The organism is Streptomyces sp. TSRI0281, from assembly GCF_001905125.1.
Taxonomy (GTDB): domain Bacteria; phylum Actinomycetota; class Actinomycetes; order Streptomycetales; family Streptomycetaceae; genus Streptomyces.
In genome coordinates, this window is sequence record NZ_LWLE01000001.1 from 1,271,009 (window position 1) to 1,326,646 (window position 55,638).

Annotated in this window: 56 protein-coding genes, 2 pseudogenes and 1 riboswitch (2 of these 59 only partly in view); of the genes and pseudogenes, 24 read left to right on the forward strand and 34 right to left on the reverse strand. The window is 70.9% G+C overall.

Annotation, left to right across the window (positions count from 1 at the left end):
• Window positions 1–534, forward strand: partial view of an 8-amino-7-oxononanoate synthase gene (locus A6A29_RS05975; RefSeq protein ID WP_073718790.1) — the 3' end only. It extends 633 nt beyond the left edge of the window; 534 of the gene's 1,167 nt are visible here — the last part of the coding sequence; its start codon lies beyond the left edge, outside the window; the stop codon is at window positions 532–534.
• Here A6A29_RS05975 and A6A29_RS05980 read toward each other — a convergent pair.
• Complete coding sequence (locus A6A29_RS05980) at window positions 527–733, reverse strand: DUF397 domain-containing protein (RefSeq protein ID WP_073718791.1); 207 nt, start codon at window positions 731–733, stop codon at window positions 527–529. The genes A6A29_RS05975 and A6A29_RS05980 overlap by 8 nt on opposite strands.
• Window positions 734–797: 64 nt before the next feature.
• Window positions 798–1,655, reverse strand: a complete 858-nt coding sequence (locus A6A29_RS05985; RefSeq protein ID WP_073718792.1) for a helix-turn-helix domain-containing protein — start codon at window positions 1,653–1,655, stop codon at window positions 798–800.
• A gap of 237 nt (window positions 1,656–1,892) precedes the next feature.
• Here A6A29_RS05985 and A6A29_RS05990 point away from each other — a divergent pair, with 237 nt between their 5' ends.
• Complete coding sequence (locus A6A29_RS05990) at window positions 1,893–2,324, forward strand: ATP-binding protein (protein WP_073718793.1); 432 nt, start codon at window positions 1,893–1,895, stop codon at window positions 2,322–2,324.
• A 27-nt stretch (window positions 2,325–2,351) separates the two neighbouring features.
• Here A6A29_RS05990 and A6A29_RS05995 read toward each other — a convergent pair whose 3' ends face one another.
• A complete protein-coding gene (locus tag A6A29_RS05995; RefSeq protein WP_073718794.1) occupies window positions 2,352–3,278 on the reverse strand; it encodes a LysR family transcriptional regulator in 927 nt (308 codons plus the stop codon).
• Window positions 3,279–3,350: 72 nt separating this feature from the next.
• Here A6A29_RS05995 and A6A29_RS06000 point away from each other — a divergent pair, with 72 nt between their 5' ends.
• The gene (locus A6A29_RS06000) at window positions 3,351–3,992 is read left to right on the forward strand and encodes a LysE family translocator (protein ID WP_073718795.1); all 642 of its coding nucleotides are present in this window, start codon (window positions 3,351–3,353) and stop codon (window positions 3,990–3,992) included.
• A gap of 26 nt (window positions 3,993–4,018) precedes the next feature.
• Here A6A29_RS06000 and A6A29_RS06005 read toward each other — a convergent pair whose 3' ends face one another.
• From A6A29_RS06005 to A6A29_RS06015, 3 genes are all read right to left on the reverse strand, one after another.
• A complete protein-coding gene (locus A6A29_RS06005; RefSeq protein ID WP_073718796.1) occupies window positions 4,019–4,489 on the reverse strand; it encodes a C40 family peptidase in 471 nt (156 codons plus the stop codon).
• A gap of 3 nt (window positions 4,490–4,492) precedes the next feature.
• A riboswitch (cyclic di-AMP (ydaO/yuaA leader) is annotated at window positions 4,493–4,657 on the reverse strand.
• A 541-nt stretch (window positions 4,658–5,198) separates the two neighbouring features.
• Window positions 5,199–5,507 (reverse strand): hypothetical protein, encoded by a 309-nt coding sequence (locus A6A29_RS06010; RefSeq protein ID WP_073718797.1) that lies wholly within the window; start codon window positions 5,505–5,507, stop codon window positions 5,199–5,201.
• A 7-nt stretch (window positions 5,508–5,514) separates the two neighbouring features.
• Window positions 5,515–6,150, reverse strand: a complete 636-nt coding sequence (locus tag A6A29_RS06015) for an ATP-dependent Clp protease proteolytic subunit (RefSeq protein WP_073718798.1) — start codon at window positions 6,148–6,150, stop codon at window positions 5,515–5,517.
• Window positions 6,151–6,258: 108 nt separating this feature from the next.
• Here A6A29_RS06015 and A6A29_RS06020 point away from each other — a divergent pair, with 108 nt between their 5' ends.
• From A6A29_RS06020 to A6A29_RS06055, 8 genes are all read left to right on the forward strand, one after another.
• Window positions 6,259–6,543, forward strand: a complete 285-nt coding sequence (locus A6A29_RS06020) for a type II toxin-antitoxin system Phd/YefM family antitoxin (RefSeq protein ID WP_073718799.1) — start codon at window positions 6,259–6,261, stop codon at window positions 6,541–6,543.
• Window positions 6,544–6,941: 398 nt separating this feature from the next.
• Window positions 6,942–7,244: an urease subunit gamma gene (locus A6A29_RS06025; RefSeq protein ID WP_073718800.1), complete on the forward strand. Its 303-nt coding sequence runs from the start codon at window positions 6,942–6,944 to the stop codon at window positions 7,242–7,244.
• Window positions 7,245–7,259: 15 nt separating this feature from the next.
• Window positions 7,260–7,571, forward strand: a complete 312-nt coding sequence (locus tag A6A29_RS06030) for an urease subunit beta (protein ID WP_073718801.1) — start codon at window positions 7,260–7,262, stop codon at window positions 7,569–7,571.
• Window positions 7,564–9,285 (forward strand): urease subunit alpha, encoded by a 1,722-nt coding sequence (locus A6A29_RS06035; RefSeq protein ID WP_073718802.1) that lies wholly within the window; start codon window positions 7,564–7,566, stop codon window positions 9,283–9,285. Before A6A29_RS06030 ends, A6A29_RS06035 begins: the two co-directional genes overlap by 8 nt.
• 15 nt (window positions 9,286–9,300) lie before the next feature.
• Window positions 9,301–9,963, forward strand: a complete 663-nt coding sequence (locus A6A29_RS06040; protein ID WP_073718803.1) for an urease accessory protein UreF — start codon at window positions 9,301–9,303, stop codon at window positions 9,961–9,963.
• A 27-nt stretch (window positions 9,964–9,990) separates the two neighbouring features.
• Window positions 9,991–10,668 (forward strand): urease accessory protein UreG, encoded by a 678-nt coding sequence (gene ureG / locus A6A29_RS06045; protein WP_073718804.1) that lies wholly within the window; start codon window positions 9,991–9,993, stop codon window positions 10,666–10,668.
• Complete coding sequence (locus A6A29_RS06050; protein ID WP_073718805.1) at window positions 10,665–11,450, forward strand: urease accessory protein UreD; 786 nt, start codon at window positions 10,665–10,667, stop codon at window positions 11,448–11,450. Before ureG ends, A6A29_RS06050 begins: the two co-directional genes overlap by 4 nt.
• A gap of 157 nt (window positions 11,451–11,607) precedes the next feature.
• Entirely contained in the window at window positions 11,608–13,188 is a 1,581-nt protein-coding gene (locus A6A29_RS06055; protein ID WP_073718806.1) for an alpha/beta hydrolase, read from the forward strand.
• A 171-nt stretch (window positions 13,189–13,359) separates the two neighbouring features.
• Here the strand turns inward: A6A29_RS06055 and A6A29_RS06060 are convergent, their stop codons facing one another.
• The 7 genes from A6A29_RS06060 to A6A29_RS06085 form a co-directional block, all read right to left on the reverse strand.
• Window positions 13,360–14,409 carry an NAD-dependent epimerase/dehydratase family protein gene (locus A6A29_RS06060; protein WP_073718807.1) on the reverse strand — a complete coding sequence of 350 codons (1,050 nt, stop codon included), beginning with the start codon at window positions 14,407–14,409 and terminating at the stop codon, window positions 13,360–13,362.
• 63 nt (window positions 14,410–14,472) lie between these two features.
• A complete protein-coding gene (locus tag A6A29_RS06065; protein ID WP_073718808.1) occupies window positions 14,473–15,183 on the reverse strand; it encodes a lysophospholipid acyltransferase family protein in 711 nt (236 codons plus the stop codon).
• A 277-nt stretch (window positions 15,184–15,460) separates the two neighbouring features.
• Complete coding sequence (locus A6A29_RS45730) at window positions 15,461–15,619, reverse strand: hypothetical protein (protein ID WP_198952991.1); 159 nt, start codon at window positions 15,617–15,619, stop codon at window positions 15,461–15,463.
• Window positions 15,620–15,685: 66 nt separating this feature from the next.
• Complete coding sequence (locus A6A29_RS06070) at window positions 15,686–16,639, reverse strand: cytochrome c oxidase assembly protein (RefSeq protein ID WP_073718809.1); 954 nt, start codon at window positions 16,637–16,639, stop codon at window positions 15,686–15,688.
• 109 nt (window positions 16,640–16,748) lie between these two features.
• Entirely contained in the window at window positions 16,749–17,774 is a 1,026-nt protein-coding gene (locus A6A29_RS06075; protein WP_073718810.1) for a 6-phosphofructokinase, read from the reverse strand.
• 140 nt (window positions 17,775–17,914) lie between these two features.
• Window positions 17,915–18,643 carry a type 1 glutamine amidotransferase gene (locus tag A6A29_RS06080; RefSeq protein ID WP_073718811.1) on the reverse strand — a complete coding sequence of 243 codons (729 nt, stop codon included), beginning with the start codon at window positions 18,641–18,643 and terminating at the stop codon, window positions 17,915–17,917.
• A 34-nt stretch (window positions 18,644–18,677) separates the two neighbouring features.
• Window positions 18,678–19,916: a MurT ligase domain-containing protein gene (locus A6A29_RS06085; RefSeq protein ID WP_073718812.1), complete on the reverse strand. Its 1,239-nt coding sequence runs from the start codon at window positions 19,914–19,916 to the stop codon at window positions 18,678–18,680.
• Window positions 19,917–20,030: 114 nt separating this feature from the next.
• Here A6A29_RS06085 and def point away from each other — a divergent pair, with 114 nt between their 5' ends.
• On the forward strand, window positions 20,031–20,576 hold the full coding sequence (gene def / locus A6A29_RS06090; protein WP_073719033.1) for a peptide deformylase: 546 nt from the start codon (window positions 20,031–20,033) through the stop codon (window positions 20,574–20,576).
• Between the two features lie 22 nt (window positions 20,577–20,598).
• Here def and A6A29_RS06095 read toward each other — a convergent pair whose 3' ends face one another.
• On the reverse strand, window positions 20,599–21,249 hold the full coding sequence (locus A6A29_RS06095) for a TetR family transcriptional regulator (protein WP_073718813.1): 651 nt from the start codon (window positions 21,247–21,249) through the stop codon (window positions 20,599–20,601).
• A 174-nt stretch (window positions 21,250–21,423) separates the two neighbouring features.
• Between A6A29_RS06095 and A6A29_RS06100 the strand changes: the two genes are divergently transcribed.
• A complete protein-coding gene (locus tag A6A29_RS06100) occupies window positions 21,424–22,653 on the forward strand; it encodes an acyl-CoA dehydrogenase family protein (protein WP_073718814.1) in 1,230 nt (409 codons plus the stop codon).
• A gap of 62 nt (window positions 22,654–22,715) precedes the next feature.
• Here A6A29_RS06100 and A6A29_RS06105 read toward each other — a convergent pair whose 3' ends face one another.
• The 4 genes from A6A29_RS06105 to A6A29_RS06110 all read right to left on the reverse strand — a co-directional run bounded on the left by A6A29_RS06105 (window position 22,716) and on the right by A6A29_RS06110 (window position 23,925).
• Window positions 22,716–23,204 carry a glutathione peroxidase gene (locus tag A6A29_RS06105; RefSeq protein WP_073718815.1) on the reverse strand — a complete coding sequence of 163 codons (489 nt, stop codon included), beginning with the start codon at window positions 23,202–23,204 and terminating at the stop codon, window positions 22,716–22,718.
• Between the two features lie 32 nt (window positions 23,205–23,236).
• Window positions 23,237–23,401 (reverse strand): hypothetical protein, encoded by a 165-nt coding sequence (locus tag A6A29_RS45155; protein WP_158074367.1) that lies wholly within the window; start codon window positions 23,399–23,401, stop codon window positions 23,237–23,239.
• Between the two features lie 75 nt (window positions 23,402–23,476).
• Entirely contained in the window at window positions 23,477–23,638 is a 162-nt protein-coding gene (locus tag A6A29_RS45160; RefSeq protein ID WP_158074368.1) for a hypothetical protein, read from the reverse strand.
• Window positions 23,635–23,925, reverse strand: coding sequence for a hypothetical protein (locus A6A29_RS06110; protein WP_073718816.1), 291 nt, complete (start codon window positions 23,923–23,925; stop codon window positions 23,635–23,637). Before A6A29_RS06110 ends, A6A29_RS45160 begins: the two co-directional genes overlap by 4 nt.
• Window positions 23,926–24,205: 280 nt before the next feature.
• Here A6A29_RS06110 and A6A29_RS47935 point away from each other — a divergent pair.
• The 3 genes and pseudogenes from A6A29_RS47935 to A6A29_RS45165 form a co-directional block, all read left to right on the forward strand.
• Window positions 24,206–24,709, forward strand: a pseudogene (locus A6A29_RS47935) (amidase family protein); the annotation flags it as partial.
• Window positions 24,710–24,818: 109 nt separating this feature from the next.
• Window positions 24,819–25,307 (forward strand): annotated as a pseudogene (locus A6A29_RS47940) (amidase family protein); the annotation flags it as partial.
• 163 nt (window positions 25,308–25,470) lie between these two features.
• Window positions 25,471–25,854, forward strand: a complete 384-nt coding sequence (locus A6A29_RS45165) for an amidohydrolase family protein (protein WP_073718817.1) — start codon at window positions 25,471–25,473, stop codon at window positions 25,852–25,854.
• On the opposite strand, the gene A6A29_RS06130 is transcribed toward A6A29_RS45165, so the two are convergent.
• From A6A29_RS06130 to A6A29_RS06140, 3 genes are read right to left on the reverse strand one after another with little or no spacing between them, the layout of a single operon-like run.
• Window positions 25,824–26,417, reverse strand: coding sequence for a GNAT family N-acetyltransferase (locus tag A6A29_RS06130; protein WP_073718818.1), 594 nt, complete (start codon window positions 26,415–26,417; stop codon window positions 25,824–25,826). The genes A6A29_RS45165 and A6A29_RS06130 overlap by 31 nt on opposite strands.
• A gap of 14 nt (window positions 26,418–26,431) precedes the next feature.
• Entirely contained in the window at window positions 26,432–27,016 is a 585-nt protein-coding gene (locus A6A29_RS06135) for a helix-turn-helix domain-containing protein (protein WP_073718819.1), read from the reverse strand.
• A gap of 44 nt (window positions 27,017–27,060) precedes the next feature.
• A complete protein-coding gene (locus A6A29_RS06140; RefSeq protein ID WP_073718820.1) occupies window positions 27,061–27,756 on the reverse strand; it encodes a hypothetical protein in 696 nt (231 codons plus the stop codon).
• Between the two features lie 69 nt (window positions 27,757–27,825).
• On the opposite strand from A6A29_RS06140, the gene A6A29_RS06145 reads away from it, so the two are divergent.
• Window positions 27,826–28,080, forward strand: a complete 255-nt coding sequence (locus A6A29_RS06145; RefSeq protein ID WP_073718821.1) for a DUF6011 domain-containing protein — start codon at window positions 27,826–27,828, stop codon at window positions 28,078–28,080.
• Between the two features lie 25 nt (window positions 28,081–28,105).
• On the opposite strand, the gene A6A29_RS06150 is transcribed toward A6A29_RS06145, so the two are convergent.
• Window positions 28,106–28,978 carry an acyl-CoA thioesterase gene (locus A6A29_RS06150; protein WP_073719034.1) on the reverse strand — a complete coding sequence of 291 codons (873 nt, stop codon included), beginning with the start codon at window positions 28,976–28,978 and terminating at the stop codon, window positions 28,106–28,108.
• A gap of 61 nt (window positions 28,979–29,039) precedes the next feature.
• Window positions 29,040–31,553, reverse strand: coding sequence for a DEAD/DEAH box helicase (locus tag A6A29_RS06155; RefSeq protein WP_073719035.1), 2,514 nt, complete (start codon window positions 31,551–31,553; stop codon window positions 29,040–29,042).
• A gap of 138 nt (window positions 31,554–31,691) precedes the next feature.
• On the opposite strand from A6A29_RS06155, the gene A6A29_RS06160 reads away from it, so the two are divergent.
• Window positions 31,692–32,483, forward strand: coding sequence for a metal-dependent hydrolase (locus A6A29_RS06160; protein ID WP_073718822.1), 792 nt, complete (start codon window positions 31,692–31,694; stop codon window positions 32,481–32,483).
• A gap of 198 nt (window positions 32,484–32,681) precedes the next feature.
• Complete coding sequence (locus A6A29_RS06165) at window positions 32,682–34,217, forward strand: ATP-dependent DNA ligase (protein ID WP_073718823.1); 1,536 nt, start codon at window positions 32,682–32,684, stop codon at window positions 34,215–34,217.
• A 65-nt stretch (window positions 34,218–34,282) separates the two neighbouring features.
• On the opposite strand, the gene A6A29_RS06170 is transcribed toward A6A29_RS06165, so the two are convergent.
• The 3 genes from A6A29_RS06170 to A6A29_RS06180 form a co-directional block, all read right to left on the reverse strand.
• Entirely contained in the window at window positions 34,283–35,644 is a 1,362-nt protein-coding gene (locus A6A29_RS06170; RefSeq protein ID WP_073718824.1) for an NAD(P)/FAD-dependent oxidoreductase, read from the reverse strand.
• A 164-nt stretch (window positions 35,645–35,808) separates the two neighbouring features.
• Complete coding sequence (locus tag A6A29_RS06175) at window positions 35,809–37,590, reverse strand: ABC transporter ATP-binding protein (RefSeq protein WP_073718825.1); 1,782 nt, start codon at window positions 37,588–37,590, stop codon at window positions 35,809–35,811.
• On the reverse strand, window positions 37,587–39,434 hold the full coding sequence (locus A6A29_RS06180) for an ABC transporter transmembrane domain-containing protein (RefSeq protein ID WP_073718826.1): 1,848 nt from the start codon (window positions 39,432–39,434) through the stop codon (window positions 37,587–37,589). Before A6A29_RS06180 ends, A6A29_RS06175 begins: the two co-directional genes overlap by 4 nt.
• A gap of 333 nt (window positions 39,435–39,767) precedes the next feature.
• Between A6A29_RS06180 and A6A29_RS06185 the strand changes: the two genes are divergently transcribed.
• Window positions 39,768–40,490, forward strand: coding sequence for a hypothetical protein (locus A6A29_RS06185; RefSeq protein WP_073718827.1), 723 nt, complete (start codon window positions 39,768–39,770; stop codon window positions 40,488–40,490).
• Between the two features lie 48 nt (window positions 40,491–40,538).
• Here A6A29_RS06185 and A6A29_RS06190 read toward each other — a convergent pair whose 3' ends face one another.
• The 3 genes from A6A29_RS06190 to A6A29_RS06200 form a co-directional block, all read right to left on the reverse strand.
• Complete coding sequence (locus tag A6A29_RS06190; protein ID WP_073718828.1) at window positions 40,539–41,981, reverse strand: Gfo/Idh/MocA family protein; 1,443 nt, start codon at window positions 41,979–41,981, stop codon at window positions 40,539–40,541.
• A gap of 484 nt (window positions 41,982–42,465) precedes the next feature.
• Window positions 42,466–45,396, reverse strand: coding sequence for an FAD-binding and (Fe-S)-binding domain-containing protein (locus tag A6A29_RS06195; protein ID WP_073718829.1), 2,931 nt, complete (start codon window positions 45,394–45,396; stop codon window positions 42,466–42,468).
• Window positions 45,397–45,454: 58 nt separating this feature from the next.
• Window positions 45,455–45,898: a MarR family winged helix-turn-helix transcriptional regulator gene (locus A6A29_RS06200; protein ID WP_073718830.1), complete on the reverse strand. Its 444-nt coding sequence runs from the start codon at window positions 45,896–45,898 to the stop codon at window positions 45,455–45,457.
• A 122-nt stretch (window positions 45,899–46,020) separates the two neighbouring features.
• On the opposite strand from A6A29_RS06200, the gene A6A29_RS06205 reads away from it, so the two are divergent.
• Window positions 46,021–47,826, forward strand: coding sequence for an ABC transporter ATP-binding protein (locus tag A6A29_RS06205; protein ID WP_073719036.1), 1,806 nt, complete (start codon window positions 46,021–46,023; stop codon window positions 47,824–47,826).
• A gap of 368 nt (window positions 47,827–48,194) precedes the next feature.
• Window positions 48,195–49,043 carry an endolytic transglycosylase MltG gene (mltG, locus tag A6A29_RS06210; RefSeq protein ID WP_073718831.1) on the forward strand — a complete coding sequence of 283 codons (849 nt, stop codon included), beginning with the start codon at window positions 48,195–48,197 and terminating at the stop codon, window positions 49,041–49,043.
• Between the two features lie 47 nt (window positions 49,044–49,090).
• On the opposite strand, the gene A6A29_RS06215 is transcribed toward mltG, so the two are convergent.
• From A6A29_RS06215 to A6A29_RS47945, 5 genes are all read right to left on the reverse strand, one after another.
• Window positions 49,091–50,197: an NAD(P)-binding domain-containing protein gene (locus tag A6A29_RS06215; RefSeq protein ID WP_073718832.1), complete on the reverse strand. Its 1,107-nt coding sequence runs from the start codon at window positions 50,195–50,197 to the stop codon at window positions 49,091–49,093.
• Window positions 50,198–50,328: 131 nt separating this feature from the next.
• Entirely contained in the window at window positions 50,329–51,537 is a 1,209-nt protein-coding gene (locus A6A29_RS06220) for an LLM class flavin-dependent oxidoreductase (RefSeq protein ID WP_073719037.1), read from the reverse strand.
• Between the two features lie 459 nt (window positions 51,538–51,996).
• Window positions 51,997–52,785, reverse strand: coding sequence for an ABC transporter ATP-binding protein (locus A6A29_RS06225; protein ID WP_073718833.1), 789 nt, complete (start codon window positions 52,783–52,785; stop codon window positions 51,997–51,999).
• A complete protein-coding gene (locus A6A29_RS06230; protein WP_079182586.1) occupies window positions 52,758–53,657 on the reverse strand; it encodes an ABC transporter permease in 900 nt (299 codons plus the stop codon). The genes A6A29_RS06225 and A6A29_RS06230 overlap by 28 nt, the downstream gene beginning before the upstream one ends.
• Window positions 53,658–53,853: 196 nt before the next feature.
• On the reverse strand, window positions 53,854–53,937 hold the full coding sequence (locus tag A6A29_RS47945; protein ID WP_353962292.1) for a putative leader peptide: 84 nt from the start codon (window positions 53,935–53,937) through the stop codon (window positions 53,854–53,856).
• A 92-nt stretch (window positions 53,938–54,029) separates the two neighbouring features.
• On the opposite strand from A6A29_RS47945, the gene A6A29_RS06235 reads away from it, so the two are divergent.
• Window positions 54,030–54,452 (forward strand): YjbQ family protein, encoded by a 423-nt coding sequence (locus A6A29_RS06235; protein ID WP_073718834.1) that lies wholly within the window; start codon window positions 54,030–54,032, stop codon window positions 54,450–54,452.
• A 210-nt stretch (window positions 54,453–54,662) separates the two neighbouring features.
• Window positions 54,663–55,638, forward strand: the start of a protein-coding gene (locus A6A29_RS06240) for a serine/threonine-protein kinase (RefSeq protein ID WP_073718835.1). It continues 1,268 nt past the right edge of the window; 976 of the gene's 2,244 nt are visible here — the first part of the coding sequence; the start codon lies at window positions 54,663–54,665; the stop codon falls past the right edge of the window.

Genomic DNA, 55,638 nt, shown 5'->3' on the forward strand with positions numbered 1-55,638 from the left:
GTCGCCGCCGCCGGGCTCGCGGGCGGCGAGGACATCGTCGCCACGCTCACCCTCTCCAAGTCGCTGGGCAGCCAGGGCGGAGCGGTGCTCGGTCCGGCCCGGGTCATCGACCACCTGGTCAACACGGCGCGTACGTTCATCTTCGACACCGGACTCGCTCCGGCGGCGGCGGGCGGAGCCCTCGGCGCGCTGGGACTGCTGGGCCGGGAACCGGAACGCGCGGACCGGGCCCGAGCGGTCGCCGCCGCCCTGTACGAACGGCTGACCGACGCGGGGCTGACCGCTGTGCGACCCGACGCCGCGGTGGTCTCCGTGCGCGCGCCCTCCGCGGACGCGGCGGTGCGCTGGGCGGCCGACTGCCGCGCGGCCGGGGTGCTGGTGGGATGTTTCCGCCCGCCGTCGGTGCCGGACGGCATCTCCCGTCTTCGGCTGACCGCGCGGGCCGACCTCACCCAGGAGCAGATCACGACCGCGGTGGACACGGTCGTACGCACCGCTCCCCGGGCGGAGGCCGTCCCGGTCCCGGTCAGCTGACCGGGCGGTCGCCCAGTCCTGTCACGAACGACGTCCAGGCCGGCGCGGAGAAGCGCAGCGCCGGCCGGTCCACGTCCTTGGAGTCCCTCACGGCCAGGTGCTCACCGTCGAGCGGCGCGGTCTCCACGCAGTTGTTCATTCCGGTACTGCGGCTGCTGCGGCGCCACCGTAACGCGGGCTGTGCAAGGCGGTCGGACATGAAGCACCCCTCGGGCAGTCGGAAGGTCCAAGGGGGAGTCCGGCGGGTCCGGCCCGATCTCCCCCTAGTCGCCGCGGTTGACCGCGGCGATGAGGTCCAACGAACGCTCCGGCGACAGCGCGTGAGTCTGCAAGGTGCGGAAGGCCGAGCTGTACGCCTCAAGGTCTTCTTTCCGCTCCAGGTAGAGGCTACTCGTCAAATGGTCAAGAACGACCACATCCAGATCAGAAATGTTCGGAAAGGAGAAAATAACGAAAGGGCCGGTGAGCCCGACGTAGCCGCCGACCTTGAACGGCAGTAACTGGAGTTGTACGTGCGGTAATTGGGCCACACGCGTCAGATGGGACAGCTGGTCCTTCATCACCTCGGGGCCGCCCACCTCGCGCCGCAGTACCGCCTCGTCGAGCACCGCGGTGAAGTGCAGCGGCGGCTTCTCCCACAGAACCCGCTGACGGGTCAGCCGCACCTCCACCAGCGAATCCAGCTGTCCCGCAGGCAGTCCGTCCAGCGACGCCCGGGTCACGGCACGGGCGTACTCGGCGGTCTGGAGCAGTCCGGGCACCACCGACGTCTCCAGCGTCCGCGCGGTCCTCGCCTGGGACTCCAGGCTGATGAAGTCGCGGTACTGGGGCGGGATCAGGCCCCGGTACGCGTGCCACCACCCCGTGCCGCCGCCACCCGCCGAACCGGCGAGCACTTCGAGGAGAGCGCGCAGCTGTGTGTCGCGTACGCCGTAGGCGTCCAGCAGCCGGGTCACATCGGCGGGACTCACCCCGCTCGCTCCGGTCTCGATACGGCTCACCTTCGACTGGTGCCAGCCGAGCAGCCGCGCCGCGTCCCGGCTGGTCAGCCCGGACGAGTGGCGCAGACCGCGCAACTCCTCGCCCAGCTTGCGTCGGCGTACCACGGGGCCGTGCTGCATGCCGGCCTCCTTCCGCTCGTACAGGGAGAGCCGGCCCGCACCGGGGTCCGGCCCGCAAAGAGGTCAGTGTGCCGCGTGTTCGAGCCCCACCGGAGCAGAGTTCACCGCTTCGAGCGACAGATATATGCATATCTTGGTCGATCGTCGTTACAGAGGGCAGCATCAGTGGCAATCTGGCGCGAAGCACAATCCTGGCCGATCGCGGGTCGGCCGGGGCGGGAAAGGGACGGCGTCGCCATGGCAGACCATCAGGAAGCAACCGTCACTCTGCCGAGCGATCCGGTATCGGTCTCCTCGGCCCGCAGGTACGTCGCCCGGACGCTGGCCGAGTGGGGCATGTCCGACGACACCGAGATCGCCGACGCCATCCGGCTGATCGTCTCGGAGCTCGCCACCAACGCCGTGCAGCACACGTTCGGGCAGTCGCCCACCTTCACGGTGGATCTCCGGCTGGACCGTGAGGAGGAACTGCACCTGGGGGTGACGGACAGTCACCCCCGCTGGCCCCAACGGCTGCCGGCCGCCGTGCAGCAGGACAACGGACGCGGCATGGTCATCATCCGGGCACTGGCCAAGGAGTTCGGAGGACGGCTCACCGTCACTCCCACCGCGGAGGGCGGCAAGACCGTCTGGATCGCCCTGCCCTGGACGGTCCCGGTCCAGGGCTGACCGCGGTCCTGTCAACAACGCTCGTGGTCAATGCACCTGGCGCGTCGCGGCACCACGGCCGAAACCGCTGCGCATCAGGGCCATCAGCGTCGACGCCGCGGCGCTCGCCCGGTCGCCCCGGTGCGCGACGGAGATCGTCCGCCGGAAGGCCGCGGGCTCCAGCCGTCGCACCGACAGCGGGGTCGGGGACATCGCGGCGACCATCTCCGGCACCACGGCCACCCCTAGCCCCGCGCTGACCAACGCGCACACCAGGGCGTAGCCGGGCGACTCGCACACCACCGCAGGGGTGGCCCCGGCCTCCGCCAGGGCTCGCTCCACCCCGCGCCGGGGCGGATGCGTGGGCGCGCTGCTGATCAGCGGCCGACCCGCCAGCTCGGCCACGGGCAGCCGGCCCGTGCCCTCGGACAGCATGTGGCCGACCGCGGTGATCAGGACCAGTTCCTCGACCAGCAGAGGTTCGATGGTGACGCCCGCCGGAGGCGGATCGGCGGCCGCCGGTTCGTACGTGTGGGTCAGGGCGAGATCGACCTCCCCGGCGGCCACCGCGGTGACCGTGCCCGGCGGCTCGTAGTCGGTCACCGCCAGCTCGACATCGGGATGGGCGCGCCGGAACGCGCTCAGGACCGGCGGCAGCAGATGAATTCCGGCCGTGGTGAAGGTGCCGACCCGCAGCCGCCCCCCGGAGAGCCCAGCGAGCTGGGCGAGCTCGTGCCGCGCCTGGTCCAGCTCGTCCAGGACCCGTCTGGCCCGGCCCGCGAGCAGCTCACCGGCGGCCGTGAGCCTGGCGCCGCGGTGGTGGCGTACCAGGAGTGCCGCACCGGCCTCGCGCTCCAGCTTGGCCAGCTGCTGGGAGAGGGCGGGCGCGGTGTAGCCCAGCCGGGCCGCGGCCCGAGTGATCGATCCGGCCTCGGCGACCGCCACCAGCGCCGCGAGCCGTGTCGGGTCGTACATTAAGCGTTCCTTTTGGCAGACCCAGAAGATTGCAAGTACACGCTAAAGGCTACTTCAGGCCAGGCTGTACGCATGGATGCACAACTGCTCGCCTTCACGGGAGTCGCCGCAGGCATGGTGGCGCTGCCCGGCGCCGACTTCACCGTCGTCGTACGCAACGCGCTGGCCTCGCGCCGTTCCGGGGTGGCCACAGCACTGGGAGTCGCCGGGGGACTGCTGGTGCACACCGCGCTGGCCGTGGCGGGGCTGGCCGCGGTGCTGGTGACGATGCCCGTGCTGTTCCGCACCGTCCAACTGCTCGGCGGGGCGTATGTGCTCTATCTCGGTCTGAGCGCCCTGTACGCGGTACGGCGACGGTCCGCGGCGACCGACGGGGCACCGGCACAGGCGCCCGGCCCCGCGCCGAAGGGGCTCGGCCGCTCACTGCGCCAGGGCTTCCTGACCAACGCGCTGAACCCCAAGGCGCCGGTGCTCTTCCTCAGCCTGCTGCCCCAGTTCGTCCCCGACGGGCAGCCGCCGTTGCCCAGGACCCTGCTGCTCGCGGCCGTCGTCGTGGTGCTGGCGCTCATCTGGTTCCCGGCCGTGGCCCTGCTGGTGGACCGGTTGGGCCGGTGGCTGCGCCGGCCGCGTACCGCCCGTGCGATCGAGGGCGGCAGCGGCGCGGCGCTCACCGCACTGGGGCTCGCGCTGGTGACCGGACCGCTGCTGCGCTGAAGCGGTTCCGGCCGGGCATCAGGGGATCAGCGGACCCGTCCGTACCAGACGCTGTGCGACCAGATCTTCTCCAGCCGGACCAGGGACCCGGTCTTGGGGGAGTGCCAGATCTTCCCCTTACCCGCGTAGATGCCCACGTGGTACACGCTGCGGCCGGAGTGGAAGAAGACCAGGTCGCCCTTCTTCCGCTTCGAGGAGGAGATGTGGCGGGTCTTGTTGTACTGCTGCTGGGCCGTGCGGGGGAGCTTCTTGCCCGCCTTCTTGAACGAGTAGAGAGTCAGCCCCGAGCAGTCGAACCGGCGGGGGCCGGATGCTCCGTACTTGTAGGGCGATCCCTTCTTCGAGGCGGCGATCTTGAGCGCCTTCGTCGAGTGAGTGGCGGCCTCGGCATCGGTCACCAGACCCGGCGCCAGCATGGTGCTGCCGACGGCGAGAGTGAGAACCGAGGCCGTACCGACCCGGGCAAGCAGAGACGGGACATGTACCTGCGCAGTCATGCGCAACCCTTCGTCAGCCGCCTGTGAAGGATGACCTGTCGGGTTCGGGCTGGCGAAGTTGCCCGGCCGCACTTGGCGGCTTCACCCCGAGGGGCGACCGGTTGCCCGGTCGACCCGTTGTGCTCGGGTCCTCCACTCCTGCCGATCCACTTCTGTCGACCAGTCATCCGGGCAGCGGCAGGACTCGGCGTCCGCCCGGACCGCCCCGCCGCGGTGGCGGGGGCTTGTCGTCCCAGGGATCTTGACTCACGAAGTGCCGGATTTCCGAGGCGAAACAGTGATTTGTGAGGCTCATCACGACTGATCCGTTCGGGTGGACGGGTCGGATTCGAGCCCTCGGCCGTGCTGTCCGACCAGTCTCGTACCAGCGGCGGAACGGCATATTCCGAGTACCGTCCACGCGCAGAGCGCAAGTTGGGTTGTCCCTCATGAGGGGGACTGCCTACGCCGAACGAGCGAGGAAAATTGATCAATCGACCGGGCGTGTCGCGTCGGCTCGACAGCGCCCCGGGGCCGGCTTCCTCACGCCGGACTCGGGCTTTCTTACCCTCCGGCCTCGGCAGCCCCGGCTCCCCTCACGCCTGACTCCGGCTCCTTCACCCCCCGACCGCAGCCCCGGCTCCCCTCACGCGCCGACCCCGGCCCCAGCCGCGGGGAGCGGGTGGGGCCGGGGTCGGGGGTGGGGCCGGGGTCAAGGCGGAGGGTGCGGTCAACCCGTCGGTGGCGGGGGTACCGTGACCCGGCCCGCGCGCCGCTCCCCGTCGAGCAGGCGCAGCGCCCGCGCCAGGGTGGTCGCGTGGATCTGCGTTTCGCCCCGCTCGTGCATCAGCGCCAGGGCGTCGCGCAGTGCCGCGGCCCGGGAGGCCAGCGCCTGGGCGGCCCGGAGGGCGCCGTAGGTGTCGCTGCCACGGGCCGGGTTGATCCGGCCCAGCTGGTCGAGGACTTCCAGGTAGCGGTCGATGAACTCCCCTTCGGCGCGGGTCAGGGCGGGGAGCGGTGGGAACTCGGGTGGCAGCATCGTCGGTTCACCTCGCGGGGTGCGGCGGCCGGGGCGGGTTGCGGTTCTCCACGACGTGGTCGACCAGCCCGTACGCCTTGGCGGCCCGTGCGTCGAGGATGGTGTCGCGCTCGATGTCGGCGGTGATCTGCTCGGTGGACCGGCCCGTGTGACGGACCAGCATGGCCGCGAGCATCTCGCGTACCCGCATCAACTCGCGCGCTTCGATTTCAAGATCGGACGGCTGGCCCTGAACCGGTTCGTTCAGCACGGGCTGACGGATGACTACCCGGGCGCCGGGCAGGGCATGTCGGCGGCCCGGTGCCCCGGCCGCCAGCAGCACGGCAGCACTGGAGCCGGCCTGGCCGAGGCAGAAGGTCTCCACGTCGCAGGCCAGGTACTGCATCGTGTCGTAGACCGCGGCCATGGCGCTGAACGATCCGCCGGGGGAGTTGATGTACAGCGAGACGGGCCGGTCCGGTTCGGCGTATTCCAGGTACATGAACTGGGCGATCAGGTCGGTGGCCGCGGTGTCGTCCACCGGGGTGCCGAGGAAGACGATCCGCTCGGAGAGCAGCTTGGAGTACGGGTCGAGAGTCCGGGTCCCCGTCGCGGTGCGTTCGGTGAACTCGGGCAGGACATAACGGGCGGCAGGTCGGATCATCGCGGTGCCTCTCCTGGGATCTGCGCAGGCCTCGGTCCACATGCGCGCTTCAGCTGCTGCATGCCTGTAAAAAATGTACAGGACGTACAGAAGGTTATGATGGGGACTATGGCCTACGAGATTCCGGTGACGCAAGCCCGGGCAGAGCTCGCCGAACTGATCAACCGTGTCGTCTACGGCGGTGAGCGCGTCGTCGTGACGCGGCACGGCAAGCCGCTCGTCGCGCTGGTCTCCGCCGCTGACCTGGAGCGGCTCGAAGGCGAGGAAGTCGCCGCGGAGGAGCAGGTGATCAGCTCGGTGTCCTCGATCGGGTCGGTGACTTCCACTCCGAACGAACGGCGCCGCTTCGGCATCGCCGCCGAGCACCGCGGGCATCACGACCGGAACGACTGAAGGCCCGGGGTCCCAGGCGCCCCGCAGGCCCCAGGACTCTCCCCGGGCCCTTCGGGGTGGCGAGGGCCGCGCCGTATACGACACGGCCGCGAGGGCGGTACGGGCGCTCCGGCGTACCCGCCGACGGCATGGCGCGCACGGTGATCGCCACGGCCCCGGGTTTCGTCGCCCAGGAGGCGCTCTTCGGGCACGTGCAGCCCGAAGAGCCGGAGAACGGGTTGTGCGGCCCGATGTCCATGGCTTCACCAAAGATCAGTTAACGCGGTGGAAAAACTTCCGCCCTAACGTGCAATACCTCGCCGCGAGACCCTCATTCATCGTTCAACAGACTGTTGATGGCGGATAGGGTCCCGCTGCGCCCAGGGCCGGTACTGGGCGGAAGACGATGAGGTGGAAGCGTGCAACTGACCCCGCACGAGCAGGAGCGCCTGCTCATCCATGTGGCCGCCGACGTGGCCGACAAGCGCCGGGCACGCGGGCTGCGGCTCAATCACCCCGAGGCCGTCGCCCTGATCACCTCCCATCTGCTGGAAGGCGCCCGGGACGGCCGCACGGTGGCCGAACTGATGGCGTCCGGACGCACGCTGCTCACCCGGGCCGACGTCATGGACGGCATACCCGAGATGCTCCACGACGTACAGGTCGAGGCCACCTTTCCGGACGGCACCAAGCTCGTCACCGTCCATGACCCGATCGTCTGACGAGGAGCGCCGCCGATGATTCCCGGAGAGATCCTGTACGCGGACGGGGCCGTGCCCATCAACGAGGGCCGTGCTGTCACCCGCCTCACCGTCCTCAACGCCGCCGACCGTCCGGTCCAGGTCGGCTCGCACTATCACTTCGCCGAGGCCAACCCCGGGCTCCGCTTCGACCGCGCCGCCGCGCACGGGCTGCGGCTCCATATCGCCGCCGGTACGGCCGTCCGCTTCGAACCAGGCATTCCCGTCGACGTCGAACTCGTCCCGCTCGCCGGCCGCCGGGTCGTCCCCGGCCTGCGCGGTGCGACCGGAGGTCCCCTCGATGCCTGAGCTCCACCGTGCCGTGTACGCCGATCTCTTCGGGCCCACCACCGGCGACCGCATCCGGCTCGCCGACACCGACCTGCTCGTGGAGATCGAGGAGGACCGCTGCGGCGGCCCCGGACTCGCCGGTGACGAGGCCGTGTTCGGCGGCGGCAAGGTGATCCGCGAATCGATGGGCCAGGCGCGCACCACCCGCGCCGAAGGCGCCCCCGACACCGTCATCACGGGCGCCGTCATCATCGACCACTGGGGCATCGTCAAGGCCGACATAGGCATCCGGGACGGCCGGATCACCGGCATCGGCAAGGCCGGGAACCCGGAAACCATGGACGGGATCCACCCCGACCTGATCATCGGGCCCGAGACCGAGATCATCGCGGGCAACGGCAAGTTCCTCACCGCGGGCGCCGTCGACGCGCACGTCCACTTCATCTCACCGACCGTCATCGACCAGGCGCTCTCCAGCGGGGTGACCACACTGGTCGGCGGCGGCACCGGTCCCGCCGAGGGCACCAAGGCCACCACCGTCACGCCCGGCCCCTGGCATCTCGCCCGGATGTTCGAGGCGCTGGAGGCGTACCCGGTCAACATCGGGCTGCTCGGCAAGGGCAACACGATGTCCCGCGACGCGATGTACTCACAACTGCGCGGCGGCGCGCTGGGATTCAAGATCCACGAGGACTGGGGTGCCACCCCCGCCGTCATCGACGCGTGCCTGAACGTCTGCGAGGAGACCGGGGCCCAGCTCGCCATCCACACGGACACGCTCAACGAGGCCGGATTCGTCGCCGACACCCTCGCCGCGATCGCCCGGCGCTCCATCCACGCGTACCACACCGAAGGTGCGGGCGGCGGGCACGCCCCCGACATCATCACCGTGGTCTCGGAGCCCTACGTCCTGCCGAGCTCCACCAATCCGACCCGGCCGCACACCGTCAACACCCTTGAGGAACACCTCGACATGCTGATGGTCTGCCACCATCTCAACCCCGCGGTACCCGAGGACCTCGCGTTCGCCGAGTCCCGCATCCGGCCCTCCACCATCGCCGCCGAGGACATCCTGCACGACCTCGGCGCGATCTCGATCATCTCCTCCGACGCCCAGGCGATGGGCCGCGTCGGTGAGGTCGTCCTGCGGACCTGGCAGACCGCCCATGTGATGAAGCGGCGGCGCGGCGCACTGCCCGGGGACGGGACGGCCGACAACCACCGGGTCCGTCGCTATGTCGCCAAATACACGATCAACCCGGCGGTGGCGCAGGGCCTGGACCGGGAGATCGGCTCGGTCGAGACCGGCAAGCTCGCCGATCTCGTGCTGTGGGACCCGGCCTTCTTCGGCGTCAAGCCGCAGACCGTCATCAAGGGGGGCCAGATCGCGTACGCGCAGATGGGCGACGCGAACGCCTCCATCCCCACCCCGCAGCCGGTGCTGCCGCGCCCGATGTTCGGCGCACACGGCAGGGCGCCCGCCGCCAACTCCTTCAACTTCGTCTCGGCCACCGCGGTCGAGGACGGTCTGCCCGAACGGCTCGCCCTGGGCAAGCGGTTCGTCCCGATCACCAGCACCCGAGGTGTCACCAAGGCGGACATGCGGCAGAACGACGCCCTGCCGCACGTCCACGTCGACCCCGACAGCTTCGCCGTCACCATCGACGGCGACCCGGTCGAACCCGCACCTGCCGAGGAACTCCCCATGGCCCAGCGCTACTTCCTCTTCTGACCGGCGGATCCGACCATGTCACGCGCAGCTCTTCTCGTCCTGGCCGACGGCCGGTTCCCCGCCGGAGGGCACGCCCACTCCGGCGGCGCCGAACCGGCCGTCAAGGCGGGACGCATCCGCGACGCCGACGACCTCGCGGACTTCTGCCGGGGCCGCCTGCACACCAGCGGACTCACCGCCGCGGCACTCGCCGCGGCGGCCGCCCACGGCCTCGACCCGCTCGCGCTGGACGAGGCCGCCGATGCCCGCACCCCGTCACCCGCCCTGCGGGCGACCGCGCGCAAACTGGGCCGGCAGCTGATGCGGGCCGCCCGTGCCACCTGGCCGAGCCCCGAACTCGCCGCGCTAGCCGCCGCCCGGCCGCGCGGTGCCCACCAGCCCGTCGTCCTCGGGCTCACCGCACGCGCGGCGGGGCTCGGACCACAGGACGCGGCGCACTGCGTCGCATACGAAACGGTCAGCGGACCGGCCACCGCGGTGGTCCGGCTGCTCTCCCTCGACCCCTTCGAGGCCACCGCCGTCCTCGCCCGCCTCGCCCCCGAACTCGACCGCGTGGCCGCGCTGGCCGCCGCTGCCGCCCGCCAGGGCATCGACGCCCTGCCCGCCGCCTCGGCCCCGCTGCTCGACATCACCGCCGAAGCGCACGCGGCCTGGCCGGTCCGGCTGTTCGCCTCGTAACTCCGCAAGAACCAGGAGCCGTATCCCATGCACCTCGACCACTTCCACGACGGGCCCGCCGCCGTCGCCGCGGACGCCGCACGCCCCGACGGCACCCGCCGGGCCCTTCGGATCGGACTCGGTGGGCCGGTCGGCTCGGGCAAGACCGCGACCGTCGCCGCGCTGTGCCGCACCCTGCGCGACGGGGTGTCCATCGCCGTCGTCACCAACGACATCTACACCCGCGAGGACGCCGCCTTCCTCCTCCGCAACGCCGTCCTGCCGCCCGAACGCATCCAGGCCGTGGAGACCGGTGCCTGCCCGCACACAGCAATCCGGGACGACATATCCGCCAACCTCGAAGCGGTCGAGGACCTGGAGGACGCCGTGGGCCCGCTCGACCTGATACTCGTCGAGTCCGGCGGCGACAACCTCACCGCCACCTTCTCCAAGGGGCTGGTCGACGCCCAGATCTTCGTCATCGACGTGGCGGGCGGCGACGACATCCCGCGCAAGGGCGGCCCCGGCGTCACCACCGCCGACCTCCTGGTCGTCAACAAGACCGACCTCGCCCCGTACGTCGGCTCCGACCTGGACCGGATGGCCCATGACGCCGCCGAGCAGCGCGGCGAACTCCCCGTCGTCTTCACCTCCTTGACCTCCGCCGAGGGCGTCGGACCGGTCGCGGACTGGGTACGGGCGCAGCTCGCCGCCTGGACCGCGTGAGCGTGCGGGCGACCGCCCGGATCGTCGCCGCACCCGACGGCCGGGGTTCCACCGCGCTTCCCCTGCTGAAGAGCGAAGGGCCGCTCGCCCTGCGCCGCACCCGGTCCGTCGTCGACTCCTGCGCCAGGGTCACGGTCGTCGGCGCGATGAGCGCCCCGCTGGGCGGTGACCGGCTCACCATCGAGGCGCGCGTCGAGGACGGCGCCCGGCTGACCGTCGACTCGGCTGCGGCCACCGTGGCGCTGCCGGGATCCGGGCCCGATCCCGAACCGGCCTCGTACGAGGTGGAGTTGTCCGTGGGGGAGGGCGCGGAACTGCGCTGGCTGCCGGAACAGCTCATCTCGGCGTACGGCAGCGAGCTCCGGATGGCCACCAGGGTCGAACTCGCCGCCACCGCACGGCTGGTGCTGCGCGAGGAGCAGATCCTCGGCCGTCACGGCGAGAGCACGGGAGACCTGACCACCCGGCTCACCGTGCGACGGGCGGGCCGCCCGCTGCTCGACCAGCAGCTCGCCTATGGGCCCCGCGCGCCCGGCGGCTGGAACGGTGCGGCCGTCCTCGGAGGCCACCGCGCGATCGGTCAACTCCTTGTCGTCGACCCGGGCTTCGAGGGTGCCCCGGCCCGGCCGGGGCTCATCGGCGACACCGCCGCGCTGACCCCGCTGGCCGGGCCCGCCGTGCTGGTGACCGCCGTGGCCGCCGACGCGCGCCTGCTGCGAGGCGTCCTGGACGCGGCGTTGGACGACGTACTGGACGGGTTGCGGTCCGGTCGCGGTGAGTGAGTCCGCTCAGCGGGACAGCGGGCACCGGTTATTGGTTCGGTAAAGAAACATGTGTACGCACTGTTCTCAGGAACCCCACAGACGAAAGGATCCCGGGGAAGTCCCGATGAACTGCGCCGCCACCGGCGGCGCATCGGATAGATGGGGGAGGTTCCACTTGAGACGCACCGCAGTGCTCGGTTCGGCCGGCACTCTGATCGCGGGCACGCTCATAGCGGGCGCGATAGCCGCACCGGCGGCCACTGCCGACGGACGCCACCACAACGGTGGCTCCGAGGCACGAGGCGTCCAGCTCGCCGCCGAGCGAGCGGCGAGGGCCGGGATCGACTGGACGGACTGTCCGGCCGACTGGGCGATCGCCAAGCCCATCCAGTGCGGCTGGGTGACCGTTCCGCTCGACTACGCCAAGCCGAACGGCAAGAAGATCAAGCTTGCCGTCGACCGCCACGTCAGCACCGGCACGAAGGCGGAGCGCCAGGGCGCGCTCATCTACAACCCTGGTGGTCCGGGCGGCTCCGGCATGGCGTTCCCGAAGCGGATCGTCAACAAGAACCCGCTGTGGACGAAGGTCGCGAACGCGTACGACTTCGTCGGCTTCGACCCGCGCGGTGTCGGCCACTCGGCGCCGATCTCCTGCATTGACCCGCAGGAGTACGTCAAGGCTCCGAAGGCCGACCCGGTCCCCGACAGCGAGGCCGACAAGCGCGCCCAGCGCAAGCTCGCCGCCGAGTACGCGGACGGGTGCGCCGAGCGCAGCGGCGACATGCTGCCGCACATGACCACGCCCAACACCGCACGCGACCTGGATGTCATCCGCGCCGCGCTCGGTGAGAAGAAGCTCAACTTCCTGGGTGTCTCCTACGGCACCTACCTGGGCGCGGTCTACGGCACCCTGTTCCCGGGCCATGTGCGCCGCATGGTCGTCGACAGCGTGGTCGATCCGTCGAGGGACAACATCTGGTACCAGGCCAACCTGAACCAGGACATCGCCTTCCAGTCCCGCTGGGACGACTGGAAGGCATGGGTCGCCGAGAACGACGCCGCCTACCACATCGGCAACACGCCCGCGAAGGTCGAGAAGGCGTGGCTGAAGCTGCGCGCGGCCGCCAAGAAGAGCCCGATCGGTGGCGTCGTCGGACCCGCCGAGCTCATCGGCTTCTTCCAGAACGCGCCGTACTACGACTCCACCTGGGCGCTCGTCGCCCAGACCTGGAGCGACTACCTGGGTGGCGACACCCAGGCGCTGGTCGACGCCGCCGGCCCCGATATGTCGGACATCGCGGGCAACATCTCCTCGGAGAACGGCAACGCCGTCTACACGGCCGTCGAGTGCGCGGACGCCAAGTGGCCCACCAGCTGGCGCAAGTGGGACCGCGACAACACCCGGCTGCACAGGGACTACCCGTTCATGACCTGGGCGAACGCCTGGATGAACCTGCCCTGTGCGACTTGGTCGTCCAAGCAGCAGTCCCCGCTCAACGTCAAGACCGGCAAGGGTCTGCCGCCGGTCCTGATCGTGCAGTCCACGCGTGACGCCGCCACTCCGTACCAGGGCGCCGTCGAGCTGCACAAGCGGTTCAAGGGTTCGCGTCTCATCACCGAGAAGGGCGCCGGATCGCACGGCGTCACCGGACTGGTCAACCCCTGCGTCAACGAGCGGGTGGACGCCTACCTGCTCAGCGGGACGACCGACCGGCGCGACGTGACGTGCGCTCCGCACGCCACGCCCAAGCCGTAAGTACCCGGCACGGCAGGGGCGGGTGGGCGGAGTCCTCTCCGTCCGCCCGCCCCGTTCGTCCGCAGGGACCGGTAGGGGGCAGCGACCGTCCGGGCCTGCGACGGGCCGGGCGTTTCAGCCCCCCGTAGGCCCCGAGCTGCCGGGCCCCTCACGCACCGAGCTCCCGGCCCCTCACGCCCTCCCGTCGTACCGCGCCAGCCAGGCGTCCTCCGCCGCGTAGTCGAAGAGCCCCGGACCGTAGCTCTTGAGCATCTTGGGAAACGCCTCCGTCCACTCCCGCCCGGCGAGCTGCGCGGACAGCCACTCGACGGTCTCCGGCAGCGACTCGGTGTAGCCGGTCACCGGCCGGTACCCCAGCTCCCGCTCGGCCGCCGACATGTCGTACACCACCGGATGCTCGCTACCCCACGGCGTGTCCCCGACCCCGTCCGCGCCCGGCGCCCCCGCCACCAGCACGGTCTCCGTCTCCCTGCCCAGCACCTCATCGACCGCCGCACCGATCTCCGCGGCCGTCGGCGTCTGCGGGTCCCCGGCGTTCAGCACCCGAGAGGCGGGACGCAGCGCGGCCAGCCGGATCAGCTCGGCCACATTCGAGGCGTGGACCGGATGGAAGACGCTCCTCCCGCCGTACGCCAGCACCCGGCGCCTGCGCCCGTCCAGTGCCCGCTTCACGAAATACAGCTCGCGGGGGGTGCGGCAGTACGGTCCATGGATCGCGCCCGCCCGCAGCAGGGTCACCGGCAGCTCCTCGCCCGCCGCCAGCAGCAGCCGCTCCAGCTCGATCTTCCGGGTCCCGTACGTCGTGTCCCCGGGCGCCACCGTGCGCTGCGTCTCCGCGATCGGCACCGGATACACCGGAGCACCGCCGGGCTGCTGCTGGGTGTCGAAGCCGCGCCCCTCGTCGTCCTCGTACACCGCGCCGCTGGAGATGACGACCGCCGAACCGATCCGGCCGGCGAGACCGGTCAACTGCCGGGCGTGGGACGCGTCGAAGGCGACCATGTCGACCAGGACGTCACAGCCCGCGCCGAGCGCCCACGCGAGCGCACCCTCGTCGTTCCGGTCGAGGCGCACCGTGCGTACGCCGTCGGCCCACCGCTCGTCACGTCCGCCGCCGAGCGAGGCCGCGGTCACCTCCCAGCCGTCCTCGACGAGGGCCCGCACCGCGGCCCGCCCGATCTGTCCCGTCGCTCCGAGTACCCACGCGTTTCCCTTGATCATGCGAGGAACGCTAGGCGTGCCCGGCCGGCCGGGCAGGGTTCTTCGCCGATCGCGAATTCGCCGTCAGCGTCGCAGTTTCGGGAACCTCTTCGGCTGAGCCGGCTGCTCGGCCTTCACCTTGACCGCGTACTCGTCGACGTACTCCTGGCCCGAGAGGTTGAGGATCGCGTACATGATCTCGTCGGTGACGGCCCGGATCGCGGCCTTCTGGTCCGCCAGGCCCGCGTAGCGGGAGAAGTCCAGCGGCTCACCGAACCGGATGGTGACCCGCTTGATCCGCGGGACGACCTGACCGGGCGGCTGGATCTCGAACGTCCCGACCATCGCGCACGGAACCACCGGAACCTGCGCCGTGATCGCCATCACCGCGACCCCGACCTTGCCCTTGTACAGGCGGCCGTCGTGCGAGCGGGTGCCCTCCGGGTAGATCCCCAGGAGCTCGCCCTTGCCCAGCACCCCCAGACCCTCGCGGATCGCCGCCTGTCCGGCGTCCTTGCCGGACCGGTCCACCGGAATCTGCCCCGCGCTGCGGAAGAACGCGGCGGTCAGCCTGCCCTTCAGGCCCGGTCCCGTGAAGTACTCGGCCTTCGCCAGAAAGGTGATGCGCCGCTTGATGATCGCGGGCATCAGGAAGTGGTCGGAGAACGACAGGTGATTGCCGGCGACGATGGCCGCGCCGTCCGCCGGAATGTGTTCCAGCCCCTCGATCCGGGGGCGGAAGAGCAGCCGCAGAACGGGTCCCAGTACGACATATTTCAGGACGTAATAGAACACGGAGAGTGCACCTCGCTCTGCCGGGGTCGGCGTCAGGGCTGGGTCAGGGCTGCGTTGTACCAGGTCATCGTGGTGCGGAGGACCGTCAGTCTAGGGTCCCCGGTGGCGCGGTGTGACCGTCCCGACCGGTCACGGCCCGGTCACCTCTCACCCCTGCCCGTACTTCCGCGGGGCACGCTTCCCCTCCGGACATGAAACGCCGCGGCGCGGCGGCCCGGCCCCGGGGGAGGGGCCGGGCCGCCGCGCCGCCCGGAACGCCCTGCGGCGTGGAGCCGGGTCAGGTGTCCTGGGTGGCGAGCACCCCGAGCGTGGCCAGACCCAGCACCACCCAGCCGAACCAGAGCCAGCCGTTGCTCCCCAGCGCCACGGTGTACGCGGTCACCGCGACCAGCGCCCCGACGGTCATGACTCCCATGGTCTTCGTCGATCCGGACATGAGCGCACGCTCCTCATCGGCCACGCGGCCGTTGAGCCCATGGTCACCCCACCGGCGTGCCCGGCGCTACTGTCCGCGGGCCTGCAAAGAGGCCAGATAGGCGTTGTACGCCGCCAGCTCCTGGTCGCCGTCACGGTCGGCGGCCCGGTCCGCGCGCTTGGCGATCCGCTGGTCGGAGCGGTACCACTGGAAGACCAGGGCGATCAGCACCAGCACCGACGGGATCTCACTGAACGCCCAGGCGATGCCGCCGGCCCAGCCCTGATCGCTCAGCGCCTCGATGCCCAGCGAGGCCGGGGGGTTCTTGTACGTCTCCACCATCGGCGTGGTCGCCATCATCAGCGCGATGCCGAAAAACGCGTGGAACGGCATGCCGGCGAACAGCTCCAGCATCCGCATCACATAGCCCGGCCGGTGCGGGCCGGGGTCGATGCCCATGATCGGCCAGAAGAACACCAGGCCGACCGCGAGGAAGTGCACCATCATCGCGATGTGGCCGGGCTTGGACCCCATCAGGAAGTCGAAGAGCGGGGTGAAGTACAGCCCGTAGAGGCTGGCGATGAACAGCGGGATCGTGAACACCGGGTGCGTGATGATCTTCATGTAGCGGCTGTGCAGCAGCTTCAGCAGCAGCTCGCGCGGACCGGTACGCCCCCGCCGGCTCGCGACCGGCAGCGCCCGCAGCGCGAGGGTCACCGGGGCGCCCAGCAGCAGCAGGATCGGCGACAGCATGCTGATCACCATGTGCTGCACCATGTGCACGCTGAACATGACCATGCCGTAGTCGTTGAGCTTGGTGCACATCACCAGGGCGATGCTCAGCACACCGATGACGAAGAAGACGATCCGGTTGACCGGCCAGCCGTCCCCGCGCCTGCGCAGGCGCACCACGCCGTATCCGTACAGGGCGAGTGCGAGGAGGCAGCCGATGAAGAAGAACGGGTCCGCGGAGAATTCGAGCCCACGACCCAGCGTGAACGGCGGCAGATCCATGTTCATGCCGTGCCCGCTGTGATCCATCTGTTCACTCCCGATGGGGACGTCCCCGTTTCGTGCCGGTTGTCCGGTCCAGAGTAGAACTGCCCCCGGCCGCGGTTGCGGCCGGGGGCAGTTCCTCAGGTCATGCCGTTCAGAGCACGCACTCCGCCTCGGCGTACCGCTCGGCGGGGACCGTCTTCAGCGTCTCCACGGCGGCGGCCAGCGGGACCATGGTGATGTCCGTGCCGCGCAGCGCCGTCATCATGCCGAACTCGCCGCGGTGCGCCGCCTCCACGGCGTGCCAGCCGAAGCGGGTGGCGAGGACCCGGTCGTACGCGGTGGGGGTGCCGCCGCGCTGGACATGGCCGAGTATCACCGGGCGGGCCTCCTTGCCGAGGCGCTGCTCCAGCTCGATGGAGAGCTGTGTGGCCACTCCGGCGAAGCGCTCGTGCCCGTAGATGTCCTTGGTGCCCTGCTCGAACTCCATGGAGCCCGCGCGCGGCTTGGCGCCCTCGGCGACCACGACGATCGCGAACTTCTTGCCCGCCGAGAAACGCCTTCCGACGACCTCGGTCAGCTCGTCGATGTCGAAGGGGCGCTCGGGGACGACGATCGCGTGCGCACCGGCGGCCATGCCCGAGTGGAGGGCGATCCAGCCGGTGTGCCGTCCCATGACCTCGACGATCAGTACCCGCTGGTGCGACTCGGCGGTGGTCTTCAGCCGGTCCAGGGCCTCGGTGGCGACACCGACCGCGGTGTCGAACCCGAAGGTCACATCGGTGGAGGCGATGTCGTTGTCGATGGTCTTCGGCACCCCGACGATCGGCAGGCCCGCCTCGGAGAGCAGATTGGCCGCCTTCAGCGTGCCTTCGCCGCCGATCGGGATGATCGCGTCGAGGCCGAGGTCCGCGACATGGCCGCGGGCCCGCTCCACCCCGTCACGCAGATGCGCGGGCTGGACCCGGGAGGAGCCGAGTATCGTGCCGCCGCGGGCCAGGATGCCGCCCACCGCGTCCAGGTCGAGCTTGCGGTAGTCGCACTCCAGCAGTCCCTTCCAGCCGTCGTGGAAGCCGATGACCTCGTCGCCGTGGTCGACCACCGCGCGGTGCACGACGGAACGGATGACTGCGTTGAGGCCGGGGCAGTCGCCGCCGGAGGTGAGCACACCAATTCGCATTGCCCGGGGAACCTTTGCAACGTGGGCCGACGACCGGACCACGTCGTCCGGTTGGATCCCCGCCACCCTACCGGCGCAGGGTGGCGGGACCGAACCGGATGTCCGCCTGCTGGACTCCGCTCAGCTGAGCGAAAAACGCCTCAGGCGGGCTGTGTCGCCGCGGAGATCCGTTCGGCGCGCAGCGCGTCGTACCAGCGCTCGTCCGTCGGCGGCAGCGCGTTCACATCGAGCGCCAGCTTCAGCAGCAGATCGGCGATCTGCGGGTTGCGGGCCATCACCGGACCGTGCATGTACGTACCGAAGACGGTGTCGTTGTACGCACCCTCGGTACCGTCCCCGGTCCCGTTGCCCCGGCCGAACTGCACCCGGGCGAACGGCCGTGCGGTGGGGCCGAGATGGGTGACGCCCTGGTGGTTCTCGAACCCCGTCAGCGGCGGCAGCCCCAGGTGCGGGTCGATGTCCGCCAGTACGTCGCCGACGCACCGCGCACCCTCGCCCCGGGTGGACACCACATCGAGCAGACCGAGACCGGCCTCGCGCTCACCGAGGTCGTTGACGAACTCGTGCCCGAGGATCTGGTAGCCCGCGCACACCGAGAAGATGATCGCGCCGTTGGACGCGGCCCGGCTCAGCCCGCCGTCGCGGCGCAGCCGCTCCGCGGCCAGTCGCTGCGGCCGGTCCTCGCCGCCACCGATCAGATAGATGTCGCCGGAGGTCGGGACCGGCTGGTCGCTGCGCACGTCGACGCGCTGCACGTCCAGGCCGCGCTGCCGGGCCCGGCGCTCCACGACCAGGGCGTTGCCCTGGTCGCCGTACGTGCTGAGCAGGTCGGGGTAGACCCAGACCAGACGCAGACCGTTGTTGCTCATGCTTCGTCCTCTCCGGAGGTGGCCGGCGCCGGGGTCAGTTGCCGACACGACGGCGCAGATCCTGGAAGGCGGTGTAGTTGGCGATGACCTCGATACGGCCGGGCGGAGCCAGCTGCACGGCCTCGTCCAGGGTCTCGCAGACCCGGAATTCGAGACCGGCCACTTCGAGCCGGACCGCGAGGTCCAGCTTGCGGTCACCGAGCACGAAGATCGGGTGGCCGGCGAGCTGTGTGTAGTCGACGTCCCACAGCCAGGAGGTGTCCGTGCCGTCCGCGCCCCGGGCGTTGACCGACAGGATCACCGGCGTCGGCGGCGGGTCGATCAGGGAGAACGTCTCCAGCCAGCCCGCCGGGTTCTTCGCCAGCAGGAGCCGCAGCTCACGGCCCTGGAAGGAGACCACGTCATAGCGGCCCGCGACGGCCTGCACCTGGTACATGCGCTCCAGGGCGACCTGCGGCGGCACGCCGAAGACGGCCGCGACGGCGGCCGAGCTGGTGGCGTTCGCCTTGTTCGCCCGGCCGGGCAGCTGGAGGTGGATCGGCCACGCCGAACCGTGCGGGTCCAGCACGTAGTCGCCGTTCAGCGCCCAGCTCGGGGCGGGACGGCGGAAGCCGCACTGCCCGCAGAACCAGTCGTCGCCCGGCCGCTGCATCACGCCGCCGCAGGACGGGCAGGACCACGCGTCGTCCTTCCACGCCTGACCGGCCGCCACCCACACCACATTGGGGGAGGAGGACGCCGCCCACACGATCAGCGGGTCGTCGGCGTTGGCGATGATCACGGCCTTCGAGCCGGAGAGCCCCTCGCGCCAGTGCTCCGCGAGCATCCGGGTCTCCGCCGCGCGGTCCAGCTGGTCGCGGGAGAGATTGAGCAGCGCGATCGCCTTGGGCGTCGTGTCGCGTGCGACACCGGCGAGGTACTTCTCGTCGACCTCGATCACGCCGTACTTCGCGTCCGAGCCGCCGGCCAGCGCCGAGGTGATGCCCGCGGGCATGTTCGCGCCGAGCGCGTTCGACACGACGGGCCCAGCGGCCCGCAGTGCCTCGGCGATCAGCCGTGTGGTGGTCGTCTTGCCGTTCGTCGCCGACACGAGGATCACGTCCAGGTGCTGCGCCAGTCGCCCCAGCAGGTCGGGGTCGAGCTTGAGCGCCACCCGGCCGCCGATCACCGATCCGCTGCCGCGCCCCGCGGCGCGCGACACCGCCGCCGCGGCCTTGCCCGCCGTCACGGCCAGCTTGGCCCGCGGCGACAACGGCTCCGTGTTGCCTGCCATCGTCCTAGATCCTCCTTGCATCGGTCCGCGCCCAGCCTATCGATGTCCGGTGCGACGACCGCACCGCGGCACCACGGGAAGTCCGTGGCCGCGGCGGAACGTACGCTTGCCGGCATGCGAAACCGCCCGATCCCCGGCAGTTCCGGACTCATCCGTGCCATGAGTCTGCTCGGTGACCCGGTGCTCCACAGCGCCTGCGAGGACGTCACGGACTTCGGACCCCCGCTCGCCAGGCTGGTCGAGGACATGTTCGCCACCATGTACGCGGCGCAGGGTGTCGGGCTCGCCGCCAACCAGATCGGCGTCCCGCTCAAGGTGTTCGTCTACGACTGTCCGGACGACGACGATGTCCGGCACCTGGGGCACATCGTCAATCCGGAACTGGTCGAGGCGGACGGCCTTACCGTACGCGGACCGGAAGGGTGTCTTTCACTTCCGGGTATCGAGGCGGGTACGTCACGCTTCGACCGCGCGGTCGTCGAAGGGGTCACGATGACCGGCGAACCGGTACGGATCACCGGCACGGGCTGGTTCGCCCGCTGCCTCCAGCACGAGTGCGACCATCTCGGCGGCACGGTCTACACGGACCGGCTGACCGGGCTGCGCCGCGCCAGGGCGCTGCGCGCGGCGCGGCGGGCGCCCTGGGCGAGCAGCGGCTGAGCGGCCGCGGTGCCGGACGGGGTCAGAAGCCGGGACCGCCGGGCCGGTCGCCCGCCCCGGCCAGCCTGCCCCACAGCAGATCGGCCAGGCTGCGCACCAACTGCGCGCGGGAGCAGGGCCGGTCGCCCAGCCACCAGTCGCCCGCCGCGTGCATCATGCCGACGATGCCGTGGCCCCAGATGCGCGCCATCTGCTCGCTGTCCGGGCCCAGGTCCACCCGCTCGGCGATGACCTTGCCGAGCTCCTCGCCGAGGCGGCGCAGCAGCGGCGCGGAGTGCCGGCCGACGTCGAAGCCCTGCTCGGGGGAGGGAGCGGCGTCGTCGGACGGGTGCATCAGGAAGCGGTAGACCTGCGGGCGGGCCTCGATCGCGGCGAGGTAGGTGTCGAGCGTGGCCTCCACCCGTTCACGGCGCTCCGCCGGTGCGTCGAGAGCCGCCCGCAGCGCGCTCAGCAGTGCGTCGGTGTGCCGTTTGGCGAGTGCGCGGTAGAGCCCGCCCTTGTCCCCGAAGTGGCGGTAGAGGATGGGCTTGGTGATCCCGGCCTCGGCGGCGATCGCGTTCATCGACGCCTTGGGCCCGTCCCTGAGCACCACCCGGTCCGCGGCCTCCAGCAGCTCGCGGCGGCGGCGTTCGGCCGCGCTGCGCTGCCGCTCGGCCTGTCGCGTGGTCTCCATGTCGTGTCTCTCCCCACCCCTGCCCTGCAGTTTCTTCACGCCGGGGCAACGTAACACCCTGCCCCGGGACGGTGCCGATCGGCATCTTGGCTGTTGACAGTGGCTACTTGCCGGTAACAGACTGTTGTTACCGCAAGTAACGCACGCTTTTGACGGCAGTGCATGGAGGGGAACATGGCCGAGTTCACGCTTGATCTCAACGACGACCAGAAGCAGGTCCGCGACTGGCTCCACGGCTTCGCCGAGGATGTGATCCGTCCGGCCGCTTCGGAGTGGGACGAGCGTGAGGAAACGCCCTGGCCCGTCATCCAGGAGGCGGCCAAGATCGGCATCTACTCCCTCGACTTCTACGCCCAGCAGTTCTTCGACCCGACGGGCCTCGGCATCCCCATGGCCATGGAGGAGCTCTTCTGGGGCGACGCGGGCATCGCCCTGTCGATCGTCGGTACGGGCCTGGCGGCCGTCGGCGTCCTCGCCAACGGCACCGAGGAGCAGATCGGCACCTGGATCCCGCAGATGTACGGCGACGCCGACGATGTGAAGGTCGCCGCGTTCTGCTCCTCCGAGCCGGACGCGGGATCCGACGTCGCCTCGATGCGCACCCGTGCCGTCTACGACGAGGCCAAGGACGAGTGGGTCCTCAACGGTACGAAGACCTGGGCGACCAACGGCGGCATAGCCAACGTCCACGTCGTCGTGGCCGTCGTCGACGCGGAGCTCGGCTCCAAGGGCCACGCCTCGTTCATCGTGCCGCCGGGCACGCCCGGCCTCTCGCAGGGCCAGAAGTTCAAGAAGCACGGCATCCGGGCCTCGCACACCGCCGAGGTGGTCCTGGAGGACGCGCGCGTCCCCGGCCACTGTCTGCTCGGTGGCAAGGAGAAGCTCGACGAGCGCCTCGCCCGTGCCCGCGAGCGGGCCAGGGCCGGTGGCGGCGAGCGCGTCAAGAACGCGGCGATGGCCACCTTCGAGGCATCCCGCCCGGCCGTCGGCGCCATGGCCGTGGGCACCGCCCGCGCCGCGTACGAGGTCGCCCTCGACTACGCGAAGACCCGCACCCAGTTCGGCCGCCCGATCATCGACAACCAGGGCATCGCCTTCCAGCTCGCCGACATGCGGACACAGATCGACGCGGCCCGGCTGCTGGTCTGGCGCGCCTCCTGGATGGCGTCCGCCGGAAAGCCGTTCACCTCGGCCGAGGGCTCCATGTCGAAGCTCTACGCGAGCGAGACCGCGAAGAAGGTCACCGCCCAGGCGATCCAGATCCTCGGCGGCAACGGGTTCACCCGGGAGTACCCGGTGGAGCGGATGCACCGGGACGCGGCCATCTACACCATCTTCGAGGGCACCAGCGAGATCCAGCGCCTGGTGATCGCCCGGACCCTGTCGGGCATGCCGATCCGCTAGTCCTGAGGTGTCCGGCCGTGTGCCGCGCGGGAACACGCTCCCGCGCGGCACACGACCTCGGCTCAGGACGGGAGTTGGGCCTCGATGGCGGCGACGACCTCGGGCGCCTCCGGCTCCGTGCCGGGGCGGATCCGGGCCACCGGCACACCGGCCGGCGAGATGACGAACTTCTCGAAGTTCCACTTCACGTCGCCGGCCTCGCCCTCGGCGTCCGCGAGCTTCGTGAGTTCCGCGTACAGCGGGTGCCGGCTCTCCCCGTTGACGTCGAGCTTCTCCAGGAGCGGGAAGGTGACCCCGTACGTCGTCGAGCAGAAGGTCTGGATCTCCTCCGCGCTGCCCGGCTCCTGGCCCGCGAACTGGTTGCAGGGCACGCCGAGGACGGTGAAGCCGCGGTCCCCGTACTGATTCTGGAGCCGCTCCAGGCCCTCGTACTGCGGGGTGAGTCCGCATTTGGAGGCCACGTTCACCAGCAGGAGCGCCTGGCCGCTGTAGGCGCCCAGGGTGGTCGGCTCGCCGGTGAGGGTGTGCAGCGGGATGTCGTGCAGCGTCATGGAATCGCTCCTCGTGTCCAATGCGTCGGTGTTCATTGTGACGCCCAGAGGTTCATGGGAACGAAGCCGACGGCCCGCCCCTCGGGATCCAGCAGCCTGCCCATCAGCTTGACCGCGCGCAGGGCGACGGCCCGGTCGGCGATGCGCAGATGGGGCAGGGCGGTGGCCAGACGTACCTCCAGGGCTTGGGCGTCCACCAGGGACGATACCCAGACTGTGGCGATCAGATTCTGCGGCCCGGCAAGTCCCAGGCACTGCCGGATCTCGGGCAGCTACGCCAGCTCCCGCGCCGTCGAGTCCAGGTGCTCGGCCGCCACGGTCCCGAAGAACGTCACGGCGACCGGTGAGCCCGACAGCGAACGGGCCAGGTCGCGGCGGAGCACCAGCTTCCCGGACTCCAGCAGCCGGTTGAGCCGGCGGCTCGCGGTGTTCACCGAGATCCCAGCTGATCGGCGAGTTCACTCAGCGGAATACGCCCGTTCTCCCCGATCGCGGTGACCAGGTCGGCGTACTCGGGGAGTTCGTTCGAGCCGCCCGCCGCCGCCCGCCGGGACGCGGCCAGGACCTCCTGCTGCGAGCGGCTCAGGCTCGTCAGCCGCCAGGCGCTGCCCTCCGTATAACTGCGGGTGACCAGATGCGCCCGGGTCGCGATGATGCCGGGGATGGTGCCGAGCCGGTCCACGATGTACCGCGAGAGGGTGCCGAAGCTCGTGTCGGTCATCGGTGATCCGCATCCTGAGCCGTCGTGGGAAATTACGGCATTTGATGTGGGGCAGTGACAGGAATCGGCAATTCCTGGCCGCTTCTTGATCGGAGACCAGCACCGCCGTACCCCATCAGATCCAGCCACTTTCAGCGTCCGGAGGTGCGTCGTGCAGCAGCCTTTCCCCACTCTCACCGAGGCGGTCCACAGCCTGCGCTCGGGTGCCGTCGGCAGCCGGGAACTCGTCGAGGCGGCCCTGAGCGACGCCGACCGGCTCGACCCGCTGCCCGGTGTGTACGTGACCCGCTTCCCGGAGCAGGCGCTCGCGGCCGACGCCGCCGACGCCCGGCGCAGCGGCGCCCGGGGTCCACTGCACGGACTGCCGCTCGCCGTGAAGGACAACCTCGCCACCGTCGAGGGCCCGTCCACCGCACAGAGCCCCGTGCACGACCCCGGCTGGTGGCACGGACAGGACGCGCCCGCCGGTGCCCGGCTCCGCGGCGCCGGGGCGGTCGTCCTCGGCAAGACCACCATGGCCGAGTACGCCATCGGCCGGCCCGACCCCGCCCACACCTTCCTGTGCCCCGCAACCCGTGGGACCCGCGAGCGCTGGACCGGTGGGTCGAGCACCGGCAACGGCGCGGGGACCGCCGCGGGACTCTTCCTCGGCGCCCTCGGGAGCGACACCTCCGGAAGCGTCCGGCTCCCGGCCGCCCTGTGCGGCACCACCGGCCTGAAGACCACCTACGGCCTGCTGCCCGCCGAGGGCTGTGTACCGCGCAGCCCCTCGCAGGACGTCCTCGGCCCGATGGCCGTGAGCGCCCGCGACTGCGGCCTGCTGCTCGACGCGCTCACCGGACGGCCGAGGCCCGCGGCCCGCGGCCCCGGTCGCCGGGGTACGAGGTCTCCGCATCGGTGTCCCGTACGGTCTCGTCGAGGGGGCGGGCGTCACCGGGGAGTGCCGCACCGCCTTCCACCGCTCCTTGCGGGAACTGCGGGAACTCGGTGCGGAGATAAGGGAGTTCGACCTTCCCGAATTCGGCCCCCGGCTCGCCGTGAACGCCGTGACCATGCTCGCCGAGGCGTTCGCCGTGCACGGCGAACGCCTCGCCGCCCACTGGCAGGGACACGGGCGCGGATTCCGCAGGCTGGCCGCCGCCGGGGCCGTGCTCCCCGCACACCTCTACCTCCGCGCCCAGCGGACCCGCGAACAGCTCACAGCCCGCCTCCTCGCCCGCCTGGACTCACCCGGAGGCGTCGATGCGGTCGCCGCCCCCACCTGGCCCGCGCCCGCCCGCGCGTACGCGCACGAAGCGGCGCCCGGCGACGAGCTCAACCTCGCCGCGATCTGGAACCCCACCGGCTTCCCGGCCCTCGCGCTCCCCATGGGCGCGGACCCGGCCGGACTGTCGCTCTCCCTCCAACTGGCCGGCCGCCGCCACACGGAGAGCACCCTGCTCGCCGCGGGCGAGGCCTTCCAGTCCGTCACCACCTGGCATCTGCGACGGGCCGCGCCCGACCCCCGGCACCGGCCAGCACACCGACCCGGACCCGAAGAAGGCGGTGCCCTGGGCGTACGCGAAGAAGAGGCACTGGCAGGAGGCCGCCCGCACCCACATCCCGCACGCCGTCGAACGCGGTGTGCGGGTGGCCATGGGAAACGACTGCGGCATCGCCGAGCACGGCACCAACCTGCGGGAGCTCGGTCATCTCGTGGACTGCGGGATGACCCCCATGGGCGCTCTGCGCGCGGGCACGGGTGAAGCGGCCGAACTCCTCGGCCTCGCCCATGAGATCGGCACCCCGGAACCCGGCAAGCGCGCCGATGTCGTCATCGCCCGCGGCAACCCGCTGACCGACATCCACGCACTCGGCAGGCCCGAGAGCATCCTGCTCGTGATGCAGGACGGTGTCGCCTACGAGGACGTCGACGGGCTCGCGGCCTGATTCGTCGCCCGGCCGGTCGCTCCCGCCGGCCGGCCGGGCGCGGGGGAGCCGACTTCCTTGTAGTAGAAGGTGGTCGGCTTCAACACCCCCGCCGGGTCACCGGCGTACGCCGGAACCGTCCCGCACGCGGTCCAGCCCGCCGCGCGGTAGAGCCGCTCGGCGGGGCTCCCCGTCTCCGTGTCCAGGATCAGCAGCGTCACCCCGGAGCCGGCCGCCCACTCCTCGACGGCGGCCAGCAGCGACCGGCCGACCCCCCGGCCGCGTGCGGTCGGGCGGACCATCAGCTTGGCGACCTCCGCGCGGTGCCGCGCGTTCGGCAGCGGAGCCCGGACCAGACCGATGGTGCCGGCCACCCGCTCCCCGTCGCGGGCGATCCAGACGCCGAGGCCGCCCGCGTCGACCGCCGCGGCCCGCTCGCGCCACCAGGCGGCGGCGACCTCACGGTCCAGCGGGGCGAGGAAGCCCACCGACGACCCCTCCTCGACGGTCTCCACCAGGAGGGCGGCCAGCTCATCGGCGTACGTGACCAGTTCGGGGCCGGACACGGGGACGATCTCGGTCATGGGGCAGGGTCCTTTCACGGCAGGACGATCACGAGGGCGTAGCGGACCCGCTCCGGGCCCGGACAGTGGAAGTGCGAGGGGCCGCGCAGCCGGAAGCGCAGACTGTCACCGCGGCCCACGCGGTACGCGGTTCCGTCGACGGTGATCTCCACCGTCCCCTCCAGCACCCAGATGTGCTGCTCCACACCGGGCACGGGAGCGTTCTCGTACGCGAGGGAGGCACCGGCTTCGAGCGTGGACTCGATGACCTCGGCGCGCAGTCCGGCGTGCGGGGGCGAGACCGAGCGTCGGACGAACCCGGCCGCCTCGTCCCGCCACACCGGCTGCTGATCCACCGGCACGAACAGCACAGGCTCGGCCTCCACCTCCATCAGGAGCCGCGACATCGTCCGCCCGTACACCGTGCACAGGCGTCCCAGCAGGGTGGCGGTCGGGCTCAGCTCGCCCCGCTCCAGCCGGGAGAGCGTCGAACGGCTCACTGCGCTGCGCCGGGAGAGTTCGTCCAGCGACCAGCCCCGCTCGCCGCGCAGCTCGCCCAGCCGCCGGGCGAGAGCGGCATCGATGGAACCGGGGTCCGCAGCCTCAGCGTCATCTCTCACTTGAGAGACGCTATCCCATATCAGGGATATCCCGAGGGGCTGCCTTACTTCTTCCTGTCGTCCCACGGGTGGCCGAGCCAGCCCTCGAAGGTCGGTACCAGCGCCACCAGTGCCGCACCGAGCCGCCAGTCGCACCACGGCGCGTGCAGATGGAGTTCGTCCTTGTCCGAGCGGAACTCCAGCGGGGCCTCCTTGCCCGTGCGCCACACGATGCGCCGGGGCCCGCGGGCGACGTCGCCGTTGCCGCTGAGCAGGGCGAGCGTGGCGACGACCGCCTGGACGGGGAGCAGCAGCCACCAGACGTACCACCAGAAGATCCGGCCCTTGTAGCCGACCGCCGCCGGGCAGCCGGCCTGGGTCACCGTCCAGCGCGTGCGCAGCCCCTTGCCGGAGAGGGCCTTCTCGCGGACGAGCGTGCCGATCGGTTCGTCCTGCGCGCCGAGCACCTGATAGGTCCCCACGCCGTTGGCCACCGACACGGTGACCAGGGTGGCCAGCCGCTGCCGCCGGTCCGGATCGGCCCACAGGACGAAGGAGCGTGCCCCGTTCTTCCGGGCCGCGAGGTACTCCGGTATGCCGCCGGGCGGCAGCTCGCGCTCCGCATGGGCGACCGCCCGGGGCTCGCCCTGTCCCTCCTGGAGGTTGATGACGCGCCCCACCGGAGCGGGCGGACCGTCCGTTCCCGGCGCCCGGCCCGTCCTGTCCCAGGGGACGGGTTTCATGGTCAGTACGCCGCTCATACGCCCGCTCCTCGTTGTTCTGTCGCTGGGGACCGCAGCGTAGACCGGACGGTTTGAGAGGATCGCACCGTGAAGTCCGCCGAACCCTTCCCCGAACCGCTGCCCGAGCCCGCCAAAAACGCCGAGGCCGCCGGGACGGCGACGTCCGACGACCCTCCCGTACGCCGCCCCGTGCGCTGCCGGCTGTGCGGCCGCCCGCTCATCGGTGCCGGGTCACGGCGCAAGGCGCTCGGACCGTCCTGCGACGCCAAACTGCACCCCGCGCCGCCGGACATCCGCACCCGCCGTCACGAGGTCGACCAGGACCCGCTGCCCGGCATCTGAGCCGGTCCCGGCCCGAGACAAACCCCTACGCGTCCAGGCGCCGGAACAGCCCCTCCTGCACCACGGACACCAGCAGCCGGCCCTCACGGTCGTAGATCCGGCCGCGCGCCAGCCCCCGTCCGCCCGTCGCGATGGGCGACTCCTGGTCGTACAGGAACCACTCGTCCGCCCGGAACGGCCGGTGGAACCACATGGCATGGTCCAGCGACGCCATGTCGAAACCGCGCGGGCCCCACAGCGGTTCCACCGGAATGCGGACCGCGTCGAGCAGCGTCATGTCACTCGCGTACGTCAGCGCGCAGGTGTGCACCAGCGGGTCGTCGCCCAGCGGTCCGACCGCGCGCATCCACACCGCGCTGCGCGGATCCGCGTCCTTGATCTCCTCCCGCGTCCAGCGCAGCCGGTCGACGTAGCGGATGTCGAAGGGCTGGCGCCGGGCCATCCGCTCCAGCGCCTCCGGGAGCGCGCCCAGATGCTCACGGACCTCGTCGGCGACAGTCGGCAGCTCGTCCGGGTCCGGCACCGTGCGGGCCGGCGGCAGCTGGTGCTCGAAGCCGCCCGCCTCGGGGCGGTGGAAGGACGCCGTCAGATTGAAGATCGTCCGCCCCTCCTGGACGGCCGTGACCCGGCGGGTGGTGAAGGACCGGCCGTCCCGCACCCGTTCCACCTCGTACACGATCGGCACTCCGGGGCGGCCCGGCCGCAGGAAGTAGGCGTGCAGCGAATGCACCGGCCGCTCCCCGTCGGTGGTCCGGCCTGCCGCCACCAGCGCCTGACCCGCGACCTGCCCGCCGAAGACCCGTTGCAGGGACTCCTGCGGACTGCGGCCGCGGAAGATGTTGACCTCGATCCGCTCCAGGTCGAGAAGGTCGACCAGGCGCTCCGCCGGGTTCGTCATGCCGTTCGTCTCCACTCCCGCGCGCGGTCCGCGGTGGCCGCCCGCCTCATCGGGTACGTGCTCACAGCTGGCCCACCGAGGTGACCCGGACGACCGCCCGGCCCTCCTCGTCGGAAGCCGCCAGATCGACCTCCGCCCTGATGCCCCAGTCGTGGTCCCCGTTCGGATCGGCGAAGGCCTGCCAGACCCGCCACAGACCGTGCTCCGCATCCTCCTCGATCTTCAGCAGCTTCGGCCCGCGCGCGTCGGGGCCGGTGCCGAGGTCCTCGTACTCGCCCCAGTAGCCGTCCATCGCCTCGCCCCAGGCGTCCTCGTCCCAGCCGGACTCGCCGTCCAGCTCGCCCAGGTCGCGGACCCGGTCCAGAGCGGCCAGCTCCACCCGGCGGAACATCGCGTTGCGCACCAGCACCCGGAAGGCGCGGGCATTGGCGGTGACCGGTTTGACCTCGTCGGCCCGCTCCTGCGCCTGCTCGGCCGTCTCCACCTCGGGGTTGGCGAGCTGCTCCCACTCGTCCAGCAGACTGGAGTCCACCTGACGGACCATCTCGCCGAGCCAGGAGATCAGATCCTCCAGGTCCTCGGACTTCAGATCGTCGGGGATCGTGTGCTCAAGGGCCTTGTACGCGCTCGCCAGATACCGCAGCACAATGCCCTCGGTGCGGGCCAGCTCGTAGTGCGAGGTGAACTCGGTGAACGTCATGGCCCGTTCGTACATGTCCCGGATCACCGACTTCGGCGACACCGGGTGGTCGCCGACCCACGGGTGGCTCGTGCGGTACACGTCGTAGGCGTGCCACAGCAGTTCGCTCAGCGGCTTGGGGTACGTGACGTCCTGGAGCAGCTCCATCCGCTCCTCGTACTCGACACCGTCCGCCTTCATCTGCCCCACGGCCTCGCCGCGCGCCTTGTTCTGCTGGGCGGCGAGGATCTGCCGGGGATCGTCCAGCGTCGACTCGACGACGGAGACCATGTCCAGCGCGTACGAGGGCGACTCGACGTCCAGCAGGTCGAACGAGGCCAGGGCGAACGTGGACAGCGGCTGGTTCAGCGCGAAGTCCTGCTGAAGGTCGACGGTCAGCCGCACGATCCGGCCCTCGGCATCCGGCTTGTCCAGCTGCTCCACCACACCGCCGTCGAGCAGCGAGCGGTAGATGGCGATGGCCCGGCGGATGTGCCGCAGCTGCGCCCTGCGCGGCTCGTGGTTGTCCTCCAGCAGATGCCGCATCGCGTCGAAGGCGTTGCCGGGGCGCGCGATCACCGCGAGCAGCATGGTGTGGGTGACCCGGAAGCGGGAGTTCAGCGGCTCCGGATCCGACTGGATGAGCTTGTCGAACGTGGTCTCCGACCAGGCGACGAAGCCCTCGGGAGCCTTCTTGCGGACGACCTTGCGCTTCTTCTTCGGGTCGTCGCCCGCCTTCTTGACGGCCTTCTCGTTCTCGATGACGTGCTCGGGCGCCTGTGCGACGACGAAGCCCGCCGTGTCGAAGCCCGCCCGCCCCGCGCGGCCCGCGATCTGGTGGAACTCCCGCGCGCGCAGCGTACGGACCCGGGTGCCGTCGTACTTGGTGAGCGCGGTGAACAGCACCGTGCGGATCGGTACGTTGACACCGACGCCGAGGGTGTCGGTGCCGCAGATCACCTTCAGCAGGCCCGCCTGGGCGAGCTTCTCCACCAGGCGCCGGTACTTCGGCAGCATGCCCGCGTGGTGCACACCGATCCCGTGGCGCACGTACCGGGAGAGGTTCTGGCCGAACTTGGTGGTGAAGCGGAAGCTGCCGATCAGATCGGCGATCTTCTCCTTATCCTCCTTCGTGCACATGTTGATGCTCATCAGCGACTGCGCCCGCTCGACGGCCGCCGCCTGCGTGAAGTGCACGATGTAGACGGGGGACTGCCGGGTGTCCAGCAGTTCGGTCAGCGTCTCGGTGATCGGGGTGAGCCGGTACTCGTAGCTGAGCGGGACCGGCCGGGTCGCGGAGCGCACCACGGAGGTGGGACGGCCGGTGCGCCGGGTCAGATCCTCCTCGAACATCGCGACGTCGCCGAGCGTCGCCGACATCAGGATGAACTGTGCCTGCGGCAGTTCCAGGATCGGAATCTGCCAGGCCCAGCCGCGGTCCTGCTCCGCGTAGAAGTGGAACTCGTCCATCACGACCTGGCCGATGTCGGCGTGCCTGCCGTCGCGCAGCGCGATGGAGGCCAGCACCTCGGCCGTGCAGCAGATGACCGGGGCGTCGGCGTTGACCGAGGCGTCGCCGGTGAGCATTCCGACGTTCTCGGTACCGAAGAGCTTGCACAGGTCGAAGAACTTCTCCGAGACCAGCGCCTTGATCGGGGCGGTGTAGAAGGTGACCTTGTCCTGGGCCAGCGCCGTGAAGTGCGCACCCGCCGCGACCAGGCTCTTCCCGGAGCCGGTGGGGGTGGACAGGATCACGTTCGCCCCGGAGACCACCTCGATCAGCGCCTCCTCCTGAGCGGGATAGAGGGTAATGCCCTGGGTCTCCGTCCATGACGAGAAGGCCTCGAAGAGGGCGTCGGGGTCGTCGGTCGGGGGCAGCTGATCGATGAGGGTCACGCCCCCATCTTGCCTGTCTTCCACCCCGATGAGGGAACCGGAGGACAGCACGAAGATCACGGACGATACGCTTCCCACTCAACTCGGCCGCGCCGCAACGGCGATGGCCGCACCACCGTACTGGGGGCGGGAACGACCATGATGGGACCGGCACACTCTCTGTCAGGGGCAGCGGCCTGGCTGGGGGTGGGCGCGGCGGCGGCCGCCGCGGGCCACACGATGCCCTGGCCCGTCCTGGTCGTCGGGGCGCTGATCTGCGCGGGCGCCGCGCTCGCCCCCGACCTCGACCACAAGTCCGCGACCATCTCGCGCGCCTTCGGCCCCGTCTCGCGCGGCCTCTGCGAAATAGTCGACAAGCTCTCGCACGCGGTCTACAAGGCGACCAGGGGCCCCGGCGACCCCCGCAGGAACGGCGGCCACCGGACGCTGACCCACACCTGGCTGTGGGCGGTCCTGATCGGCGGCGGGGCCTCGGTCGCCGCGATCACCGGCGGCCGCTGGGCGGTCCTGGCGATCCTCTTCGTCCACCTGGTGCTCGCGGTCGAGGGCCTGCTGTGGCGGGCCGCCCGGATGTCCAGCGACGTCCTGGTGTGGCTGCTCGGCGCCACCAGCGCCTGGATCCTGGCGGGCGTCCTGGACAAGCCGGGCAACGGCTCCGACTGGCTGTTCGACGCCCCGGGCCAGGAGTACCTGTGGCTCGGACTGCCCATCGTGCTGGGCGCCCTCGTCCATGACATCGGCGACTCGCTCACCGTCTCGGGCTGCCCGATCCTGTGGCCGATCCCGCTGGGGCGCAAGCGCTGGTACCCGATCGGACCGCCGAAGGCCCTGCGCTTCCGGGCGGGCAGCTGGGTGGAGCTGAAGGTGCTGATGCCCGTGTTCATGGTGCTCGGGGGAGTGGGCGGGGCAGCCGCCCTCAACTTCATCTGACGGGCGCGTACGGGGGCGGGGTGGCCCCGGTACGACGGGTGGCGTACGGGGCACGGCCCTGGGACGACGGTGGCGTACGGGGGCAGGGCCCTGGGATGGCCGTGGCGTACAGGGGCAGGGCCCGGACCGGGTCCGCTATGTGCCGCCCCCCGGATTTCTGCGGGGGCGGTGTGTCCGGCGGCGTAGCACGATGAACCCATGCTGCTCGCCCGGCTCGCCCACGTGTCCCTCCAGGTCGCCGCCATGTCCGCGCGGAACCGGAAGGTGGCCCTGCTGGCCGAGCTGTTCCGGGACGCCGGGCCGGACGACGTACCGATCGTGATTCCGTACCTCGCGGGCCGCCTGCCGCAGGGACGGCTGGGCATCGGGTGGCGCACACTGGGCGACCCGGTGCCGCCCGCCGCCGCTCCCACCCTCACCGTGACCGGGGTTGACTCCGAGCTCACCGCGCTCGGCGCCCTGTCCGGCACGGGGTCCCGGGCCGTCCGCCGCGAGCGTCTGCGCGCCCTGCTCGGCGCGGCCACCGCCGACGAACAGCACTTCCTGCGGGCACTGCTCACCGGCGAGGTACGCCAGGGCGCGCTCGACGCCGTCGCCGTCGACGCCCTGGCGCGGGCCGCCGAAGCGCCGCCCGCCGAGGTGCGGCGCGCCGTGATGCTCGCCGGGTCGCTCCAGTACGTGGCGCGGGCCCTGCTGGCGGACGGGCCGGACGCGCTCGGCACCTTCCGGCTCACCGTGGGCCGCCCGGTCCAGCCGATGCTGGCGCACACCGCACGCTCGGTCACCGAGGCGGTCGAGCGGCTCGGGCCGTGCGCCGTGGAGGAGAAGCTCGACGGCATCCGGGTGCAGGTGCACCGGGACGGTTCCCGCGTACGCGCCTACACACGCACCCTCGACGACATCACCGAGCGGCTGCCCGACGTGGTCACCGCCGTGGCCGGATTCCCGGGGGACCGGTTCATCCTCGACGGCGAGGTGATCGCGCTCGGGGACGACGGGAGGCCGCGCCCGTTCCAGGAGACCGCCGCCCGGGTGGGCTCCCGGCGTGACGTTCCCGGCGCGGCGGCGCACGTCCCGGTCGTCCCCGTCTTCTTCGACGCGCTGTCCGTCGACGGCGAGGCACTCCTGGACCTGCCCTTCACCGCCCGGCACGCGGCGCTGGCCCGGCTGGTCCCCGAGACGCTGCGGGTACGGCGCACGCTGGTACCCGACCCGGACGACGGGGCCGCCCTCCTGGCCGCCGATACCTTCCTGGCCGACACGCTGGAACGCGGCCACGAGGGCGTCGTCGTCAAGGGCCTCGGCGCGCCCTACAGCGCCGGCCGGCGCGGCGCCTCGTGGCTGAAGGTGAAGCCGGTGCACACCCTGGACCTGGTGGTGCTGGCCGCCGAATGGGGACACGGCAGGCGTACCGGCAAGCTGTCCAACCTGCACCTGGGGGCTCGGCTGCCGGACGGCTCGTACGCCATGCTCGGCAAGACCTTCAAGGGACTCACCGACACGATGCTCAGCCGGCAGACCGAGCGGCTGGGCGAGCTGGCCACCGGAGACGACGGATTCGTGGTGACCGTGCGCCCGGAACTGGTCGTGGAGATCGCCTACGACGGACTCCAGCGCTCCACCCGCTATCCGGCCGGGGTGACCCTGCGCTTCGCACGGGTGCTGCGCTACCGCGAGGACAAGCGGCCGCAGGAGGCGGACACCCTGGAAACGGTCCTCTCCCGGCAGAGCTGACACAGGGCCGCGTTCCGCGGCGCGGAGGAACGCGGCCTTGGCGCAGAGGGGGGGCGGACCGGCCGTCAGTGGCGGATCACCGCCGACTCGGTGTACTCCTTGATCTGCTCCGGCGTCAGATAGGAGTCCGTGTACTCGAAGTCCCGCAGCGTGGCCGGCTTGCGGGACTGGAATCCGGTCCGTACGAAGTCGTCACCGGCGACCGCGTTGAGCATCCAGTTCGTCAGGACCCGGGTCTTGGCCACATTCGTCCGCAGCGCCGACCAGTGGTAGCCGCGCGCCACCGCCTGCGCCGGCAGCCCCTTCAGCTCGATGCCGAGCGGCTTGGACACCGCGTCCGTGCCACCGAGGTCCACGACCAGACCGAGATCCTTGTGGACGTAGTTCCGCAACGGGCGGCCACGCAACGACGCGATGAGGTTGTCCGCCAGCAGGCGGCCCTGGCGCATGGCGTGCTGGGCAGTCGGCGGGCAGATCGCGCCGTCGCCCTTGGCCAGGTCCGGCACCGCCGCGGCGTCACCGAGCGAGAACACCCCGTCCGAGCAGGGCAGCTTCAGCTCGGGTGTCACGGCGAGCCGGCCGCGTACCGTCTCCGCACCGAGCGTGGCGATCAGCGGGCTGGCCGCGACTCCGGCCGTCCAGATCAGCGTGCGGCAGGGCAGCACCCGGCCGTCGGTGAACGTCACCTGTTCCGGTCCGGCTTCGGCGATCGAGACCCCCAGCGACACTTCGATACCGCGCTTGCGCAGCACCTCCAGAGCGCTCAGCCCCAGCTTGTCGCCGAGCTCCGGCATGAGCTTGGGAGCGATGTCGATCAGATGCCACTTGATCAGCTTCGGATCCAGCCGCGGGTAGCGCTTGACGGCGCTCGTGGTGAGCCGCTGCAGACAGGCCGCGGTCTCCGTGCCCGCGTAGCCTCCGCCGACCACGACGAACCGCAGCCGGGAGGCCCGCTCCTCCTCGTCCTGACTGGCATCCGCCAGATCGAGCTGGGCGATGACATGGTCGCGGATATAGGCGGCCTCGGCGAGCGTCTTCATACCCCGGGCGTTGTCCAGGAGACCGGGGATGTCGAACGTCCGGGTGACGCTGCCCGCAGCGAGCACGATGTAGTCGTACGGCTCGTTCACGATCTCGTCGGTGATCTTGCGGATCACACAGACCTTCGCCGCGGTGTCCACACCGATGGCCCCGCCGGGGACGATCCGGGTGCGGTGCCGACTGCTGCGCCGCAGCGAGACGGCGACCGATTGCGGAGTGAGCACCCCGGCGGCGACCTGGGGCAGCAGCGGCAGATACAGCTGATAGGAGAACGGGGTGACGAGCGTGATCTCGGCTTCCCCGGGGGCCAGCCGGCGCTCCAGACGGCGTACGCATTCGATACCGGCGAAGCCGGCGCCGACAACGAGAATCCTGGGTGGTGCCACGGTGTGCGTCCCTTCTCGGGCTTACGCGGTCCTGAGCTCGCCTGCCCCGTATTCCGGGCCGGTCACCTCATCCTCACCGGGCACCGCCGAATTCGCCTCCCGGCGCCGGGCAGCCCCGGGGCGGTGGCCGCGGCCGATCCGCCCCAGGGCCGGACCCGCGTGGCTCAGCCGTGCCAGGAGCGCCACAGCGCCGCGTACGCACCGTCCGCCGCCACCAGGTCGTCATGGCTGCCCAGCTCACTGATCCGCCCGTTCTCCACTACCGCGATCACATCCGCGTCGTGCGCGGTGTGCAGCCGGTGCGCGATCGCCACGACCGTACGCCCGTCCAGCACCCGGGCCAGCGAACGTTCCAGATGACGGGCCGCCCTCGGGTCCAGGAGCGAGGTCGCCTCGTCCAGCACGAGCGTGTGCGGATCCGCGAGCACCAGCCGGGCCAGTGCGATCTGCTGAGCCTGCGCCGGGGTGAGCGCCAGACCGCCCGAACCGACCTCCGTGTCCAGACCCTTCTCCAGCGCCTTCGCCCACCCGTCCGCGTCGACCGCGGCCAACGAGGCCCACAGCTCCGCGTCGCCCGCGCCGTCCCGGGCGAGCAGCAGGTTGTCGCGGAGCGAGCCGACGAAGACATGGTGCTCCTGGTTGACCAGGGCCACGTGCTCACGCACCCGCTCCGCCGTCATCCGGGACAGCTCGGCACCGCCGAGTGTCACCTCACCGGTCCTCGGCGCGTAGATCCCCGCCAGCAGCCGCCCGAGCGTGGACTTGCCCGCACCCGAAGGGCCCACCAGAGCGAGGCGGGTGCCCGGGGCGACGTCGAGCGTCACCTTGTGGAGCACGTCGACCCCGGTCCGGTACCCGAAGTGCACCTCGTCGGCCCGTACCTCACGGCCGTCGGGCCCGACCCCGGCGTCGCCCGCGTCCGGCTCGATCTCCCGCACGCCGACCAGCCGGGCCAGCGACACCTGGGCCACCTGGAGCTCGTCGTACCAGCGCAGGATCAGCCCGATCGGGTCGACCATCATCTGGGCCAGCAGTGCCCCCGTCGTCAGCTGCCCGACGGTGATCCAGCCCTCGATGACGAACCAGCCGCCGAGCATCAGCACGGCACCGAGGATCGTCACGTACGTGGCGTTGATGACGGGGAACAGCACCGAGCGCAGGAACAGGGTGTACCGCTCCCAGGCCGTCCACTCCTTGATCCGCCGGTCCGAGAGGGCCACCCGCCGGGCCCCCAGCCGGTGCGCCTCCACGGTCCGCCCGGCATCCACGGTCTCGGCGAGCATCGCGGCGACCGCCGCGTATCCGGCGGCCTCCGAGCGGTACGCGGACGGGGCACGCCGGAAGTACCAGCGGCAGCCCACGATGAGCACCGGCAGGGAGACCAGCACGGCCAGCGCCAGCGGCGGAGCGGTCACGGTCAGCGCGCCGAGCAGCAGCCCGGCCCACACCACCCCGATCGCGAGCTGCGGCACGGCCTCGCGCATCGCGTTGGCCAGCCGGTCGATGTCCGTGGTGATGCGGGAGAGCAGATCACCCGTGCCGGCCCGCTCCAGGACACCCGGCGGCAGCCCGACCGACCGTACGAGGAAGTCCTCGCGCAGATCGGCCAGCATCTCCTCACCGAGCATCGCGCTGCGCAGCCGCATGGTCCGGGTGAACAGCGTCTGGACGACCAGCGCGAGCGCGAACACCGCGGCGGTGCGCTCCAGATGAAGGTCGGTCACCCCGTTCGACAAATCCTCGACCAGTCCGCCCAGCAGATATGGACCGACGATCGACGCGATCACCGCCACCGCGTTCACCGAGATGAGCACGGTGAACGGTGTGCGGTGGCGCCGCAGCAGGTCACGTACGTAGGCCCGTACGGTCGCCGGTGTACCGACCGGCAGGGTCGTCGCCGACTCCGGGGCGTCCGGGTCGTACGCCGGTGGTGCGACGCCGATCATGCCCTCTCCTCGATTTCCTCGATCGCGTTGATCGCTTCGATGCCGGCGATCCCCTCGGGTGCGGCCGGTGCCGCGACTTCGTCGTCGGTCTCGCGGGTGACGACCGCCCGGTAGTGCGGTTCGGTGCACAGCAGTTCGCGGTGGCTGCCGACGGCCACGACAGTGCCCCCGTGGATCAGGACCACCCGGTCGGCCAGGTCGAGCAGCAGCGGTGACGAGGCGAACGCGACCGTCGTGCGCCCCTGGCGCAGCCGCTTGATGCCCGCCGCGACCCTCGCCTCCGTGTGCGAGTCGACGGCGGACGTCGGCTCGTCCAGCACCAGCGCCTCCGGGTCCGTGACCAGGGAACGGGCCAGCGCGAGCCGCTGGCGCTGGCCACCGGAGAGCGACCGGCCCCGCTCGGTGATCCGGGTCCTCATCGGATCGCCGTCCGTGTCGAGCGACGCCTGGGCCAGCGCGTCCAGCACATCGCCGCACTGGGCCGCCTCCAGCGCGTCCTCGGCGGCCACCTGGCCGGACGAAGGAACGTCGAGCAGCTCCCGGAGCGTCCCGGAGAGCAGCACCGGGTCCTTGTCCTGCACCAGTACGGCGGCCCGCGCCGAGTCCAGCGGCAGTTCGTCCAGCGGTACGCCACCGAGCAGCACCGAAGGAGCCGTCGGGGCGGGCCCGTCCACCTCGTCGGTGTCCTCGGTCTGCGCGTGCCCGCCGAGCCGCTCGGCCAGCCGGCCCGCCTCGTCCGGATCGCCGCAGACCACGGCCGTGAGGAGACCCTGGGGGGCCATCAGCCCGGTGACGGGGTCGTACAGATCGCCCGACGGTGCCGTGCCGTCGATCGTGGCGGTCCGCGCGCTGCGGTGCAGCGACAGCACCCGTACCGCGCGCTGCGCGGAGGGCCGCGAGAAGGAGTACGCCATCGCGATCTCCTCGAAGTGCCGCAGCGGGAACAGCATCAGCGTCGCCGCGCTGTACACCGTGACCAGTTGGCCGATATCGATCTTCCCGTCCCGGGCCAGCGTCGCCCCGTACCAGACCAGTGAGATCAGCAGAACACCCGGCAGCAGGACCTGGATCGCCGAGATCAGCGCCCACATGCGGGCACTGCGCACGGCGGCCTTGCGGACCTCCTGGGAGGCACGCCGGTAGCGGCCGAGGAACAGCTCCTCGCCGCCGATGCCGCGCAGCACCCGCAGACCGGCGACCGTGTCGGAGGCCAGCTCGGTCGCCCTGCCCGCCTTCTCGCGCTGGAAGTCGGCGCGCCGGGTGGCGGGGGGGAGCAGGGGCAGTACGGCCAGTGCCAGTACGGGCATGGCGATCGCCACCAGGACGCCGAGGGAGGGCAGATAGAGGACGAGCCCGACGCAGATCAGCACCAGGGCGGTGGCGGCCGAGGCGAACCGGGAGAGCGCTTCGACGAACCAGCCGATCTTCTCCACGTCGCCGGTGGAGACGGCGACGACCTCGCCCGCGGCGACCCGCCGGGTCAGCGCGGAGCCGAGTTCGGCGGTCTTGCGGGCCAGCAGTTGCTGGACCCGGGCGGCCGCGGTGATCCAGTTGGTGACCGCGGTCCGGTGGAGCATGGTGTCGCCGACCGCGATGAGTACGCCGAGAACCACGATCAGCCCGCCGGACAGCGCGAGCCGCCCGCCGGAACGGTCGATGACGGCTTGGACGGTGACACCCACGGCGAGCGGGAGTCCGGCGATCGCCAGCTGGTGAAGCAGCCCCCAGGAGAGGGCCTTCAGCTGCCCGGCGAGCTGATTGCGCCCGAGCCAGAACAGGAAACGTGGGCCTGATCGGACATCGGGATCGCCGGGATCTGAGTACGGAAGATCGCGAATCTGCATGACGTCCCAGGGCTCGGAAGGGCGGAGACCAGTGGTGGATCTCGATGTGCGGGTGGGGGACCAAACCGTGCAAGGTTCGCTTCCCGCCCCTGTCCGGGGCAACAGGTTTTCCGCGCGGTGGACTTCGGCCGTTCCCGCCGCGACGGTGGCAGTGACACGCGTGCAGTGACAGCAGTGACAGCAGTGCAGTGAGAGCAGCGACGGCAGTGACAGCAGTGCAGTGAGAGCAGCGACAGCAGTGATGGTGGCAGTGACGGCCGTGGTGTCCTCGGCCAGGGGGAGCGGGGTCCGACCGGTCTCCGCCCCGGCAGGCGGGGGTGCGACCATGGGCGGATGCCGAGGCAACGTGCAGTGCGCATAGCGGTCGCCGCAGGAGTCTGCGGCGCGCTGTTGATCCCCCTGACCTCCTGCGGTGCGCCGCAGGGCGGCACGGGGCACCGCGATACCGGCCACGGGAAGGCGCGGGCCACGGCTCCCGAGCGCGTACCGGGCGTCGGTGACCGGCTGCGGTCGAAGATTCCGAAGGCGTCTCGCCAGGTGGTGGCGGTGTACGGCGCGGGCAAGGACTCCCCGGACGCCACTGTCGTGCTCTACACGAAGGACGGCGCCGGCTGGGAGACATCGGGCCGATGGGCCGCCCACAACGGCAAGAAGGGCTGGACCACCGACCACCGCGAGAACGACAAGCGCAGCCCGGTCGGTGTCTTCACGCTCAGCGACGCGGGCGGGGTCCTGCCGGATCCGGGCGCCCTCCTGCCGTACGCGGAGTCGGCCTCCTTCCAGGCGCCCCACTACTGGTCCAAGAGCCACTGGCACGACTTCGACTACGTCATCGCCATCGACTACAACCGTCTCAAGGGCACCCCGCCCAACGAGCCGACGCGCCCGCGGGGACAGACGAAGGGTGGCAGTATCTGGCTGCACATGGACCACGGCAGCGGCACATCGGCGTGTGTGAGCGTGCCGAAGTCCGCCATGCGGGTGCTGCTGCGGACCCTCGACCCGCGTCAGCATCCGGTCGTCGTCATGGGTGACCGGGCCACCCTCAAGGCCTGACCGTGCGGGTGGGGGTCCCGCGCGCGTCGGCGCGGAACCCCCGAGCCGTCACGCCTCCGGGTTCTCCGAGTCCATACCGGAACGGGCCTTCTTCCACTCACCGCGGGTGAAGTCCGGAATCTGCTGCGGGGCGCCCTTGGCCCTGATGGACAGATGACTGAGCGGTACGGGCGCCGTCCAGGTCGCCGCGTCGTACACATCGAAGTCGGGAACGAGCCCGAGCCTCATGCACTGCATCAGCCGGAACACCATCATGTAGTCCATACCGCCGTGGCCGCCGGGCGGATTGGCGTGCTCCTTCCACAGCCAGTGGTCCCATTCGGCGTACTTGGAGAAGTCCGCCCACTCGTCGTCGGTGTGGTCGGGCTCGATGTAGATACGGGCCGGGTAGTCCTCGAAGACGCCCTTCGTGCCGCCGAGGCTGTTGATGCGCGAGTACGGGTGCGGCGTCGACACGTCGTGCTCCAGCCGGATGACCCGGCCCTTGGCGGTCTGGACGAGACTGATCGTCCGGTCGCTCTCGATATAGGTCTCCTTCCAGCTGGGGTCACCGGCCGGCATGTGCTCCTTGCGGTACGCGGCAAGGCCGAGCGCGGGCGAACCGACGCTGGTGATGCTCACGGCGCGGTCCCCGCGGTTGATGTCCATGTAGTTGGAGACCGGCCCGAACCCGTGGTTGGGGTACAGGTCGCCCCGCAGCCTGGTGTGCCAGAGCCGGCGCCAGGGCCCCTCGTAGTAGTCGGGGTCGAACATCAGGCCGCGCAGATCGTGGTTGTACGCGCCCGCGCCGTGCAGCAGATCGCCGAAGAGACCGGCGTGCGCCATGCGCAGGACGCGCATCTCGTTCTGGCCGTAACAGCAGTTCTCCAACTGCATGCAGTGTCGCCGGGTGCGCTCGGAGAGGTCGACCAACTCCCAGAGCTGGTCGAGCTGCAGCGCGATCGGACACTCCACACCGACATGCTTGCCGTTGAGCATGGCGGTCTTCGCCATCTCGAAGTGGAAGTCCCAGGGCGTCGCCACATAGACGAAGTCGATGTCCCCGCGCTTGCAGAGGTTCGCGTAGTCGTCCTCGCCGTTGGTGTAGACGGCCGGCGCCGGCTGACCGGCGGCGATGACCTTGGCGGACGCACTCTCGGCCTTGGTCTTGACCGGGTCACAGACGGCCACGACCCGCACTCCGGGGACGGCGAGGAAGAGATCGATCATGCTGCCGCCGCGGTTGCCGAGGCCCACGATGCCGACCCGGACGGTGGAACGTCCCTCGAAGGGTACGGAGACCATGGTGCGGCCCTTGCGCGCGGGTACGGCAGCGGCCTCCGGGCTCCGGGACCCGGTGGCGGGCGCGGCGGACGCGGTCCCGCCGCCCGGACCGCCGAGGCCGAGCCCGGCACCGGCCACTCCCGCCGTGGTCCAGAGCACCGAACGGCGGCTCGGTGAGCCACCGTTCGCCTCCTGCGGATCGTTCTCGTGCTGTGCGTCGTCGTTCATCGAGCCTCCAGGTGGGGTGGGGGTTCTGACGGTGCGCGTGCGGATCCGGAACCCCGGCTGTGCGACGGGGCCCGAACCTCGGTAAGGACCCTGGACGGTGAGGCTGGTGATGCGCAAGAGATGCAATTGGACTCTCGCGCCGAAACCATGGACTTTCGTCCCGGCGGCGGGCCGTCACGTCGTACGGGATGCGTGCGCGCAGCATGAACGCCGGTGCGCCGCAGAGCGGGGCGCACCGGCGTGAGGGCACGGGCGTGCGGAGGGCACGGGCGTGCGGAGGGCACGGGCGTGCGGAGTGTGCCGGTGTACGGAGTTGCCGGTGTACGGGGGCGGGCGTGCTCCGGCGTGAGGGCACGGGCGTGCGGGGTGTGCCGGTGTGAGGCAGTGGGTGCGGGCGCGCGTTACGTCACCCGATGCCGGGACCCACCACGGTCATCCGGCCGGCCTCGGCTTCACCCGCCCGCACCCGGCGGCCGTCGATCGCTCAGTCGGACGGCCGGGTGGCCCGTTCCAGCTCCATCAGCACCGAGTAGTACTCGCGGCCCGTCGCCCGGTCCATCCCGATCTCGCACATCCGGTTCGCCGACAGATAGGCGTCGTACTCCCGGCTGTTGACCTCGGCGGCCTCCTTCGCGGTCGCCGAATCCGTCAACTCCTTGTGCAGCATGCCTCGGTCGCCCGCGAAGGCGCAGCATCCGGCATCGTCCGGAATGACCACCTCGTCCGCGCATGCCTCGGCCAGTGTGCGCAACTGCTCGACGTCGCCCAGGTGTTCCATCGAACACGTCGGATGGAGGACCGCCGAACCGGCCTTTCGCAGCACCGTCAACTCCGGCAGCAGTTCATCGGCGGCCCAGACCAGGGAGTCGACGACCGTCAGCTCCCGGTGCAACTCCCGGTTGTCCTCGGTGAGATACGGCACCACCTCATGGGCGATACCGAGCGTGCACGACGAGGCGTCGACGACCAGTGGCAGCTTTCCGCCCGCCGTCCAGCCCCACGCCGCCTCCACGATGCGGTTGGCCATCACGGCGTTGCCCGCGTCGTACCCCTTGGAGTGCCAGATCGTCGCGCAACAGGTCCCCGCGACGTCCTCCGGGATCCACACCGGCTTTCCGGCGCGGGCGGACACGGCCACGACGGCTTCGGGCAGCGAGGGCTCCCGGTGCCGGTCGGGGCCCGCGAAGATGCGGTTCACGCACGCCGGGTAGTACACGGCGCTCGCACCGACCCGCGCCGTACGGGGCAGCTTCCGGGCGGCGGCACCGGGGATCTCCGGCAGCCACTCCGGTACGAGATCGGGGCGCACGGCCTTGCGGGCCAGCCCGGTCACGGACTCCAGCAGCCGGTCACCGATCTTGTCGGCCGCCGCGACCGCGAGCCGTGCCGAGACCTCGACGGACTTGAAGTTCTTCGCGGTGAGGGCGGCGACGCGCTCCTCGCGCGGCGAGTGCCGACGGTGGCGGAAGTCCTTCATCATCGCGCCGGTGTCGATGCCGACCGGGCACGCCAGCTTGCAGGTGGAGTCGCCGGCGCAGGTGTCCACGGCGTCGTACCCGTACGAGTCGAGCAGCGCGGTCTCCACCGGGGAGCTGTCCGGTTGCCGCATCATCTCCCGGCGCAGCACGATCCGCTGGCGCGGTGTGGTGGTCAGATCCTGGCTGGGGCAGGTGGGTTCGCAGAAGCCGCACTCGATGCACGGGTCGGCGACCGCCTCCACCTTCGGGATCGTCTTCAGGCCACGCAGATGGGCCCGGGGGTCGCGGTCGAGGACGATGCGGGGAGCCAGGACCCCGTCGGGGTCGATGATCTGCTTCGTGCGCCACATCAGCTCCGTCGCCTTCGGCCCCCACTCCAGTTCCAGGAAGGGGGCGATATTGCGGCCGGTGGCGTGTTCCGCCTTCAGCGACCCGTCGAAACGCTCCACGACGAGGGTGCAGAAGTCCTCCATGAACGCGGCGTACCGCTCGACGTCGGAGGGCTGCGCGGCGTCGAAGGCGAGCAGGAAGTGCAGGTTGCCGTGGGCCGCGTGGCCCGCCACGGCGGCGTCGAAGCCGTGCTCCGCCTGGAGCCCGAGCAGGGCCTCGCAGGCGTCGGCGAGCCGGGACGGCGGGACCGCGAAGTCCTCCGTGATCAGAGTCGTACCCGAGGGGCGGGAGCCGCCGACCGCGGTGACGAAGGCTTTGCGGGCCTTCCAGTAGCCGGAGATGGCCTTGGTGTCCCGGGTGAACTCATTGGTGACGGAGGCGGCCGGTGCGACCAGGTCGAGACCCGCGACGACCGCGTCCGCCGCCCGCTCGTACTCCTCCTGACCGGCTTCGTCGGGGGCACGGAACTCCACCAGCAGCGCCGCGGTCTCCTTCGGCAGTGCCGCCCAGTCCGCGGGAACGCCCTGGACACTGACCGAGGCGCGCAGCGTATTGCCGTCCATCAGCTCCACCGCGATGGCGCCCGCCTCGTTGAAGCGCGGAACGGCTGCCGCGGCGGCGGTCAGGGACGGGAAGAAGAGCAGTGCCGAGGAGATCCTGCGGTCCAGCGGAAGGGTGTCGAAGACCACCTCGGAGATGAAGCCGAACGTGCCCTCGGATCCGACCATCAGCCCGCGCAGGATCTCCACGGGCGTCGAGCCGTCGAGGAACGCGTCGAGGCGGTAGCCATTGGTGTTCTTGATCTCGTACTTGGCGCGGATCCGGGCGGTGAGCGCGTCGTCCGCCTCGATCTCCGCCTTGAGCGCCAGCAGCCCTGCGCACAGGTCCGGCTCGGCGTGCGCCAGCGTCGCGTCGGCCTCGGGATCGGCCGTGTCGACGACCGTGCCGCTCGGCAGGACGAAGGTGAGCGAGGAGACGGTGCGGTACGAATTGCGGGTCGTCCCGGCCGTCATTCCGGAGGCGTTGTTGGCGACGACACCGCCGACGGTGCAGGCGATGGCGCTCGCGGGGTCGGGGCCGAGCAGGCGCCCGTGCCGGGCCAGCGTGGCATTGGCCCGCATCACGGTGGTCCCCGGCCGGATCCGGGCCCGCGCCCCGTCGTCCAGGACCTCGATCCCCGTCCAGTGATGCCGTACGTCGACGAGGATGTCCTCGCCCTGCGCCTGCCCGTTCAGGCTGGTGCCCGCCGCCCGGAAGACGACGTCGCGGCTCCTGCCGTGCGCGTACGACAGGATCGCCGAGATGTCGTCGATGTCCTCGGGGACGACGACGACCTGGGGAAGGAACCGGTAGGGGCTGGCGTCGGAGGCGTACCGCACGAGGTCGGAGACCTTCCACAGCACCTTGTCGGCCCCGAGCAGTGCGGTCAGATCGGAGCGCAGTGGCTCCGGGGTGCCCTGCGCGTTCCGGTCGGGCACCCGGTCGGGCGAGGGCTCACGCACCGTACCGGGACGAAGGGATTCCGGGTTCGGCTCCAGCAACGGCATGTCAGGGTCCCCTCAAGCGGCTTGGCGCGGTGCCCCGCGCCCGTTCGGTTTCAGCATGTCAGCAATGCCTTTCCGGCATTCCGTCGACCAGGGCGGACAGCAGTCCGCCGAGCACTTCGCGCTGATCGGCGGTCAGTGGAGCCAGGATCTCCTCTGCGGCGGCCCGGCGCGCGCTGCGCAGGGACCGGAGCGTGGCGTGCCCCTCATCGGTGATCTCGATGCGTACCACCCGGCGGCTGTCCGGATCCGGGGCCCGCCGTACCCGGCCGCTCGCCTCCAGGGCGTCGACCACGGTGGTCACGGCGCGCGGCACGACGTCCAGGCGCTGGGCGAGATCCGCCATCCGGGGTGCGGCGTCGTACTGCGCGACGGTGCGCAGCAGCCGGAACTGCGCGGGCGTGATGCCGATCGGCTCCAGCTGGCGGCTCTGGATGCGGTGGAGCCTGCGCGTCAGCCGCAGCAGTTGCTCGGCCAGCAGGCCGTCGGAGTCGGGGGAGTCCATGAGGGAACAATAACAGGACTTTGTTCATTGTGAGTATAGGTAACAATGAGCTATGCTCTCAAAAGTTCGGCATGCTTCTCCGTGATCGCATGTCCGCCACCTCACGCCCGGCGAAGGAGCACATGAAACCCGACGAACCCACGTGGACACCCCCGCCCCGAGACGCCGCCCAGCCGCCCGCCGAGCTGCGCCGCATCTTCCGTCTCTTCCATCCGTACCGCGGCCGGCTCGCGCTGGTCGGGCTGCTGGTCGGCGCCTCGTCACTGGTATCGGTCGCCTCTCCGTTCCTGCTCCGCGAGATCCTCGACACCGCCATCCCGCAGGGGCGCACCGGCCTGCTCACGCTGCTCGCCCTCGGCATGATCCTCACCGCCGTGATGAACAGCGTCTTCGGCGTCCTGCAGACCCTGATATCGACCACGGTCGGCCAGCGGGTCATGCACGATCTGCGCACAGCCGTCTACACCCAGCTGCAGCGGATGCCGCTGGCCTTCTTCACCAGGACCCGCACGGGCGAGGTGCAGTCCCGCATCGCCAACGACATCGGCGGCATGCAGGCGACGGTCACCTCCACCGCGACGTCCCTGGTCTCCAACCTCACCGCGGTCATCGCCACCGTCGTCGCCATGCTCGCGCTCGACTGGCGGCTGACCGTCGTCTCCCTGCTCCTGCTGCCCCTGTTCGTCTGGATCAGCCGACGCGTCGGCCGGGAGCGCAAGAAGATCACCACGCAGCGTCAGAAGCAGATGGCCGCCATGGCCGCCACGGTCACCGAATCGCTCTCGGTCAGCGGCATCCTGCTCGGCCGCACCATGGGCCGCTCGGACTCCCTCACCAAGGGATTCGCCGAGGAGTCCGAGCGGCTGGTCGACCTCGAAGTGCGCTCCAACATGGCCGGGCGGTGGCGGATGTCGACGATCGGCATCGTCATGGCCGCGATGCCCGCCGTCATCTACTGGGCCGCGGGTCTCACCCTCCAGTCCGGCGGCACGGCGGTGTCCATCGGCACGCTGGTCGCGTTCGTCTCGCTCCAGCAGGGCCTGTTCCGTCCGGTCGTGAGTCTGCTCTCCACCGGCGTGCAGATGCAGACCTCCCTCGCGCTCTTCCAGCGGATCTTCGAGTATCTCGACCTGGACGTGGACATCACCGAGCCCGAGAAGCCCGTACGGCTGGAGAAGATCCGGGGCGAGATCGCCTTCGAGGACGTCGACTTCAGCTATGACGAGAAGAGCGGCCCGACGCTCACCGGAATCGATGTGGCCGTACCGGCGGGCGGCAGCCTGGCCGTCGTCGGACCCACCGGCTCCGGCAAGTCCACCCTCAGCTATCTGGTGCCGCGCCTGTACGACGTCACCGGAGGCCGGGTCACGCTCGACGGGATCGACGTGCGGGACCTGGACTTCGACACCCTCGCGCGGGCCGTCGGCGTGGTCTCGCAGGAGACCTATCTCTTCCATGCCTCGGTCGCCGACAACCTGCGCTTCGCCAAGCCGGACGCCACCGGCCAGGAGATGGAGGACGCGGCCCGTGCCGCGCAGATCCACGACCACATCGTGTCCCTGCCCGATGGGTACGACACGTTGGTCGGGGAGCGCGGCTACCGCTTCTCGGGCGGCGAGAAGCAGCGGCTGGCCATTGCCCGCACGATCCTCCGGGACCCGCCGGTGCTGATCCTCGACGAGGCGACGAGCGCCCTCGACACCCGTACGGAACATGCCGTGCAGCAGGCGATCGACGCCCTCTCCGCGGGGCGCACGACGATCACCATCGCCCACCGGCTCTCCACGGTCCGCGACGCGGACCAGATCGTCGTCCTGGACGGCGGACGCGCGGCCGAGCGCGGCACGCACGAGGACCTGCTCGGCCGGGGCGGCCGATACGCGGCCCTGGTCCGCCGCGACGCCCAACTGGTCCCGGCGGCCCCGTGAGCGGCGCACACGGCGACGCCGCCGCTCCCGTGGGACGGGGAGCGACGGCGTCAGGTGATGCGATCGTCAGACGAGCCAACCCACGAAGTGGATGACGCCGGCAAGCAGGTTGGTGAGGAAGTTCATCTGGTGCTTTCTCCTTGTGCGTGGTGCATCTGTGGGACTGCGCAGTCGCGGTCTGCAGCCCGTTGCCTGCGCTCTGTAATCATCAGGGCCCGTACGAGGGATGAGCAACGAAAATCGATACGATCACGCGTTCCAGCGAACACCCGATCCCTTGTTCGTGTGTTCTGGTCCTGCTCGGTGGTGCGCGTGTCGCCGATGTCGGGCTACCGGACCGCGATGGCAGCGCGGGTTAACGTGCCCGCATGGTGAACGAGTCCCCGGACGTCCGGCCCCGCCGCAGGCTCCGTCCGACGCGTCGCGGACGACTGGTCCTGATCATCGGCGCGCTGCTCGTCGTGGCGGCAGCGGTGGTGGTGCCCCTGCTGATCAGCGGGATGGAGGGGAAGAAGGAGCAGACGCGTTCGCTGCTGATCCCCGAAGGCATGCGGGGCTCCCAGGTGTACGCGGCGGCCGACAAGAGCCTCGGTGTCGCGGCAGGCACCACCGAGAGGGCGGTGCCGTCCGCGGATCTCGCCCTCCCCGTCGAGGCCAAGGGCAACCCGGAGGGGTATCTCTTCCCGGCCACGTATCCCCTCGCCTCCGCCACCACCCCGAAGAGTCTGCTGCGCTACATGGTGGACACCGCGCTCCAGCGGTTCGGGGCGGACCACATCACCGCCGGGGCGCAGCGCAACAGCGTCTCCGTCTACCAGTCGGTCACGATCGCCAGCGTGGTGCAGGCCGAGGCCGACACCGTCTCCGACATGGGCAAGGTGGCCCGCGTCGTCTACAACCGGCTGGCCCGGAACATGCCCCTCCAGATGGACTCCACGCTCAACTACGCGTTGAAGCGCTCCACCCTGGACACCACCACCGACGACACCCGGATCGACAGCCCGTACAACAGCTATGAGCGCAAGGGGCTCCCGCCTACGCCCATCGGCAACCCGGGCGAACAGGCGATGCGGGCGGCGATCAGCCCCACGCCCGGCCCCTGGCTGTACTTCGTCACGGTCGCACCGGGGGACACCCGCTTCACCGACAACTACGCGGAGCAGCTGAAGAACGTCGCGGAGTTCAACCGGAACCGCCGCGCCGCCACCGCGGGCTGACCACGCCGTCACGGCCCGATCGGCCCCGAGGGATCACCGTGCCGCGGTCAGGCCGGAACGGACGCCGGGGCTGCCTCCTGACGCCCGGCCGACTCCAGCAGCCGCCGGACCGACCGGACCGCCGCCCGTCCCGCCCGGTTGGCCCCGATGGTGCTGGCCGACGGCCCGTATCCGACGAGATGCACGCGCCCGTCCCGTACGGCCCTGGTGTTCTCGGCCCGGATGCCACCCCCGGGCTCGCGGAGCCTCAGCGGCGACAGATGGTCGACGGCGGCCCGGAAGCCGGTCGCCCAGAGGATCACGTCGGCCTCTGCCGTCCGTCCGTCGTCCCAGGCCACCCCGGTCGGAGTGATCCGGTCGAACATCGGGAGCCGGTCGAGAATCCCCTGCTCGCGGGCGCGCCGGACGGCGTCGGTGACCGGAAGGCCGGTGACGCTCACGACGCTCTGCGGTGGCAGCCCGCGTCGTACCCGTTCCTCCACCATCGCTACGGCGGCCCGTCCCTGTTCCTCGCCGAAGGGTCCTTCCCGGAACACCGGGGGGCGCCGCGTCACCCAGTACGTCGCGGCGGCGACATCGGCGATCTCCATCAGATGCTGCGTACCGGAGGCGCCGCCCCCGACGACGATCACCCGCTGCCCGGCGAATTCCTCCGGTCCCGGGTAGTCCGCCGTGTGCAGCTGCCGCCCCCGGAAGGTCTCCTGCCCCGGGTAACGGGGCCAGAAGGGCCGGTCCCAGGTGCCCGTCGCGTTGATCAGCGCGCGGGTGGCGTACCTGCCCTCGGACGTCTCGACGAGCAGCCGCCCACCGTCCCCCTCGCGTACGGCGCTGACCTCGACCGGGCGGTGCACCCGCAGGCCGAAGCGGTGCTCGTACGCGTCGAAGTACCCACCGATCACCTCGGACGAGGGCCGGCTGTCGTCGGCGCCGGTCAGTTCCATGCCGGGCAGAGCGTGCATCCCGTGGACCTTCCCGTACGTCAGCGAGGGCCAGCGGAACTGCCAGGCACCGCCCGGGCGGGGTGCGTGGTCGAGGACCACGAAGTCACGGTCCGGCTCCAGCCCCGAGCGCCGCAGGTGGTAGGCGGCGGACAGGCCCGCCTGCCCGGCGCCGATCACGACCACATCCAGCTCGCGCACCCCAAAGTAATTCACGCTTCTACTAACTGTGAGGGGTTCCCGGATCTTCCCGGATCTTCCCGCCGGAAGGAAGTCCAAAAACCCCCGCGCCCGCCCATCCGTCACCTTCGCCTTCCGGCTCGGCGCCCCCGGCTCTGCGCCCCGGCTCAGCGCCCCCCGGCGAACAGCAACGGCGCCCCGCCGGGTGCCGACGCCGGACGGCCATTGACCGCGGGCACACCCAGCAGCGGAGACGCCGGGACGGTGGACAGCAGCCCGCGCGCCGCCAGCTCCGGAGTCACGCCCTCGCCGAACCAGTACGCCTCCTCCAGATGCGGATACCCCGAGAGCACGAAGTGCTCCACGCCCAGCCCGTGATACTCCTCGATCCGGTCGGCGACCTCCGCATGGCTGCCGACCAGTGCGGTGCCCGCGCCACCCCGTACCAGACCGACGCCCGCCCAGAGATTCGGCGCGATCTCCAGCCTGTCGCGGGAGCCGCCGTGCAGCGCCAGCATCCGCTGCTGACCCACCGACTCGCTCCGGCCCAGCGCCTGCTGTGCCGCCGCGACCGTCTCCGCATCGAGATCGCCGAGCAGCCGGTCGGCCGTCGCCCATGCCTCGCGGGAGGAATCCCTCGAAATGGTGGGCAGCCGGATGCCGAACCGCACCGTGCGCCCCCGCTCCTCCGCCAGCCCGCGAATCCAGTCGATCTTCTCCTTCACGGCCGCCGGAGGCTCGCCCCAGGTCAGATAGACATCGGCGTGCGCGGCGGCCACCGGACCGGCAGCCGCCGACGAGCCGCCGAAGAAGATGTCCGGCAACGGGTCCGGCGGCAGGGCCGTCAGCCCGCCCTCCACCTGGTAGTGCTCGCCGTCGAAGTCGAACGGCCGCCCGCTCCACGCGCCCCGCACCACCGACAGGAACTCCGCGGTCCGCGCATAGCGCCGGTCATGGTCCAGATGGTCACCGAACCGTCGCTGCTCCGTCGAATCACCGCCGGTCACCACGTTGAGCAGCAGTCGTCCACGCGTGATCCGCTGATATGTCGCGGCCATCTGCGCGGCCAGCACCGGCGAGATCACGCCGGGCCGGAACGCCACCAGGAACTTCAGCCGCTCGGTGTGCTGGGCCAGCGCGACCGTCGTCAGCCAGGCATCCTCGCACCACGTCCCGGTCGGTGTCAGCACGGCTTCGAACCCCAGCTGCTCCGCCGCCTTCGCGATCTGCGCCAGATACTCGATATCGGGCGCGCGCACCCCGCTCACCGGAGTGATCCGGTCGCGCTTGATACCGCCGTCGGTGTACGCGTGCCGGTCGACGAGGGTGCGGCCGTCACCGCCGGTGGGCAGGAACCAGTGCAGATGAACGTTCACGAGGAAGCCTTTCCGTACGAGCGGGGAGCCGCGGACGACGCGGGGAGTCCTCCGGCACCACGATCGCCTCGCTCGCCGACGAACGTGCGTGGCACCCACCACGACGATCTTCGAGTCGGACCCCGCGGCGAAGACCGGCGGTGTGTTCCCCACGCCGCCCAGGTCCACCGCCCGGGCGCTGACGGCCTCCAGGAGCGGTGGCCCGGAGGTGAACGTCGCCCAGGTGATGCGGTAGTCGAGATCGTCCAGCTCTCCGGAAGCCCGCAGGATGGCTTCGTAACCTCCCCTCTGGTCACCGATGTCGAGGACGACACCGCCCTTCCCGTCGGTGTTGTCCGCCGTGTTCGCGGACGAGGCCCCGCCGCAGGCGGTGACCAGCAGGGCGAAGGGGAGGAGCCGGCCGGGCAGGGTGCGGCGTCTCATGATCTTTCTCCAGTAGGTCCGTGCGGAAGGAGAGCGTCAGGGGCGGGAGGGCGGCATTCGGGCGGTCGCGTCCGGGGCCTCGACACCGAGCTCGGCCAGGAGCCGGGAGCGCAGGGCGGCGAACCCGGGGCTGTCGACACCGCGCGGCCGGTCCAGGGCGACCGGAGTGTCGTACGCGATCTCCCCGTCCCGCATCACCAGCGCCCGGTCGGCGAGCAGCAGGGCCTCGTCGACGTCATGGGTGACCAGCAGCACCGCGCAGCCGCGCCGCTGCCAGAGCTCGGCCACCAGCCGCTGCGCCCTGATCCGGGTCAACGCGTCGAGTGCGCCGAACGGTTCGTCGAGCAGCAGCAGATCCGGTTCGCGTACGAGGGCACGGGCCAGAGACGCACGCTGAGCCTCGCCGCCGGAGAGCGTCCAGGGCCAGGCCCCGGCCCGCCCGGCGAGCCCGACCTCGGCCAACGCCCGCTCCGCCACGGCCCGTTCGGGCTTGCCGGGCAGTCCGAGCAGTACGTTGCGCCAGACCCGCTTCCAGGGCATCAGCCGCGGTGCCTGGAAGGCCACGGCACGCCGTCGGGGTACGAGGACGGTGCCCTTGATCTCCCGGTCGAGTCCGGCCAGCACTCGCAGAAGGGTGGACTTCCCGCAACCACTGCGCCCCAGCAGAGCGGTGAACTCCCCGGCCCGAAGGGTGAGATCGAGCCCGTCGATCACCGGCCGGCCGTCGAAGGCGCGGGTGAGCGCCTGGACCCGTACAGCGGCCTCCGGCTCCTCGGGCGGTGTGAGGGGACGGGTGGTCACTGGCCCGTGAAGGTCGGTCGCCATTGCAGCAGCAGCCTTTCGAAAGTCCGGACGATGACATCGGCGGTGAGACCGAGGAAGGCGTAGACGACCAGGCGGACGACGATCACATCGGTGCGGAAGAACTCCCGTGCCTGGTTCATCAGGAACCCGATTCCGGCGTCGGCGTTGATGGACTCGCCGAAGACGAGGGCCAGCCAGGCGGTGGCGAGGGAATACCGCAGTCCGGTCATGGCGCCCGGCAGTGCTCCCGGAAGCGCCACATGCCGCGCCAGCCCCCACCGGCCGAACCCCAACGACCGGCCCGCTTCGCTGAGTTCGGCATCCACGCCCCGGATACCGGCGTACACGTTCAGATACAGATGCAAGGCGACCCCGAGAGCGATCAGCGCCACCTTCGGCGCCTCGCCGATGCCGAGCCAGATGATGAACAGCGGAATGAGCCCCACCCAGGGCGCGGTGCGCAGCATCTGCACGGTCGCGTCCACGGGATCCTCGCCCAGCCGGGAGAGCCCCGAGACCATCGCGAGTACCGTCCCCGCGATGCCGCCGAGCAGCAGCCCCATGGCCACCCGCTGGAGCGACACGGCCATGGCGGAGGGCAGGGTCCCGTCGGCGATCAGACCGGAGCCGGCCCGTGCGATGGTGCCGGGCGAGGCGAGCACATCCGGGTGCAGCACGCCCGTGGCGCTGAACACCTGCCACAACGCGAGGAGCGACAGCGGACCGATCGTACGGCGAAGCCATCGGGGCACGGAGCGCAGGCGCGCGGTGCGCACGGACGCCGGGACGACGGGCTCCAGATCGAGCGGCCCCGACCGGGGGCCGGGAGTTTTTCCTGATTCCACGGTTATGTCGGGTGGCGGGGACGATGCGGGGGCGCGGCCGATGGTCATGAAGGCTCCACGGGCAGTCCACGAAAGGGAGTGGGGAAGGGCGGCACGACACCGCCGGGACCGCACGCGCCCACCGGCCGGCTACGACGGAGACACGGGACTCACACCGCGGGTTCGATGAACCATGACGCGGGGGTACGTACGGCAAAGTGGCGCGAACCCGGTCGGATCGGGTGCCGCCTGAGCTGAGAGAACGTCAGCAGCCGCGACAACACGCGGCGGAAGCCACCCGCAGCAGGTCGATGTGACCGCGCGCAGTGAGCAGAGCTGATCGGAACATGTCGCCGAACGTAGCGATGCGGTCCGGGACCGGTCAATGGTGTCTCGGCACGTGGTCGCGCCATCTCGCCGTGCGGGCGGCAGGATGGGGGCATGGCCGATACCTTCACCACGAGCGTTCTCCACGTCACCACCGGCGCGACGGAGACCGTCACCGACCTGACCCGCGACTGCGAGGAGTTCCTCACGCGCACGGCGGCGGGCCGGGACGGGCTGCTCAACATCTTCGTCCCCCACGCCACCGCCGGAATCGCCGTCCTGGAAACCGGCGCGGGCAGCGACGACGACCTCCTCGCCGCACTGCACACCCTGCTGCCTGCCGACGACCGCTGGCAGCACCGCCACGGCACCCCCGGCCACGGACGCGACCACGTGGTACCCGCCTTCGTCCCACCGCACGCCACACTGCCGGTCATCGGCGGACGGCTGGAGCTGGGGACGTGGCAGTCGGTGTGCCTGGTCGACACCAACGTGGACAATGCGGACCGGCAGGTGCGGTTGAGCTTCCTCGGCTAGCGGGCCGATTCGGTGGGACCGCGGGCGTGGTCCCACCGCGCCGAATGAGCGGCGCGCGTGGGGGCAGCATGGTGGGTACGGGAGCGGCCCCGGGCTCCCTGTGGGTCACCCGCTTTGCTCTGTCGTACTGCCTTGCGGCTAGTTTGTGTGCAGGACAGATACACAGGCCCGTGGTGGCAGAGGTGCACGGGGGACGGGAGGTCGGGAAGAGTGTCGCTGCGCGGAGGTGATCCAGCCGAGATCGGCGGTTATCCGCTTGAGGCGCGGCTCGGCTCGGGTGGCATGGGCACGGTCTTTCTGGCCCGTACGAGCTCGGGGCGACCTGTCGCGATCAAGCTGATCCACCAGCAGTTCGCCGCCGACGACGAGTTCCGCATCCGTTTCCGGCAGGAGGTGGCGGCGGCGAGGCGGGTGAGCGGCGCGTTCACCGCCGCCGTGGTCGACGCCGCACCCGAGGCCGAGCAGCCGTGGATGGCGACCACCTATATCGAGGGGCACACGCTCGCCCAGCACATCGCCTCGAAGGGCCCGCTGGACGGAGCGGAGCTGAGGAGGCTCGCCATCGGGCTGGCCGAGGCGCTGCGCGACATCCACCGGGTGGGGGTCGTCCACCGTGACCTGAAGCCCTCGAACGTCGTGCTCTCGCCCGAGGGCCCGCGCGTCATCGACTTCGGCATTTCGCGCGCCGTGGACCAGGAGACGCTGACGATGACGGGACGGGTCATCGGTACGCCGCCCTTCATGTCGCCGGAGCAGTTGCAGGCGCCACGTGGCGTGGGGCCGCGGTCCGATGTCTTCTCGCTGGGGACGCTGCTGGTGTACGCGGCGACGGGGCAGGGGCCCTTCGATGCGGACAGCCCCTACCTGACGGCATATCAGGTGGTGCACGAGGAGCCGGCGCTGGGCGCCGTACCTGCGGCACTGCGCGCGGTCGTCGAGCCCTGCCTGGAGAAGGAGCCCGAGGGGCGCCCCTCGGCGGACGAACTCCTCGTACTGCTGCGGGACCTGCCGGTCGACCTCGGCGGGACCGATACGGACGCGCTTGCCACCGGCCGCACCCGCGACATGATCACCCAGCATCACCTGGCGACGCCGGTCACCCCGGCGCCGGCTGCCCCGGCCGCCGACCCGGCCGGTCCCGACACGGGGAGCACCGGCACCCCCATCGGGCGCCGTCTGCGTGGCC

Coding starts and splice junctions, on each gene's coding strand:
- A6A29_RS06130 (WP_073718818.1), bottom strand. CDS start 26,417: ATGACCGAGATCGTCCCCGTGTCCGGCCCCGAACTGGTCACGTACGCC.
- A6A29_RS05985 (WP_073718792.1), bottom strand. CDS start 1,655: ATGCAGCACGGCCCCGTGGTACGCCGACGCAAGCTGGGCGAGGAGTTG.
- A6A29_RS05990 (WP_073718793.1), top strand. CDS start 1,893: ATGGCAGACCATCAGGAAGCAACCGTCACTCTGCCGAGCGATCCGGTA.
- A6A29_RS06185 (WP_073718827.1), top strand. CDS start 39,768: ATGCCGAGGCAACGTGCAGTGCGCATAGCGGTCGCCGCAGGAGTCTGC.
- A6A29_RS06080 (WP_073718811.1), bottom strand. CDS start 18,643: ATGAGCAACAACGGTCTGCGTCTGGTCTGGGTCTACCCCGACCTGCTC.
- A6A29_RS06030 (WP_073718801.1), top strand. CDS start 7,260: ATGATTCCCGGAGAGATCCTGTACGCGGACGGGGCCGTGCCCATCAAC.
- A6A29_RS06010 (WP_073718797.1), bottom strand. CDS start 5,507: ATGCTGCCACCCGAGTTCCCACCGCTCCCCGCCCTGACCCGCGCCGAA.
- A6A29_RS06070 (WP_073718809.1), bottom strand. CDS start 16,639: ATGGATCACAGCGGGCACGGCATGAACATGGATCTGCCGCCGTTCACG.
- A6A29_RS06190 (WP_073718828.1), bottom strand. CDS start 41,981: ATGAACGACGACGCACAGCACGAGAACGATCCGCAGGAGGCGAACGGT.
- A6A29_RS45730 (WP_198952991.1), bottom strand. CDS start 15,619: ATGTCCGGATCGACGAAGACCATGGGAGTCATGACCGTCGGGGCGCTG.
- A6A29_RS06100 (WP_073718814.1), top strand. CDS start 21,424: ATGGCCGAGTTCACGCTTGATCTCAACGACGACCAGAAGCAGGTCCGC.
- ureG (WP_073718804.1), top strand. CDS start 9,991: ATGCACCTCGACCACTTCCACGACGGGCCCGCCGCCGTCGCCGCGGAC.
- A6A29_RS06000 (WP_073718795.1), top strand. CDS start 3,351: ATGGATGCACAACTGCTCGCCTTCACGGGAGTCGCCGCAGGCATGGTG.
- A6A29_RS06230 (WP_079182586.1), bottom strand. CDS start 53,657: ATGACCATCGGCCGCGCCCCCGCATCGTCCCCGCCACCCGACATAACC.
- A6A29_RS06060 (WP_073718807.1), bottom strand. CDS start 14,409: ATGATCAAGGGAAACGCGTGGGTACTCGGAGCGACGGGACAGATCGGG.
- A6A29_RS06200 (WP_073718830.1), bottom strand. CDS start 45,898: ATGGACTCCCCCGACTCCGACGGCCTGCTGGCCGAGCAACTGCTGCGG.
- A6A29_RS06035 (WP_073718802.1), top strand. CDS start 7,564: ATGCCTGAGCTCCACCGTGCCGTGTACGCCGATCTCTTCGGGCCCACC.
- A6A29_RS06005 (WP_073718796.1), bottom strand. CDS start 4,489: ATGACTGCGCAGGTACATGTCCCGTCTCTGCTTGCCCGGGTCGGTACG.
- A6A29_RS06195 (WP_073718829.1), bottom strand. CDS start 45,396: ATGCCGTTGCTGGAGCCGAACCCGGAATCCCTTCGTCCCGGTACGGTG.
- A6A29_RS05980 (WP_073718791.1), bottom strand. CDS start 733: ATGTCCGACCGCCTTGCACAGCCCGCGTTACGGTGGCGCCGCAGCAGC.
- A6A29_RS06140 (WP_073718820.1), bottom strand. CDS start 27,756: ATGAGCGGCGTACTGACCATGAAACCCGTCCCCTGGGACAGGACGGGC.
- A6A29_RS06085 (WP_073718812.1), bottom strand. CDS start 19,916: ATGGCAGGCAACACGGAGCCGTTGTCGCCGCGGGCCAAGCTGGCCGTG.
- A6A29_RS06095 (WP_073718813.1), bottom strand. CDS start 21,249: ATGGAGACCACGCGACAGGCCGAGCGGCAGCGCAGCGCGGCCGAACGC.
- A6A29_RS06040 (WP_073718803.1), top strand. CDS start 9,301: ATGTCACGCGCAGCTCTTCTCGTCCTGGCCGACGGCCGGTTCCCCGCC.
- mltG (WP_073718831.1), top strand. CDS start 48,195: ATGGTGAACGAGTCCCCGGACGTCCGGCCCCGCCGCAGGCTCCGTCCG.
- A6A29_RS06110 (WP_073718816.1), bottom strand. CDS start 23,925: ATGACCGACACGAGCTTCGGCACCCTCTCGCGGTACATCGTGGACCGG.
- def (WP_073719033.1), top strand. CDS start 20,031: ATGCGAAACCGCCCGATCCCCGGCAGTTCCGGACTCATCCGTGCCATG.
- A6A29_RS05995 (WP_073718794.1), bottom strand. CDS start 3,278: ATGTACGACCCGACACGGCTCGCGGCGCTGGTGGCGGTCGCCGAGGCC.
- A6A29_RS06015 (WP_073718798.1), bottom strand. CDS start 6,150: ATGATCCGACCTGCCGCCCGTTATGTCCTGCCCGAGTTCACCGAACGC.
- A6A29_RS06225 (WP_073718833.1), bottom strand. CDS start 52,785: ATGGCGACCGACCTTCACGGGCCAGTGACCACCCGTCCCCTCACACCG.
- A6A29_RS06165 (WP_073718823.1), top strand. CDS start 32,682: ATGCTGCTCGCCCGGCTCGCCCACGTGTCCCTCCAGGTCGCCGCCATG.
- A6A29_RS06180 (WP_073718826.1), bottom strand. CDS start 39,434: ATGCAGATTCGCGATCTTCCGTACTCAGATCCCGGCGATCCCGATGTC.
- A6A29_RS06075 (WP_073718810.1), bottom strand. CDS start 17,774: ATGCGAATTGGTGTGCTCACCTCCGGCGGCGACTGCCCCGGCCTCAAC.
- A6A29_RS47945 (WP_353962292.1), bottom strand. CDS start 53,937: ATGTTCCGATCAGCTCTGCTCACTGCGCGCGGTCACATCGACCTGCTG.
- A6A29_RS06160 (WP_073718822.1), top strand. CDS start 31,692: ATGATGGGACCGGCACACTCTCTGTCAGGGGCAGCGGCCTGGCTGGGG.
- A6A29_RS06105 (WP_073718815.1), bottom strand. CDS start 23,204: ATGACGCTGCACGACATCCCGCTGCACACCCTCACCGGCGAGCCGACC.
- A6A29_RS06205 (WP_073719036.1), top strand. CDS start 46,021: ATGAAACCCGACGAACCCACGTGGACACCCCCGCCCCGAGACGCCGCC.
- A6A29_RS06235 (WP_073718834.1), top strand. CDS start 54,030: ATGGCCGATACCTTCACCACGAGCGTTCTCCACGTCACCACCGGCGCG.
- A6A29_RS06150 (WP_073719034.1), bottom strand. CDS start 28,978: ATGACGAACCCGGCGGAGCGCCTGGTCGACCTTCTCGACCTGGAGCGG.
- A6A29_RS06020 (WP_073718799.1), top strand. CDS start 6,259: ATGGCCTACGAGATTCCGGTGACGCAAGCCCGGGCAGAGCTCGCCGAA.
- A6A29_RS06175 (WP_073718825.1), bottom strand. CDS start 37,590: ATGATCGGCGTCGCACCACCGGCGTACGACCCGGACGCCCCGGAGTCG.